Source organism: Serratia sp. Ae19-1 (assembly GCF_059801225.1).
On record NZ_JBCHWD010000002.1, the window covers coordinates 862,029 to 919,699 of the forward strand.

The following is a 57,671-nucleotide window of genomic DNA, read 5'->3' on the forward strand; positions in this document are numbered from 1 at the left end:
CGACCAGGGGCGCGCGGAAAAGGGGCGTGACGGCAGGATAAAAGGCTGTCGCCTCGCGCGTCGATGGCTTTACCGGCTGATACGCGGCGTGAAGCCGGTGAAGGCAAAGCCACGAGATGAAACGGGCTTTTCATGCAATATGCGATCTTTATCGCAAAATGAAATGTTTCTTCTGTAATGTGATTTTATGAAAAATATATTTGTTTATAATCGCTTCACGTTTCAGGTTGTCGACTTCGTGAGCAGCGGGCATCGCCTGCTCAAGATAATAGCTGCCGCCGCGTAACACAAACACGGGATTGTCGGCTCGGCGCGAGCCCTTTCCGGGGCGGCCCTCAATCTAAAGGGTGAGTAAATGGGCAAGATCAGGCTAACCATGGCGCAGGCGCTCGTCAGATTTCTCGATAACCAGTATCTGCTGGCCGACGGGGTGGAAACCAAATTCGTCGCGGGCATTTTCGCGATTTTCGGCCACGGCAACGTGCTGGGGCTGGGGCAAGCGCTGGAGCAGGATAGCGGTGAACTGCGGGTGCATCAGGGCCGCAACGAACAGGGCATGACCCACGCGGCGATCGGCTTCGCCAAGCAGAAACTGCGCCGGCAGATCTACGCCTGCACCTCATCGGTCGGCCCCGGCGCCGCCAATATGATCACCGCCGCGGCCACTGCCACCGCCAACCGCATTCCTTTATTGCTGCTGCCGGGCGACGTTTACGCTTCCCGCCAGCCGGACCCGGTGTTGCAGCAAATCGAACAGCCTTACGATCTCAGCATCAGCACCAACGACGCGTTCCGTGCGGTGAGCAAGTATTGGGACCGCATCGTGCGGCCGGAACAGCTGATGAGCGCCTGCATCAACGCGATGCGCGTACTGACCGATCCGGCGGAAACCGGCGCGGTAACGCTGTGTCTGCCGCAGGACGTGCAGGGGGAAGCCTACGACTATCCCGACTATTTCTTTCAAAAGCGGGTGCACCGGCTCGATCGCCGTCCGGCGACCGACGGCATGTTGGCGGACGCGCTGGCGCTGCTGACGGCCAAACGCAAACCCTTGCTGGTGTGCGGCGGCGGCGTGAAGTACTCGCAGGCCGGGCGGGCGCTGCGCGAATTCGCCGAGCGCTTCGGCATTCCGTTCGCCGAGACCCAGGCCGGCAAAGGCACGGTGCCGAGCGACCATGAATTCAACCTCGGCGGCATCGGCGAAACCGGCTGCCTGGCGGCCAACACGCTGGCCCGGCAGGCCGATCTGGTGATTGGCGTCGGCACCCGTTACACCGATTTCACCACCTCGTCCAAATGGCTGTTCCAACACCCGGACGTCAGCTTCCTCAATATCAACGTCAGCGCCTTCGACGCCGGCAAGCTCGACGGCGTGCAGGTGCTGGCGGACGCCCGCGAGGCCCTGAACGCATTGGGCGCGCTGCTGGCGCAGGCTGACTACCGCGCCGGCTGGGGCGACGCCATCGCCGCGGCGCGCGCTGCCCAGCGTGAAGAGACCGAGCGGGTTTACGCGGTGGAATACGGCGGTGCAGGCTTTGTGCCGGAGATAGACGATCACCTCGACCGCGAGCGGGTGTTCGCCGAATTTATCGCCCAGACCGACTCGGCTCTGACCCAGAGCCGAGTGCTGGGAGTGCTGAACCGCGAACTGCCGCCGGACAGCGTGATCGTCGCCGCCGCCGGCAGCCTGCCGGGCGATCTGCAGCGGGTCTGGCACAACCACGGCGAGCATGGTTACCACGTGGAATACGGCTACTCCTGCATGGGGTACGAGGTCAACGCCGCTTTGGGGGTCAAGCTGGCCGAGCCGCAGCGCGAGGTGTACGCGATGGTGGGCGATGGCGCCTTCATGATGCTGCATTCCGAACTGGTCACTTCGATTCAGGAAGGCTGCAAGATCAACGTGGTGCTGTTCGACAACATGACCAACGGTTGCATCAACAATCTGCAGATGGAACACGGCATGGACAGCTATACCACCGAGTTCCGCTTCCGCAATCCACAGGGCGGCAAGCTCGACGGCAAACTGGTGCCGGTCGATTTCGCCATGCTGGCGGCGGCTTACGGTTGTAAAACCTATCGCGTCACCACCGAACAGCAGCTGCTCGACGCGCTGGCCGACGCCCGCAGGCAAACCGTATCCACGCTGCTGGATATCAAGGTGCTGCCGAAGACCATGGTGCACAAGTATCTCAGCTGGTGGCGCGTGGGCGGCGCTCAGGTGGCCGACAGCGAGAAAATCGTCGCAGTGGCGCGCAAGCTGCAGGAAAACATCGATAAGGCGCGCGATTACTGATTCGTTTTCATACATAAATCTCGAGGGTAGCGAAAATGACATTGAACATTGGGGTTATCGGCACCGGCGCCATCGGCCGCGATCATATCCGTCGCTGCAGCAAAGTGTTGCAGGGCGCTCGCGTGGTGGCGGTCAACGACATCAATCGCGACAACGCCGCCAAGGTGGTGAGCGATCTGCAGCTGGATGCGCGGGTGTATGACAACGGACACGATCTCATTAAGGCCGCCGACGTACAGGCGGTGCTGGTCACCTCCTGGGGGCCGAGTCATGAAGAGTTCGTGTTGGCGGCCATCGCCGCCGGCAAACCGGTGTTCTGCGAGAAGCCGCTGGCGGTGACCGCGCAGGGCTGCAAAAACATTGTCGACGCCGAAGCGAAGCACGGCAAGCGGCTGGTGCAGGTCGGCTTCATGCGCCCCTATGACCAGGGCTATCGCGCGCTGAAACAGGTGCTGACCAGCGGCCAGATCGGCGAGCCGCTGATGCTGCACTGCGCGCACCGCAACCCGACGGTCGGCGAGGCCTACACCACCGATATGGCGATCACCGACACCCTGATCCACGAAATCGACGTGCTGCGCTGGCTGCTTGACGACGACTACGTGTCGGTGCAGGTGGTGTTCCCGCGCAAGAGCCCGAAGGCGTTTCCGCACCTGAAAGATCCGCAGATTGTGCTGTTTGAAACCGCCAAGGGTACGCGCATCGACGTCGAAATCTTCGTCAACTGCCAGTACGGCTACGACATTCAGTGTGAAGTGGTGGGGGAAACCGGCATCGCCAAGCTGCCGGAACCGTCCTCGGTGCAGATGCGCAGCGGCGCCCGCCTGTCGACCGAAATTCTGACCGACTGGAAGGATCGCTTTATCGATGCCTATGACGTCGAACTGCAGGGTTTCATCAACGACGTGGCCGCGGGCAAGTTGACCGGGCCTTCCGCCTGGGACGGCTACGCCGCCGCGGTGACCGCCGACGCCTGCGTGGCGGCCCAGCTCAGCGGCGAGATCGTGCCGGTGACCCTGCCGGCGCGCCCGGCGTTTTACGGTAAATAACCGCTCGCAGCGCGTAACCACGATTGCAGAGGAGTGACCATGAAGATCGCTTTTGATGTCGACGTTATCCGGGATTTGGGCGTGACCAAAATGGTTCAGCAGGTGGCGGACTGGGGCTATAAGTACATTGAGCAGTCGCCGCACCCGCAGATCAACCCGTTTTACAAACATCCGAAGGCCAGCCGCGAAATCATGGCGGAGTATAAAAACGCCTTGAAAGCGACCGGCGTGGAGATCTCCTCATTTATCGTGGTGTATCGCTGGTCCGGGCCGGGGGAAGATCGCCGCCAGGCGGCGGTCAAAAACTGGCGGCGGATGATCGAAATCGCGGTGGAGATGGGCGTGCAGGTGATCAACACCGAACTGGCGGGCAACCCCAATGAGCCGGAGATCTGCGAGGAGCTGTGGTATCGCTCGATGGAGGAGCTATTGCCGATCGTCGAGCGCGAGGGTATCCGCATGGAGATCCAGTCGCACCCTTGGGATTTCTGCGAGCTGAGCAACGAAACCGCCGATCTGGTGAAGTCGCTGCGCAGCGACCACGTCAAATACCTCTACAGCGTGCCGCACACCTTCTACTACGACAAAGGGCAGGGTGACGTGGCCGGCATGCTGCAGTACGCCGGGGACGATCTTTCCCACGTGCTGATCGCCGACACCATGAACCACACCAAGCATTGCCGTTATATCGTCAACCCGCCGGGCGTTGACGCCGCTGTGCACCAGCACGTCGGCATCGGCGAAGGCGAGGTGAATTTCGACGCCCTGTTCCAGACGCTGCGCGAGATGGAATTTGCCAACCGCAGCTTCAAGGCCGGCGGCGAATCGATCATCTGCACCTCGCTGTTCGGCTACCCGGAAAAGATGCCGAGCCAGGCGGTGGCGACCAGAGAACGCATCGAGAGAGAGCTGTTGGGCAAATAATCTTATTCGGCTCGCCGGCGGCGTGTGCACCGGCGGCCCTCCAAGGACCGAGGCAGACCATGAATAAAGACAACGTGAAATTGGCCATTGCGCCGATCGGCTGGACCAACGACGACATGCCCGATCTGGGCAAGGAAAACACCTTTCAGCAGTGCGTCAGCGAAATGGCGCTGGCCGGTTTCACCGGCAGCGAAGTGGGCAGCAAATACCCGCGCGATCCGGCGGTGCTGAAACCGATGCTGGATATTCGCGGCATCCAGATCTGCAACGCCTGGTTCAGCACCTTTTTCGCCGACGGTCAGAAAGACAAAACCATCGATGAATTTATCAACCATATGAATTTCCTGCATGCCATGGGCGCCAGGGTGATCGGCTGTTCCGAGCAGAGCAAGAGCATTCAGGGCACCACCAAAGGGGTGTTCGAAGAGAAGCCTTACTTCAGCGATGAAGAGTGGCAGCGCGTGGCCGACGGTTACAACGAGTTGGCGAAGATCGCCGCCGGCAAAGGCATGCAGGTCTGTCTGCACCACCACATGGGCACCGGCATTCAGACCACGGCCGAAATCGACCGTTACATGAGCATGGTCAACGACGACGTCTACCTGCTGTTCGATACCGGCCATGCCTATTATTCGGAAGGCAGCCAGCAGGCGATGATGGCGATCCTGGAGAAGTATCTGCCGCGCATCAACCATGTCCATCTGAAGGACGTGCGCGATGAGGTGGTAGCGGAAGTGAAGGCCAACAAGCTGAGCTTCCTCGACGGCGTGAAGAAGGGCACCTTCACCGTGCCGGGTGATGGCGTGATCGACTTCAGACCGGTGTTCAAGCTGCTGGACGAGCGCGGTTACAAGGGATGGATGGTGGTGGAGGCCGAGCAGGATCCGGCGCTGGCCAACCCATTCGAGTATGCGGTGAAGGCACGCCGCTATATTCGGGAAACCGCCGGCATTTAACGCGAGCCGGCGCTGATGACGCGTTTTTTTTCCACGCGCAAATTGGGCATGAGGAGCGGGTTCCTGTAGATTAATTGCCCTTGTTGCCCGCAGAGGATGGGAGGGTGCCCAGCAAGCCGAGTTGAGACACGATTTCGTTCGAGAACAACTGGGCGCCTTTTCTCGTGAAATGCGCTTCGTCACTGTAGGTGATGTTATTGCGCTCATCTATGATGAGGCATTGCCGGTTTCCAGGGCAGACGATGCTCAATGGTTGGAAGAATGACACGCCGTCTGGCAATGATGATGCAATGCCGCGGTTGATTTCCGTTGTGGTCTGGCTGATGTACCTGGCAGCGAAGAAATTGGCCTGCTGTAGTGGCTGGTTTTTATTGAGTATGAAAATCCCGTTCGCCTTGAGGCTTTTTTTACCCACCACGATGATCTTCGCATGAACGCCGTTCGCCTCCATCCGACCAAGCGTTTGTCCGAGATATTTGGCGCTGTAGGGTTTCCAATTCATGGCGATTAAGATGAAATCGGCGCTCTTCATCTCCCGCGTATTAAACTCGCTGAAGAGGCCGGTGAATTTCCGCCCGCAGAATCCCCTCAATCCGCTGGAAGAAGCAGTGTTGAGGTTGATCTCTGCAAGATAACGCTCTCTGTCGGGCGGGCTGACGTAAGGCGTCCCGCACCTAACGTCACTTTGTATGGACAAGATGTCGAAATTATCATGATAGCGTGACTCCATGATTGCGTTGATTAAATCCGCAGCCTGGGAGTCGCCGATGATGACCAGTTTTACTTTCCCCGATTTCGCGATGTCGTTTTGTTTAAACGCATTGCTATTCACCCAGACATAACGATCTTCCGCCTGTTTGTTGAAGGCCGAGTTCGTTGCTTGTAAATCTGCGGGCAGCCGCCAGATCCAGCCGTTGAGGGCCGCAGAGGCGGCCAGCGCGGACAGCACAGCGAAGACGGCGAGGTAGCCGATGATGAGCGCGTTTTTATTCCGGTGCAGCCAGGCGGCGCGATAGCGCTGTTCTACATAGCGGTGAATCAACCAGGCGAAGGAGAAGCTGAGGGGCAACGATAGCAAGCCGCCGGCGAGGGTTTTGTCGCCGAGGATATACGTGACCATGACTATGGTCGGCCAATGGACAAGATAAAGCGAATAGCTTATCTCGCCGATGTGAATCATGGGTTTGCGTTCGAACCAGCGCGCGATGGGGGCTTCTTGGCCGAAAACCAGCATAAGCCCGGTGCAGAGCGTCGGTATTAAGGCATAGATTCCTGGGAAGGGAATGTTTTCATCCAGGAAGTAAACAAAAGCGGCAATGCCGATCAGACTGGCGGCGTAAACGGCGTTGGCGATCGTTTTACTGCGCGCGATGGCGGGAACGTTAAAGGTATAGAACATTCCGCCGAGTGTTAGCTCCCACAGCCGGAACGGCGTTAATAAATATGCGGCGGAGCTGTTTCTGTGCATGGCATACAGAGAAGAAAAGAAGAGAAGAGCGGTAAAGACGGAAATCGTCAGCCTGGCGGGAATGCGTTTGCGCATTGTCACCCACAGAATCACGGGCCACAGAAGATAAAACTGGCTTTCTATCGACAGCGACCACGTGTGCAGTAAAGGCTTGGTGATGGGAGCTGCGTCGAAATATCCGCCTATCGCATAAAAATAAAAGTTAGAGATAAAAAACAGTGCGGATAGGGATGCTTTAGCGTTATTTGCAAATTCTATGGGCTGCAGAATAAAACAGGTGGCGATGAAGGTTATGGCGACTGTCGCGATCAGCGCTGGGAGCAATCTGAACCCCCGCTTGAGCAAAAAGTGCGCGAAATTCATCCGGCCCTGTTCAATATCGCGAATTAATAGGCCGCTGATCAGATAGCCGCTGATGATAAAGAAGACATCGACACCGATAAATCCGGCGGAAAAACCGGGTATGCCAAAATGAAAGCCTAAAACGGAAATAACGGCGAATGCTCTGAGCACCGTGATGTCATCTCTGGTTTTAGAAGAGGGGGGTGCCATGGGGGCTCCATATTCTCAGGGCTGTCTCATCTCGATACGGTGCGTGTTTGCCGGAAGGAAGGCTAACAGGATGAAAAGGTAGCATAATCGCCGCATTGCGCACTATCGGCACACTCTCACAAGAAGATGTCGCCCGTTACGGGCGACGCGATGAGGCGTAGCGTATCTTTCGTGCGGGCGCTCGTCGGCGTCAAGACTGCGCTGCGCTAACTGCGCCCCTGCGAAAACGCGCCATATGGTAGGCGTCGACCAGCACGCCGTCGCGCATGGCGAAGGCGCGGCTGGTGCCCTCTATCTCGAAACCGAATTTGCGGTACAGCCCGATGGCCGCCGGGTTGTCGGTGAACACCGTGAGTTCGATGCGCTCGATGGCCGCCCAGTTGTCGCACAGGTCGATCATCGCCTGCATCAGACGGCTGCCGACGCCTTTGCCGTGGTAGCGCGGATCGACGCCGATGCCGAAGGTGGCCACGTGGCGGCGGCGCACGCGCTGATTCAGCATCACCACCAACTGGCCGGCAAGCTGCCCGTCGATGATGGCCGCCAAGTTATGCGTGCCCGGTTCGGGATTGGCGAGGCGTTTCTGCCAAGACTCGACGGACGGTAGCGGGAGCTGCAGCGTATCGCGATAGACGGGCGTCTGAGAATAAAGATGATGCAGGGCTTGTGCATCGGTTGTTTCCACGTGGCGTATCACGATCTCGCTCATGTCGCTGCTCCTGTCGCTTACCGGTTGAATAACCTCTGAATTTATCCGTTTACTGCCTTGAGTCAATATTATTTCAATGGGTCAAAAAAAACGCTTTACAGGTGCGAATGATAATGATTATTATTGCGATGCGTTCCGGGGAGGGCATCAACCCTTGATACTCTCACTGCGAAGGCACGACATTGCTCACATTGCTTCCAGTGTTTACTTAGCCAGCTCGGGTGCTGGCTTTTTTTTTTGCCCTTTTTTCAGCCGCTTCCGCCTTCAACAAATCCGCTGCCCTTCCGCTGTTTCATTCCATCGAAATTTTTGAACAGGGGCATGAGTTTTTTACGCTTTCTTATTCTGCTGGCAGGACTAGACTGTAAAAAAACATTGAGGAGAGTTGAATATGATTTATGTACGTAAAGCGGAAGACCGCGGCCACGCCAATCATGGCTGGCTGGATAGCTGGCACACCTTCTCATTTGCCGACTACTACGATCCGAACTTTATGGGGTTCTCGGCGCTGCGGGTGATCAACGAAGACATGATCGACGCAGGGCAGGGTTTCGGTACTCACCCGCATAAAGACATGGAAATCCTGACCTACGTGCTGAGCGGCACGGTGGAACATCAGGACAGCATGGGCAATAAGGAGCAGATCCAGGCCGGCGAATTCCAGATCATGAGTGCGGGCACCGGGGTGCGTCACTCAGAGTACAACGCCAACCAGGATCGCCCGCTGCATCTGTACCAGATTTGGATCATTCCGGATCAGGTCGGGCTGGAGCCGCGCTACGAGCAGCGCATGTTCGACGCGCCGCAAGGTCGTCAGCTGGTGCTGTCGCCGGATGCGCGCGACGGTTCGCTGAAGGTGTTCCAGGATATGACGCTGTCGCGTTGGGCGCTGAATAAAGGCGAACAGGCGGAATACGCGATCGACGCCGGCCGCCGCATTTGGATCCAGGTGGTGCGCGGCAAGGTCTCGGTCAACGGCCAGGCCGCCGGCATCAGCGATGCATTTGCGGTTTGGGATGAATCAACGCTGTCGATTCAGGCCGACGAAGAGAGCGAAATCCTGCTGTTCGATCTGCCGCCGGTGTGATTTAGCGGTAAATATCAAGGGTTCACGATGTGAGCCCTTGAGGTTAATGACACGTCTGACGATGTTGCCTGACTTGACGCCGGCAGCATATAAAAACAAGGAAAATCAATTTATTGATTTTCGGCTAATTATCACAAAGGGGGAAAAACCACGCTTTTTCCCCCTTTGTCAGCGTATGAAGGGCTCACGATGTGAGCCCTTTTTGCGTTGGCAGTCGCATAACCGACAATATCGGCCCGCCGTTTTTTTTGCTAAAATGGCTGCCCATTCACGGTTAGTCAGTTCATTGATAATGAAGAAAAAACGGCCGGTACTCCAGGATGTGGCGGACAAGGTGGGCGTGACCAAGATGACGGTGAGCCGTTATCTGCGCAATCCCGACCAGGTTTCCGCTGCCCTGCAGCAAAAAATCGCCGTCGCGCTGGATGAGCTGGGTTACATCCCCAACCGCGCGCCGGACATTCTCTCCAACGCCACCAGCCGGGCGATTGGCGTGCTGTTGCCGTCGCTGACCAACCAGGTGTTCGCCGAAGTGCTGCGCGGCATCGAAAGCGTGACCGACGCGCACAACTACCAGACCATGCTGGCGCACTACGGCTATCTGCCTGAGCGCGAAGAAGAGCGTCTGACCTCGCTGCTTTCTTACAATATCGACGGCCTGATCCTGTCCGAGCGCCATCACACGGCGCGCACCCTGAAAATGATCGAGGTGGCGGGCATTCCGGTGGTGGAGCTGATGGACTGCGTTTCGCCGTGCATCGATCTGGCGGTGGGCTTCAACAACTTCGAAGCGGCGCGCCAGATGACCCAGCAGATCATCGCGCACGGCCACCGCCACGTGGTCTATTTCGGCGCCCGTCAGGATGAGCGTACGATCATCAAACAGCAGGGGTATGAGCAGGCGATGCGTGAATCCGGCCTGGAGCCGTACAGCATCATGACCGCCCGCTCTTCTTCCTATTCCGCCGGCGGCGAGCTGCTGCGCCAGGCGCAGCGCGACCACCCGCAGATCGACAGTATCTTCTGCACCAACGATGACCTGGCGATCGGCGCGGCCTTCGAGTGCCAGCGGCAAGGGCTGTCGATCCCGCAGGACATGGCGATCGCCGGTTTCCACGGCCATGACATCGGCCAGGTGATGGTGCCGAAACTGGCCAGCGTGCTGACGCCGCGCGAACGCATGGGCCAGATCGGCGCCGAGCGTCTGCTGGCCCGGCTGCGCGGCGAAACGGTGTGCCCGCGCATGGTGGACGTCGGTTTCACCGTGATCCCCGGCGGCAGCATCTGAGCCATTTTAACGCTCTGTTTTAACTCTCTTTCTTTTTGCAGCGCGCCCTGAGGCGCGCTGGTTATCCCGCCTGTAAGCCCGCTGCTCGTTGCCGGCATAAGTTTGATCTCTGTCCCAGAACGCGAATTTTAGCCGTTTACCCGGTTCCGAGGATTATGTTGTTACCGGTATCATGATACCGGTAACAATGAGCGTGCGGTCACCTTGCTGCAAGACTGAACCTCTGACTTAACAACACCTACAGCTCTTCTTAAACACCGGGAAAGAGCCTAAAAATAAAACAACCGCACGCTTTACGCCTATCGTAAAGAGAGTCGCGATAAAAGGTTGGAGAAAAATTATGCCATTAGTGATTGTTGCAGGCGGCGTAGCGCTGCTGCTGCTGCTGATGATCCGCTTCAAGCTGAACGGCTTTATCTCTCTGGTTCTGGTTGCTCTGGCGGTCGGGATTGCACAGGGTATGCCGGTCGATAAGGTCATCGGTTCCATCAAGGCCGGTGTGGGCGGCACGCTGGGCAGCCTGGCGCTGATCATGGGCTTCGGCGCCATGCTCGGCAAGCTGCTGGCGGACTGCGGCGGCGCGCAGCGCATCGCCACCACGCTGATCGACAAGTTCGGCAGAAAACACATTCAATGGGCGGTGGTGCTGACCGGTTTCACCGTCGGCTTCGCGCTGTTCTACGAAGTGGGCTTCGTGCTGTTGCTGCCGCTGGTATTCACCATCGCCGCCTCTGCACGCATTCCGCTGCTGTACGTCGGCGTGCCGATGGCCGCCGCGCTGTCGGTGACCCACGGTTTCCTGCCGCCGCACCCGGGCCCGACGGCCATCGCCACCATCTTCCATGCCGACATGGGTAAAACCCTGCTGTACGGCACGCTGCTGGCGATCCCGACGGTTATTCTGGCCGGCCCGGTCTATGCCCGCTTCCTGAAAGGCATCGACAAACCGGTACCGGAAGGCCTGTACAACCCGAAAACCTTTACCGATGCGGAGATGCCGAGCTTTGGCGTCAGCGTCGCCACGTCGCTGGTGCCGGTGATCCTGATGGCGCTGCGCGCGGTCGCTGAAATGGTGCTGCCGAAGGGCCATAGCCTGCTGCGCTTCGCCGAGTTCTTCGGCGACCCGGTGATGGCGACCCTGATCGCCGTACTGATCGCCATCTTTACCTTTGGCCTGAACCGTGGTCGCACCATGGATGAAGTGATGGGCACCATCACCGACTCGATTAAAATCATCGCCATGATGCTGTTGATCATCGGCGGCGGCGGCGCCTTCAAACAGGTGCTGGTGGACAGCGGCGTCGAACAGTACATCGCCGGCCTGATGGAAGGCAGCAACGTTTCGCCGATTCTGATGGCCTGGTCGATCGCCGCTGCGCTGCGTCTGGCATTGGGTTCCGCCACCGTGGCGGCGATCACCGCCGGTGGCATCGTGGCGCCGCTTATCGCCACTACCGGCGTCAGCCCTGAGCTGATGGTGATTGCGGTCGGTTCCGGCAGCGTCATCTTCTCGCACGTTAACGATCCGGGCTTCTGGCTGTTCAAGGAGTATTTCAATCTGAGCATCATGGAAACCATCAAATCCTGGTCGGTGCTGGAAACCATCATCTCGGTGTGCGGCCTGGTGGGCTGCCTGCTGCTGGCGACGGTTGTATAATCTTTATCCGGCGCCCTGCGGGGCGTCGGCGTTTATCAGTTGGGACGCGTTTGGCGCGCTCGCGCCAGTTCCCATAAGGGCATGATTATGAGTAATCCGCAGCATCACGTATTTGTTTTGATGGGCGTTTCCGGCAGCGGCAAGTCCGCCGTGGCCAGCGCCGTCGCTCACGAGGCCAACGCCGCCATGCTGGATGGCGACTACCTGCACCCGCGCGCCAACATCATCAAAATGTCCTCCGGGCATGCGTTGGACGACAACGATCGCGCACCGTGGCTGGCGGCCCTGAACGACGCCATCTTCGCCATGCAGCGCACCAACGACGTATCGCTGCTGGTGTGCTCGGCGCTGAAGAAAAGCTATCGCGATCGCCTGCGCGACGGCAATCTCAACCTGCATTTCCTGTATCTGAAAGGCGATCAGTCGGTGATTGAGGAGCGTCTGAAGCAACGCAAGGGCCATTTCTTCAAGCCGCAGATGTTGATTTCCCAGTTCGCCACGCTGGAAGAGCCGGGCGAGCAGGAGCCGGATGTGCAAGCGATCGACATCAACCAGCCGCTGGACGGCGTGGTCGCCGATACGCTCGCCTATATTCGCCGCGTTACCGCCCGCTAAGCGCGGGCCGTTGTCGGCGCCGCCTGGCGCCTACAGCTTCATGTAAGCCCGCACGCCATCCAGGAACATCTGGGTCGACAGCATCACCAGAATCAGCCCCATCAACCGCTCCAGCGCGCTGACGCCCTTGCTGCCCAGCAGGCGCAGGAACAGGTTCGACATCAGCAAAATAGCCGCGGAGAGGCCCCAGGCGATCAACAGCGCCGCCACCAGATGCGGCAGCTGATGCGGATACTGGTGCGACAGCAGCATCAGCGCCGCCAGAATCGATGGCCCGGCTACCAGTGGGATCGCCAGCGGCACCAGGAACGGCTCCTCGCCGGCGGACAGCCCGGAGCTGTTCCCCTCCTGCGAGGGGAAAATCATCTTGATGGCGATCAGAAACAGGATGATGCCGCCGGAAATGGAGACGGTTTCAGTACGCAGGTTGAGGAACGCCAGAATTTTCTCGCCGGCGAACAGGAAGATCAGCATCAGCAACAGGGCGATCAGCAGCTCGCGGATCAGCACCACCCGGCGGCGGCGCGGCTCCAGGTGCTTGAGCACCGACATGAAAATCGGCAGATTGCCCAGCGGATCCATAATTAAAAACAGCAATACCGTAGCGGAAATCATCTCTGTCATGGTGACCTCGTGATCGGGAAAACGCCTCGGCCTTTTCGGCCGCGTCCTTGCCTATAAGAAGGATTGCTGAGAAATCCTCAGCCATCGAATAAATTCACTTTGCGCCCGCGCCGACATTTTGTAAGGTGAGGAGATATTGCACACAACTCGTTATCACCTAATAAGCCCTTATCCGGGCGGGACACAGATATTATGAAAAACGTTGGTTTCATCGGTTGGCGCGGAATGGTTGGCTCGGTTCTCATGCAGCGCATGACGGAAGAGCGCGATTTCGACGCCATTCGCCCGGTCTTTTTCTCCACCTCGCAGCACGGTTCCGCCGCGCCGGCCTTCGGCGGCCAGCAGGGCACGCTGCAGGATGCGTATGACGTCGACGCGCTGAGCGCGCTCGATATCATTATTACCTGTCAGGGCGGCGATTATACCAACGAAGTTTATCCTAAGCTGCGCGCCAGCGGTTGGCAGGGTTACTGGATCGACGCGGCCTCTTCGCTGCGCATGCAGGACGATGCCATCATTATCCTGGATCCGGTCAACCACGCGGTGATTCAGCAGGGCCTGGACAAAGGCATCAAAACCTTCGTCGGCGGCAACTGCACCGTCAGCCTGATGCTGATGTCGCTCGGCGGCCTGTTCGCCAACGATCTGGTGGAGTGGGCGTCGGTCGCCACCTACCAGGCGGCCTCCGGCGGCGGCGCGCGCCACATGCGCGAATTGCTGACCCAAATGGGCATGCTGCACGCCGACGTGGCGAAAGAGCTGCAGGACCCGGCCTCCGCGATTCTGGATATCGAACGCAAGGTGACCGAGGCCACCCGCAGCGGCAAACTGCCGACCGATAATTTCGGTGTGCCGTTGGCCGGCAGCCTGATCCCGTGGATCGACAAGCAGCTCGACAACGGCCAAAGCCGCGAAGAGTGGAAAGGCCAGGCGGAAACCAACAAAATTCTGAACACCGGCAGCGTGATCCCGGTCGATGGCCTGTGCGTGCGCGTCGGCGCGCTGCGCTGCCACAGCCAGGCGTTCACCCTGAAGTTGAAAAAGGACGTGTCGCTGCCGGAAATCGAGCAGATGCTGGCGACGCACAACGACTGGGTGCGCGTGATCCCGAACGATCGCGAGCTGACCATGCGCGAACTGACGCCTGCGGCGGTCACCGGCACGTTGAATACGCCGGTCGGTCGTCTGCGCAAGCTGAATATGGGGCCGGAGTACCTGTCGGCGTTTACCGTGGGCGACCAGCTGCTGTGGGGCGCGGCTGAGCCGCTGCGTCGCATGCTGCGCATCCTGCTGTAAACCTGCACTTCCCGGGGGCTGACCGCGTTCGGCCCCCTAAAGCCTCATTTTCCGCTTTTTTGTTCGCCACGCCCCACGTCGGGCAAGGTCATCGCAAGCCCTGCTTCCATGGGCTGCACCCCGCATCTCTCCTCGTCGGCCGCCGCAGGCACGTGCTATCGGGCTGGCAGTTTTCTTAATGAAGAATTTTCCTGAGCAATGCTGAGCAGTTTTTAACAGACATTGGCTATGCTTAACGCATTGGCGAGCAATTTTTCACCATGACTGAAATATTTCAAAAAATAAGCATAAAGAGCGAAATTCAGGTCGGCAGAGTAAAGATTGGTCAATAACCGACCGCAATCACGCTTTAGATACCGAATGCATTGCATGATGACCAAAACGGCCAAGGATTAACCAACAAGCCGTGCTTAGATCATGCTGTTAATCTAAGGAAGAAGACTATGCCTGTACTTCCCGATCGTGACGTGATTGATCAGATCATCGCCGGCCATTACGCCGATCCCTTCGCTCTGCTTGGCATGCATGCGACCGATAACGGTCTGCAGGTGCGGGCGCTGCTGCCGGACGCTAGCGAAGTCTGGCTGGTGGAGCAGCAAACCGGCCGGCGGCTGGCGCAGCTGAACTGCGACGATCCGCGCGGTTTCTTCAGCGCCGTGGTGCCGCGGCGCAAAAATCCTTTCCGCTATCAGCTGCAGGTCAGCTGGCCCGATCATCAACAGATCGTCGACGATCCTTACCGGTTCGGCCCGCTGCTGCAGGACATCGACAGCTGGCTGCTGGCCGAGGGCACGCACCTGCGTCCTTACGAACGCTTGGGCGCCCATCTTGTTACTCTGGATGGCGTCGACGGCGTCAGCTTTGCGGTCTGGGCGCCCAACGCCCAGCGCGTCTCAGTAGTGGGTGAATTCAACTTCTGGGACGGCCGTCGCCATCCGATGCGTCTGCGGCGCGAGAACGGCATCTGGGAACTGTTCTTGCCCGGCGTACGGGCCGGCCAGCTGTACAAATATGAAATCGTCGATTGCTACGGCAACACCCAGCTGAAAGCCGATCCTTACGCCTTCGAGGCGCAGATGCGCCCGGACACCGCGTCGCTGGTGGCGCCGCTGCCGGAGGTGGTGCCGTCGACGCAGGCGCGCCGCCGCGCCAACGATTTTGACCAGCCGATCGCCATCTACGAGGTACATCTCGGCTCATGGCGCCGTCACACCGACAACCACTTCTGGCTCAGCTACGGCGAGCTGGCGGTGCAGCTTATCGACTACGTGAAGGACATGGGGTTCACCCATATCGAGCTGCTGCCGGTCAACGAGCATCCATTCGACGGCAGCTGGGGCTATCAGCCGCTGGGGCTGTATGCGCCGACCCGGCGCTTCGGCACGCCGGCCGACTTCAGGGCGTTTGTGGCGGCGGCGCACCAGGCGGGCATCAACGTGATCCTCGACTGGGTGCCTGGGCACTTCCCCAGCGACGCCTACGGCCTGGCGAATTTCGACGGCACCGCGCTGTACGAATACGCCGATCCGCGCGAAGGCTTCCATCAGGACTGGAATACGCTGATCTACAACTACGGCCGCCACGAGGTGCGCAACTACCTGGCGGGCAACGCGCTGTATTGGCTGGAGCGCTTCGGTATCGACGCGCTGCGGGTCGATGCGGTGGCGTCGATGATCTATCGCGACTACAGCCGCGCCGACGGCGAGTGGGTGCCGAATTATTACGGCGGCAACGAGAACCTGGAGGCGATTGCCTTCCTGCGTTACACCAATCAGACCCTCGGCAAGGCGCAGCCGGGGGCGGTGACCCTGGCAGAGGAATCCACCGACTATCCCGGCGTCACCTTGCCGCCGGACGCCAACGGCCTGGGGTTCCACTACAAATGGAACCTCGGCTGGATGCACGACACGCTCAATTACATGAAGTGCGATCCGGTACACCGCAAGTATCACCACAACCAGATGACCTTCGGCATGCTGTACGCCTATACCGAGAACTTCGTGCTGCCGATATCGCACGATGAAGTGGTGCACGGTAAAAAATCGATCCTCGACCGTATGCCGGGCGATGCCTGGCAGAAGTTCGCCAACCTGCGCGCCTATTACGGTTTTATGTGGGCGCATCCGGGTAAAAAGCTGCTGTTTATGGGCTGCGAATTCGCGCAGGGGCGCGAGTGGAATTTCGATACCAGCCTAGACTGGCATTTATTGGAAGGGCTGGATAACTGGCATAACGGCGTGCAGCGGCTGGTGCGCGATCTGAACCACTGCTACCGGCAGCAGGCGCCGCTGTATGAGCGCGACTACTTCCCGGATGGCTTCGAGTGGCTGGTGGTCGACGATCACGACAACTCGGTGTTCGCCTTTGCGCGCTACGACTCGCAGGGCAATGAGCTGATCGCCATCAGCAACTTTACCCCGGTGCCGCGCTATCGCTACCGCATCGGCATTTCCCGCGCCGGTGACTATCGCGAGATCCTCAATACCGATTCGCACCACTATCACGGCAGCAACGCCGGCAATCAGGGGCGGGTCTCTTCCGAAACGGTCGGCAGCCATGGGCGCGATTTCTCTATCAGCGTGACGTTGCCGCCATTGTCGACCATATATCTGCTGCGGGAGGCGCCATGACCGAGCTGACGGCTGGCCTCGCCGCGCCGCTGGGCGCGCATTACGACGGCGAAGGCATCAATTTTACCCTGTACTCGGCGCATGCCGAGCGGGTGGAGCTGTGCCTGTTCGACGGCCAGCAGCGCGAAGTGCGCCTGCCGCTGCCGGCGCGTAGCGGCGACATCTGGCATGGCTATCTGCCGGGCGGCAAACCGGGGCAGCGTTATGGCTACCGGGTCTATGGCCCGTTTGACCCGGCGAACGGGCAGCGTTTCAACCCCAACAAGCTGGCGCTCGATCCGGCCGCACGCGCGGTGGAAGGGCCGGTGGCGGACCACCCGCACCTGCACGGCGGTTACGAGCAGCCGGATCCGCACGACAGCGCCGAGCTGATGCCGAAATGCGTGGTGGTGGACGAACAGTATGACTGGCAGGACGACCGCCCGCCCGCCACGCCCTGGGGTCAGACGGTGATTTACGAGGCGCATGTGCGCGGCCTGACCCTGCTGCACCCGAAAATCCCGCCGGCGCTGCGCGGCAGCTTTGCCGCGCTGGGGCATCCGGTGATGATCGCCCACTTCAAACGCCTCGGCATCACCGCGCTGGAACTGTTGCCGGTGCAACAGCATACCTCCGAACCGCGTCTGCAGCGGCTGGGGCTGATCAACTACTGGGGCTATAACGTGCTGGCGCCCTATGCGCCGGACAACCGCTACGCCAGCCTGAGCACCGACGGCACGCCGCTGAACGAATTGCGCGATGCGGTCAAGGCGCTGCACAAAGCCGGCATCGAGGTGATCCTCGACGTGGTGTTCAACCACAGCGCCGAGCTGGACAGGGATGGGCCGATGCTGTCGCTGAGCGGCATCGATAATCAGGGCTACTACTGGCTGACGCCCGAAGGGGACTACGTCAACGACACCGGCTGCGGCAACACCCTGCGGTTGGATCAGCCGCAGGGCGTGGCCTGGGTGATGGATTGCCTGCATTTTTGGGTGCGCGAGTGTCACATTGACGGCTTCCGCTTCGATCTGGGCAGCGTGCTGGGCCGCACCCCGGGGTTCGATCGCGATGCGCCGCTGTTTCAGGCGATGCTGGCGGACGACCTGCTGTCGCGCTGCAAGCTGATCGCCGAACCCTGGGATGTTGGCCCCGGCGGTTATCAGGTGGGGGCGTTTCCCGGGCGTTTCGCCGAATGGAACGACCATTACCGCGATGACATGCGCCGCTTCTGGCTGCAGAACGGCGTATCGCTCGGCCAATTCGCCCGGCGTTTTGCCGCTTCCAGCGATCTGTACGATCAGCGCGGGCGAGCGCCTTACGCCACCGTCAACATGCTGACCGCCCATGACGGTTTTACTCTGCAAGACGTGGTCAGCTTCAACGAGAAACACAACCAGCTGAACGGCGAAGGCAACCGCGACGGCAGCGATCGCAATTTCAGCAACAACCACGGCGTGGAAGGCCTGGTCGCCGATGACGCCATTGTGCAACGCCGCAGGGCCAGCCAGCGGGCGATGCTCGCCACGCTGTTGTTGTCCCAGGGCACGCCGATGCTGCTGGCCGGCGATGAACAGGGACACAGCCAGCAGGGGAACAACAACGCCTATTGTCAGGACAACGCCACCACCTGGCTCGATTGGGCCACGGCGGACGATGCGCTGACCGATTACGTCGCGGCGCTGATCGCGCTGCGCCGCCAGATCCCCGCTCTGCAGCAGGACTGCTGGTGGCGGCAGGATGACGGCTGCGTGCAGTGGCTGAACGCGCAAGGCCAGCCGCTCGACGCGCAGCAGTGGGAGCAGGGCGAGCTGCTCATGCAGATCCTGCTGTCGCAGCGTTGGTTGGTGCTGGTCAACGCCACGCCGCAAACGACGGAGATGAGGCTGCCGGAAGGCGATTGGCAGGTTGTCGCCCCGTTCACTCAGGAAGACTCACGGGCGGTATTACCCGCCTGGCACCAGGCCGCGCGCTCGGTTTGCGTACTGGTACAGAAATAATAAAAGGAGTCCGCTATGGTTAGGTTTGAAAATAAAGACCCCCTGATGTTGGCGCGCCAGCTGCCGATTAAATCCGTAGCGCTGATCCTGGCCGGCGGCCGCGGCTCACGTCTGAAAGATTTGACCTCCACCCGCGCCAAGCCCGCCGTCCACTTTGGCGGCAAGTTCCGCATCATCGATTTCGCCTTGTCGAACTGCCTGAACTCCGGCATTCGCCGCATCGGCGTGATCACGCAATACCAGTCGCACACGCTGGTGCAGCACATTCAGCGCGGCTGGTCGTTCCTTAACGAGGAGATGAATGAGTTCGTCGATCTGCTGCCGGCTCAGCAGCGCCTCAGCACCGAACATTGGTACAAGGGCACCGCCGACGCGGTGTACCAGAACCTGGACATCATTCGCCGTTATGAAGCCGAATACGTGGTGATCCTGGCGGGCGATCACATCTACAAGATGGATTACTCGCGCATGCTGATCGATCACGTCGAGAAGGGCGCTCAGTGCACCGTGGCCTGCCTGCCGGTGCCGCGCAGCGAAGCCAGCGAATTCGGCGTGATGAAGGTGGATGAAAGCGACCGCATCATCGAGTTTCTGGAAAAGCCCGCCGATCCGCCGGCGATGCCGGGCAACCCGGATATGTCGCTGGCCAGCATGGGCATCTATATTTTTAATGCCGCCTATCTGTTCCAACTGCTGGAAGAGGATATGTCGACCCCCGGTTCCAGCCACGATTTCGGCAAGGATCTGATCCCGAAAATCACCGCGCAGCAGGCGGCGTGGGCGCATCCGTTTACCTTGTCCTGCGTGACGTCCAACCCCGACCTGCCGCCTTACTGGCGCGACGTGGGTACGCTGGACGCCTACTGGCGCGCTAACCTCGATCTGGCGTCGGTGACGCCGGAGCTGGACATGTATGACCGCGCCTGGCCGATCCGCACCCACATGGAGCCGCTGCCACCGGCCAAGTTCGTGCAGGATCGTTCCGGCAGCCACGGCATGACCATGAACTCGCTGGTGTCCGGCGGCTGCATCGTGTCCGGATCGGTGGTGGTGCATTCGGTGCTGTTCCCGCGTGTGCGAGTGAACTCGTTCTGCACCATCGACTCTACCGTATTGTTGCCGGACGTGAACGTCGGCCGTTCCTGCCGCCTGCGGCGCTGCATCATCGACCGCGCCTGCCATATTCCGGAAGGCATGGTGATCGGGGAAAACGCCGATGAGGACAGCAAGCGTTTTTATCGCTCGGAAGGCGGCATCGTGCTGGTGACGCGCGAAATGTTGTCAAAATTGTGAGTTAACGTGGGTGGCGGAACGATAGCCTGCCACCCGATGAACGGTTCGATGGCTTGCGCAACGCGGCACGCATAACAGCGGCAAGCCTGCTTTATTTCTTATCCAGAGGCCTTCGGCCGACTTTCAGGAGTGATAATGCAGGTCTTACACGTATGTTCTGAAATGTTCCCCCTGCTGAAAACAGGGGGGCTCGCAGACGTGGTTGGCGCACTGCCGGCGGCGCAAATCGCCGAAGGCGCCGATGTTCGGGTGCTATTGCCCGCTTTCCCTGACGTACGCAACGGCATTCCGGACACCGTGCTGGTGGCGGAAATCGACTCGTTCGCCGGCCGCGTTGGCCTGCGCTACGGCACCTACCATGGCGTGGGCATTTATCTGATCGACGCGCCCTGGCTGTATGACCGGCCGGGCAGCCCGTACCACGATCAATCCATGTACGCCTACCCCGACAACCACCGCCGCTTTGCGTTGCTGGGGTGGATGGCCTGCGAGCTGGCCAAGGGGCTGGACCGCTACTGGCGCCCGCAGCTGGTGCATGCCCATGACTGGCACGCCGGCCTGAGCTGCGCCTATCTGGCCGCCAACGGCCATCCGGCACGCTCGGTGTTCACGGTGCATAACCTGGCCTATCAGGGCCTGTTCTCCGCCCATCACATGACCGAACTGTGGCTGCCGGCGTCGTTTTACGACGTCTACGGCCTGGAGTTCTACGGCCAGATGTCGTTCCTCAAGGCCGGGCTGTTTTATGCCGACCACGTGACCGCCGTCAGCCCGACCTATGCGCGCGAAATCACCCGGCCGGAGTTCGGCTACGGCATGGAGGGGCTGCTGCAGGAGCGGCAGCGGCAGGGCAGGTTGAGCGGTATCCTCAATGGCGTCGACGACAAGATTTGGCATCCGGCCCACGATCCGCGGCTGACCGCCCGCTATGACGCCGACGATCTGAAAAGCAAGGTCAAAAACAAGCTGCATCTGCAAAAGACCATGGGGCTGAAGGTGGACGAATCGCTGCCGGTATTCGCGGTGGTGAGCCGTTTGACCAGCCAGAAAGGCCTGGACCTGGTGTTGCAGGCGTTGCCCGAACTGCTGGCGCAGGGCGGGCAGCTGGCGCTGCTTGGCGCCGGCGACGCGGTGCTGCAACAGGCGTTTCTGGCCGCCGCCGCCGACTATCCTGAACAGGTTGGCGTGCAGATTGGTTACCACGAATCCTTCTCCCACCGCATCATCGGCGGCGCCGACGTGATTCTGGTGCCGAGCCGCTTCGAGCCCTGTGGGCTGACGCAGCTCTACGGCCTGAAATACGGCACGCTGCCGCTGGTGCGCCGCACCGGCGGGCTGGCGGACACGGTGGTGGACTGCGCGCTGGAAAACCTGGCCGACGGCACCGCCAGCGGATTCGTGTTCGACGATTGCGACGCCGTCGCGCTCGGCAATGCCATTCGCCGCGCCATGGTGCTGTGGAGCCGGCCGAAACATTGGCGCCACGTTCAGCGTCACGCCATGAGCGTGGACTTCGGCTGGCCGGTGGCGGCGAAAGAGTATCTGTCGCTTTATCAACGCTTGTAGCCCGCGTTTCGCGTCTCGGGTTGACGCGCGGCGGGCAGCCGTTTGGGTTGATTGTCGGGGCGCGGTGTGCCGCGTCCATGTTCAGCGGGGCCAGCTATTCCGCGGCGGATGGCTGGGCTCCCTACAAGGGATTAAAAAGCCATGACTTCACCGTTTAGTTACACCTCACCTACGGTCAGTGTGGAAGCGCTGAAACACTCCATCGCCTATAAGCTGATGTTTATCGTCGGCAAGGATCCGGCCATCGCCAACCGGCACGACTGGCTGAACGCCGTGCTGTTCGCGGTGCGCGATCGCATGGTGGAGCGCTGGCTGCGCTCCAACCGCGCCCAGCTGTCGCAAGACGTGCGGCAGGTGTATTACCTGTCGATGGAGTTCCTGATCGGCCGCACCCTGTCGAACGCGCTGCTGTCGATGGGCATCTATCAGGACATCGACAACGCGCTGAACGAAATGGGCCTGAGTTTGGCGGAACTGCTGGAAGAAGAGAACGACCCCGGCCTCGGCAACGGCGGTCTGGGGCGCCTGGCGGCCTGCTTCCTCGATTCGCTGGCGACGCTGGCGCTGCCGGGGCGCGGCTATGGCATTCGCTACGAGTACGGCATGTTCAAGCAAAACATCGTCAACGGCCAGCAGATGGAATCGCCCGACTACTGGCTGGAATACGGCAATCCGTGGGAGTTTCCGCGCCACAACACCCGCTACAAGGTGCGCTTCGGCGGCCGCGTGCAGCAGGAGGGCGCCAAGGCGCGCTGGTTGGAGACCGAAGAGATCGTGGCCATCGCCTACGATCAGGTAATCCCCGGTTTCGACACCGACGCCACCAACACCCTGCGGCTGTGGAGCGCGCAGGCCAGTAACGAGATCAACCTCGGCAAATTCAACCAGGGCGACTACTTCGCGGCGGTGGAAGATAAAAACCACTCGGAAAACGTGTCGCGCGTGTTGTATCCGGACGACTCGACCTCTTCCGGGCGAGAGCTGCGGCTGCGGCAGGAGTATTTCCTGGTGTCGGCCACGGTGCAGGATATTCTCAACCGCCATTGGCTGATGCACAAAACCTTCGACAACCTAGCGGACAAGATCGCCATTCACCTCAACGACACCCACCCGGTGCTGTCGATTCCCGAGCTGATGCACCGGCTGATCGACGAACACAAATTCCAGTGGCTCGACGCCTGGGAAGTGGTGGAGCAGGTGTTCTCTTACACCAACCACACGTTGATGAGCGAGGCGCTGGAGACCTGGCCGGTGGATATGCTGGGCCGCATCCTGCCGCGCCATCTGCAGCTGATTTTCGAAATCAACGATCACTTCCTCAAGATGGTGCAGGAGGTGGCGCCGGGCGACAACGATCTGCTGGCGCGCGTCTCGATCATCGACGAAACCAACGGCCGCCGGGTGCGCATGGCGTGGCTGGCGGTAGTGGCCAGCCATAAGGTCAACGGCGTTTCCGCACTGCATTCCGAACTGATGGTGCAGTCGCTGTTCGCCGACTTCGCCCGGCTGTTCCCCAATCGTTTCTGCAACAAAACCAACGGGGTGACGCCGCGCCGTTGGCTGGCGCTGGCCAACCCACCGCTGGCGGCGGTGCTGGACGACTGCATCGGCCATAATTGGCGCACCGATCTCAGCCAACTGAGCGAGATCAAAGCCAACATCGATTACCCGAGCTTCCTGCAGGCGGTGCAGCGGGCCAAGCGGCAGAACAAGGAGCGGTTGGCGCTGCATATCGCCAAAACGCTCAACGTGGTGGTCAATCCGGATGCGCTGTTCGACGTGCAGATCAAGCGTATCCACGAGTACAAACGCCAGTTGCTCAACGTGCTGCACGTCATCACGCTGTATAACCGTTTGCTGGACGATCCGGAAATCGAGCGCGTGCCGCGGGTGGTGATCTTCGCCGGTAAGGCTGCCTCGGCCTACTATGCCGCCAAACAAATTATCCGCTTGATCAACGACGTGGCCAAAGTGATCAACAACGATCCGCGCGTGCATACCCAGCTGAAGGTGGTGTTCATTCCGAACTACGGCGTCAGCCTGGCGCAGATCATCATTCCGGCGGCGGATCTGTCGGAACAGATCTCGCTGGCGGGCACCGAAGCCTCGGGCACCAGCAACATGAAGTTCGCGCTGAACGGCGCGCTGACCATCGGTACGCTGGACGGCGCCAACGTCGAGATGCGCGAGCACGTGGGGGAGGAGAACATCTTTATCTTCGGCAATACCGCCGAGCAGGTCGAGGAACTGCGCCGCAACGGTTACAACCCGCGCCAGTACTATGAGCAAGACCCAGAGCTGCATCAGGCGCTAACACAGATCGCCACCGGCGTGTTCAGCCCGGAGGAGCCGAAACGCTATGGCAATTTGTTCGACTCATTGGTGAACCTCGGCGACCACTATCAGCTGTTGGCGGATTACCGCAGCTATGTGGACACGCAGGACAAGGTGGACGAGGTGTATCTCAATCAGGACGAGTGGACGCGGCGTGCGGTGCTGAATATCGCCAATATGGGCTACTTCTCATCCGATCGCACCATTCAGGAGTATGCGGATGAAATCTGGCACATTCAGCCGGTGAAACTGTAAAGCGTGAGAGCAAAAGAAAAGGGCCGGATAACCGGCCCTTTTTTGTGACACTGCGGCTCAGGAAGCCAGAGACAGCGCTTTCGTTTTCGCGTGTTCCGCCAGCCAGGCTTTCACGCGCGCCTGCTGCGCCTCGTCCAGCCACATGCCCAGCTTGGTGCGGCGCCAGATAGCGTCGTCCAGTTCTACGACCCACTCTTTCTCGGTCAGGTAACGCAGCTCGGCTTCATACAGACCGTGGCCGAAATCTTCGCCCAGATCGGTGAGGCCATTAGCGCCGGCCAGGATCAGCTCGCTCTGGCTGCCGTAGGTGCGGGCATAGCGACGCGCCAGGGCTTCCGGCAGCCAGCCGTGCGCGCGGCGCAGTTTGGCCGCGTAGCTGTCGCGGTCGCCGTCGATGTCACCGCCCGGCAGCGTGGCGTTTTTGGTCCACGCCGGGCCGCAGCCTGGGTAGTAATGCGCCAGTTTTTCCATCGCATGTTCGGCCAGCTTGCGGTAGGTGGTCAGCTTGCCGCCGAAGACCGACAGCAGCGGTGCCTTGCCTTGTTCGTCGTGCACGTCCAGCGTGTAATCGCGGGTGATCGCCTGCGGTGAGTCGGATTCGTCATCGCACAGCGGACGCACGCCGGAATAGGTCCAGACGATGTCGTCGCGGCTCAGCTGCTTCTTGAAGTGGTCGTTGTACACTTTCAGCAGATAAGCGATTTCGTTCTCGTCGATCTTCACGTCTTTCGGATCGCCTTTGTACTCCACGTCGGTGGTGCCGATGATGGAGAACTCGTCATTCCACGGGATCACGAACACGATGCGGTGGTCTTCGTTCTGCAGAATGTAAGACTGCGGCTGATCGTGCACGCGCGGCACCACGATGTGGCTGCCTTTGATCAGGCGGATGCCGTAAGGCGATTTCAGCTTCAGGCCGTCGTCGAAGAAGTTTTTCACCCACGGGCCGGTGGCGTTCACCAGGCCTTTGGCGCGCCAGGTGAAGGTTTTGCCGCTGTCGATATCGACCGCTTCCACCATCCACAGGCCGTTTTCACGCCATGCGCGGGTCACTTTGGTGCGGGTGCGCACTTCACCGCCGCGTTTTTCCACTTCCTGCGCGTTCAGCACCACCAGGCGAGCATCGTCAACCCAGCAGTCGGAATATTCGAAACCGCGCTTCAGTTCAGGCTTCAGTACCGACTCTGGTCCAAAGCGCAAGCCCTTGCTGCCCGGCAGGCTGGTGCGTTTGCCCAGGTGATCGTACAGGAACAGGCCGATGCGGATCATCCAGGCCGGACGCAGGTGCGGCTGGTGCGGCAGGCGGAAACGCATCGGGAACGCGATGTGCGGCGCCAGCTTCAGCAGCACTTCACGCTCGGCCAGCGCTTCGCTCACCAGACGGAATTCGTAGTGTTCCAGGTAGCGCAGGCCACCGTGGATCAGTTTGGAACTGGCGGAAGACGTAGCACAGGCCAAGTCTTGCGCTTCCAGTAGCAGTACCGACAGCCCGCGCCCGGCAGCATCCGCCGCGATGCCGGCACCGTTGATGCCGCCACCGATAACGATCAAGTCTTTGGTTTCCACGTCATCTTCCTCCAGATGTTCGAAATAGCTCTTTCATGTTCGTTTTCGCTCATGATTGTAATCAAAAACCAACAAGCAAGCCAAGAGTTAACCAAACAAAAACATTTAGGCGTGATAGAGGTAACAGTTTGGTGATGATAGTCACATAATTGATGTGGATATGGCGCGGGCGCGCAGGCGGCGCTGGGCAAGGCGAGTTGAGGGGCGTGAAACGGGGCGGCGGTGCGCCCCGCAGGTTAAGACCGGATCAGCACAGCTCCAGCTGCACGTCGTATTGCTCGATGATTTTCATCACGCTCGGCGGCGGTAACTGATCGGTAAACAGGTAGTCGATCAGGTTCATGTTGCCCAGGTTGACCATGGCGTTGCGGCCGAATTTGGAGTGGTCGGTCACCAGCATCACACAGCGGGAATTTTCGATAATCGCGCGTTTGGTGCGCACTTCGTGATAGTCGAATTCGAGCAGCGAGCCGTCCATATCGATACCGCTGATGCCGAGAATGCCGTAATCGAGGCGGAATTGGGAGATGAAGTCCAGGGTGGCTTCGCCCATGATGCCGCCGTCGCGGGTGCGCACTTCACCGCCGGCCAGGATCAGGCGGAAGTCTTCCTTGGCGGTCAGCAGGGTGGCGACGTTGAGGTTGTTGGTGACCACGCGCAGGTTCTTATGGTTCATCAGCGCATGGGCCACCGCCTCCGGCGTGGTGCCGATATCGATGAACAGCGTGGCGCCATCCGGGATTTGGCTGGCGACGCGCTGCGCGATGCGGGCTTTCTCTTCCGACCACATCACCTTGCGATCGTTATAGGCAGCGTTGACCGAGCTGGAAGGCAGCGCCGCGCCGCCGTGGTGACGCTGGATCTTGTTCTGGTCGGCCAGGTCATTCAAATCGCGGCGAATCGTTTGCGGGCTGACGTCAAAATGTTCGACCAGCTCTTCCGTGCTGACGTAACCCTGCAGGCGCACCAGCTCGATAATTGCGTCATGACGCTGTGTTTGCTTCACGATAATCCCCTAAAACGCCCGCTATGCCCGCTGGGGCATAGTTCCCGGCTGTTATTGTTCGTTGTGTGCGCGATGACGCGTATCCCAAAATGCCATCAATAACCCTAACACTAAACCGGCTACGTGTGCCGCGTTGGCGATCGACATTCCTAACATATCGAAATATCCGGCCACCAGCCACAGCACCGAGAACGCCATCAGGCCGCGCGGCAGCATCAGGCCGCGCTCCGGCGCCCGTTCGCCCGAGAGCCAGACATAGCCCATCAGCGCATAGACCACGCCCGACAGCCCGCCGAATAGCGCGCCGCTGAACAGCGATTGCGCCCAGCCGCTGAAGAAGGCCGACACCACCGCCAGCACGAACAGCTTGCCGGCGCCGAGGCGTTTTTCCATCTGGCCGCCGAGATACCACCACCACATCAGGTTAAACAGAATATGCAGCAGGGAGAAATGCAGGAATGCATGGCTGATCCAGCGCCACAGCTGTAAATACTGGCTGCTGTCTTGCGGCCAGGAAAGCCAGTACATCACGGTGTCGTCGCCCAGCACCTGCATCAGGATATAGACCGCGATGCACAGCACCATCACGCCGAGCGTCAGCGGCCCGGCCTTGCTGCGCAGGGTGTGCAGGTAGGATTCGCTCTGATAATGCAGGCCGGCGTCGGTATGGCCGGTCTGCCAGCTGGCAGCCTGATAACGGCGGTTGAGCGGATCGGCCAGAAACTGCTGCAGCTCGTGTTGCACCTGCTCGAGGTGGCCGTCGTCGGCCAACCAGATTTCCGCCGCTTCGCCGCTGTTGCGCAGCTCAAGCCGGATGCCCTGGGTCGCCATATAGTCGACAAAGGCCAGCGCCAGGCGCGGGTTGGATATGGCGATTACTCTAACCATTGCTCTTCCGTCGTAAGTGAATGATTTTGGCCGCGGCTTGCGCGCCGGCGACCCTGACGGCCGATTATAACGTCGAAATCCTGAGCGCTGGCAAACGGATCTGCGAAAAACCCGCGAAAACGCTCACAAAAACGCAGGGGAAGCCCGCCGATGCACGGCGGGCGGAGGGAATCAGGCGGAGGTTTCCACGTCTTGCGGATACTGACGGGCCCAGGCCTCGAAGCCGCCATCGATGCTGTAGACCGCGTCGAACCCCTGGTGCAGCAGGTATTGCGCCGCGCTGCGGCTGCTGTTGCCGTGGTAGCACATCACCATCACCGGCCGCTCGAAGTCGTTTTGCTGCATGAAAGCCGACAGGGTGGCGTTGGTGAGGTGAAAGGCGCCCGGCGTATGCCCGGCTTCAAAACTTTGCGGATCGCGGATGTCGACTAGGGCGGCGCTGCCCTCTTTCCAGCGGGCGTAGGCCTGCTCAACGTTGATCGCTTCGAACTGTTCCATACTGCTGACTGCCTCGTTATTGGGGGACGCCGCTATTGTAACCAACTCTGCGGCGTTTAAGACCAGATGGATATCAGGGTTTTTAAGCACCGTACCCCATCATCTTCAACAGCTGCCGCGCCTGCTGCACCGCTTCCTGGCGATGGGCCACGCCCAGTTTCTGGTACAGATTGCGGATGTGCGTCTTGATGGTGGTGGCCGCCACGTCCAACTCGCCGGCGATCTGATCGTTGCTGTAACCGGAATAGATCAGCCCCAGCACCTGCCATTCGCGTTGGGTCAGCGGGCTGGTGCGGATAAGTTCCGGCACCTGCGGATGGGTCAGCAGTTTATCGACGAAGTTCTCGTCAAAATGCGCGAACTTGTGCCGATGATGCTGGTTGATGTCGCGCAGGATGCGCTGGGCGCGATGCTGCTCCAGCTCCGGCAGCGTGTTGAGCTGGATCAGCTGACGCAGTTGCTGCGCCATCGCTTCGCCCTCGATGACGAAGTGGCTGATAAAGCCGGTGCGGTTGGCCAGCGACAGCGCTTCGATCAACGCCTGCTGCGCTTCGCCTTTGCGCTCTTGCAGCCAGTAAAGCTGGTTGCTGAGCAGCAGGTTGCGGTTGAGATCGCTCACCAGTCGCAAGCGGCGAGCGTTTTCGTTCAGTTCATCCAGCACCACCCCTGCCTCTTCATACTGGCCGAGCAGGATCTGCACCCGCGCGATGTTGCGCCATTGGCCCTGCGTGAAGTGGTTGTCCGCCATGCCGGGTTTTTCGGTGTGGCGCAGCCACTGGGCGGCGGCGGCGGTGTCGCCGGTCATCTGCCAGTGGATCACCCGCGATTTGTCGGTATTGGTCAGCCAGTCGCGATGGTAGTGGGCGCCGTGCAGCAAGGTTTCGCAGCGCTGCAGGTGGGTGTTGGCGTTGTCCAGATCGCCGCGCGCCAGCGAGCATTTGGCTAACATGGCGATGCACTGCAGCTGCTGTTGCGGCTGGTAGTTCGCCAGGATTTTCAGCCCGCTGCGCGCCGCGTCTTCCGCCTCGTCCAACCGCGACCACGACCACAGGATCTGCGCGCGGATGCGCAGCAGGAACTCGTGCATCGGCAGCTGTTCCAGGTGCTGCTCGCGGATCAGTTCGAACGCCTTGTCCTGGGTTTCGTAAGCGGCCTGCAGAAAGCCTTGGGCGATAAGAATTTCGCTCTGCTGCAGCAGCGCCCAGAGCGCGTAATGGTTCGCCTGATGGCGTCGCGCCATCTGCTCGGTCTGCTGCATCATCGGCAGCGCGCGCGCCAGTTCGCCCTTGCAGTGGTGCACTTCGCCGGTCACCGAGGTGGCGACGATGCGGCTGTAATAGCTCGACAGCGGCAGGAATTTCAACGCTTCGGTCGCCAGCCGTTCGGCTTCTTCCGGTTTGCCGGCGTTGATCGCCACCTGGGCGCGCAAGGCGTCGAACTCGGCGTGCAGCGTTTGGTCTATCTCGATTTTCTGTTCGCGCATGGTGCGCTCGGCGCGCTCCAGCAGGGTGTTGACCTCGCTGTAGCGGTGCTGGCTCTGCGCCAGCCAGGCCTGCAGCAGCGCCAGCTTGGGGTTTTGAATCAGGCGCTCATAAGGCAGCGCGTTGAGGCACTCCTCCAGCAAGGCCAGTTCGCTGTGGTGGAACAGCGACCAGGCGTGTTGCAGCAGGATATCGCGCAGCATGCTGACGTCGCTGGCCGCCAGCGCGTGGTGAATGGCCTCCGCCGGATACCCCAGCGCCAGCCAGCCTTCGGCGGCGGCGCGGTGCAAGCCCGGTAGCTCCAGCGCCAGTTCCCACTGGCAGCGCTGGCGCAGGAAAGAGGCGAACAGCGGGTGGAAGTTGAACCACTCGCCGGTGTCGTCCATGCGGTGGATAAACAGCCCCTGGCGCTCCAGCTCCTCCAACCGTTGCTGGCCGTTGTCTTCGCCGGTCAGCCGCACGATCAGCGCATCGTTCATCGAGCGCAGCACCGAACAGCGCAGCAGGAAGGCGCGCGCATCGGCATCGACGTGGTCCAGCACTTCATCCACCAGGTAGTCGGACAGATGGCTGGCGTTCAGCCCCGCCAGCCGCTTGGCCGACAGTTGGGCCGACGAGGCGGATTGGCGGGCCGACAGCGCGATCAGCTGCAGCGCGGTGGCCCAGCCTTCGACTTCATCGCACAGACGGCTGCTGTCCCGCTGTTCCATCGGCGCCGCCAGGCGGCAATCGAAGAACTGTTTGGCTTCCTGGTGGGTGAACGCCAACTGTTGCGTCCCCATTTCCAGCAGTTGATCGCGCACCCGCAGATTGGCGATACCGAGCGGCGGCAGGGTGCGCGAGAGCAGGATCAGCGTCAGGTTCTCCGGCTGATGGCGCAGGAAAAAGCGCATGGCTTCGTGGATGGCGTCGTTGGTGATCAGGTGGTAGTCGTCAATGACCAGATACAGCGGCTGGTGCCAGTCGGCCAGTTCGATAAACAGCTGGGCGAACAGCGCCGACAGGCTGGCGTACTGGTGTTTCTGGCTCAGCGCCTCGCTCTTGACGCAGCGGCCGCCGCTGGCCTGCTGCAGCGCGGCGATCAGGTAGCTGGCGAAGCGCTCCGGCTGGTTGTCGCTCTCATCCAGGGAATACCAGCCCAGATCGGCTTTGCCGGCCGCCCATTGGGCGATCAGCGTGGTTTTCCCGTATCCCGCCGGGCAATTGACCAGTGTCAGGCGATAGTTGCCCGCGCTGGCCAGTTTGGCCAGCAGGCGATCGCGGATCACGGTATTTTGCAGCCGTACCGGGCGGCTCAGTTTTGATGGGATCAGCATAGTATTCCAGGGTATAAATCGCGGTTCCCGCCGGGATTGGAGTGGCGCTAATTATTTTATGGTTCGTAATTAATAGCTCCCCCTAACTTCTGCCAACCCTAAACGTATTGCAACAAGCTTCCGCATCGGCTTGGAGTTAAGTTGCTGCCGATCACACTTTTTTACGTTTGGCGCCGGCGCGCGGCGATGCGATGGCGGATCGCATTTCCGGCCATGGACAAAACTTCAGCAGCGCGAATACTTGTGCTAACGTCATGGTTAACGTTCTCAGTGCTCGCCGCACGCGTTGGCGGGCTTTTTTGCATCGTTGCAAGGGAGTCAAAAAGTGCCTGAGATCACAATTCCAGCTACGCCCCAATCCTCCTCCCCAGCTAATCCCCAGGCGGGATGATGCCGTCAGGCTTTCTCACCGGCACGATAGCGGCAATTTGACCCACTTACTGGATAGAGAGTTTTCCTTATGTCACAGCCTACGCTCAAGAAGGATGCTTTTCTGGCGGCGCTTGCCCGCCAGTGGCAACGGTTCGGCCTCAGTTCCGCACAACAGATGACGCAACATCAATGGTGGGAAGCCGTCAGCGCGGCGCTGGCCGAGCAGTTGGCCGCACAGCCGGCGCCGCGTAAAAGCGCCAAGCCGCTGCGCCACGTGAACTACATCTCGATGGAGTTTCTGATCGGCCGATTGACGGCGAACAACCTGATCAACCTGGGCTGGTACGACACCGTCGAGCAGGCGCTGGCGGAGCAGAACATCAAGCTGGCGGACCTGCTGGAACAGGAAACCGATCCGGCGCTGGGCAACGGCGGGCTGGGGCGCTTGGCGGCCTGTTTCCTCGATTCGATGGCGACGGTGGAACAACCGGCCACCGGCTATGGGCTGAATTATCAGTATGGGCTGTTCCGCCAGTCGTTCCGCGATGGGCAGCAGCAAGAGGCGCCGGATAACTGGCAGCGCGAGAGCTATCCGTGGTTCCGCCACAACGCCGCGCTGGCGGTGGACGTGGGCATCGGCGGCAAGCTGGAAAAGCAGGCCGACGGCCGCGAACTGTGGCGTCCGGCCTTCACCCTGCGCGGCGAAGCCTGGGATCTGCCGGTTCTGGGGTATCGCAACGGCGTGGCGCAGCCGCTGCGCCTGTGGCAGGCGACTCATCAGCATCCGTTCAACCTGAGCGATTTCAACGACGGCAAGTTCCTGCAGGCTGAGAAGCAGGGCGTAGAAGCCGACAAGCTGACCAAGGTGCTCTACCCGAACGACAACCATCAGGCCGGCAAACGCCTGCGCCTGATGCAGCAGTATTTCCAGTGCGCCTGCTCGGTGGCGGATATTTTACGCAAGCACCATCAGGCCGGCCGCAAGATTGAAGAACTGCCGAAGTATGAAGTGATCCAGCTGAACGACACCCACCCGACTATCGCCATTCCGGAAATGCTGCGCATTCTGCTGGACGAGCACCAGCTGGAGTGGGAGGCGGCCTGGGCAATCACCAGCAACACCTTTGCCTATACCAACCACACCCTGATGCCGGAAGCGTTGGAGTGCTGGGATGAGAAATTGGTGCGCAGCCTGCTGCCGCGCCATTTCTCCATCATCAAACAGATCAACGTCAGGTTCAAAAAGCGGGTGGATAAGCACTGGCCGGGCGACGAGGCGGTGTGGGCCAAGCTGGCGGTGCACCATAACAAGCAGGTGCGCATGGCCAACCTGTGCGTGGTCAGCGGCTTTGCGGTCAACGGCGTGGCGCAGCTGCATTCGGATCTGGTGGTGAAAGATCTGTTCCCGGAATACCACCAGCTGTGGCCGAATAAATTCCATAACGTCACCAACGGCATCACGCCGCGCCGCTGGCTGAAACAGTGCAACCCGGCGCTGTCGGGCTTGATCGACGAGACGTTGAAGGTGGAGTGGGCGAACGATCTCGACGCGCTGCGCGGGCTGGAGAAATTCGCCGACGACGCGGCGTTCCGCCAGCGTTATCAGCAGATCAAACGCGACAACAAGGTGGCGCTGGCCCATTACGTGCACGACGTGATGGGGCTGACGCTCGACCCGGATGCGATCTTCGATGTGCAGATTAAGCGTTTGCACGAGTACAAACGCCAGCACCTGAACCTGCTGCACATCCTGTCGCTGTATCGCCAGCTGCGCGACAACCCGAATCTGGACATCGTGCCGCGCGTCTTCCTGTTCGGCGCCAAGGCGGCGCCGGGCTACTACCTGGCGAAGAACATTATCTACGCCATTAACCAGGCGGCCGAGAAGATCAATCACGATCCGCTGGTGAAAGATCGCCTGAAAGTGGCGTTTATTCCCGACTACCGCGTGTCGGTAGCCGAACTGATGATCCCGGCGGCGGATATCTCCGAGCAGATCTCCACCGCCGGTAAAGAGGCCTCCGGCACCGGCAACATGAAGCTGGCGCTGAACGGCGCGCTGACGGTGGGGACGCTGGACGGCGCCAACGTCGAAATCGCCGAGCAGGTGGGCGAAGACAATATCTTCATCTTCGGCAATACCGTGGAGCAGGTGAAGGCGATATTGGCGAAGGGCTACGATCCGCTCAGCTACCGCAAGAAAGACAAGCACCTGAAGGCGATTCTGGACGAACTGGCGAGCGGCGCGTTCAGCCACGGCGACAAGCACGCGTTCGACATGATGCTGCACAGTCTGCTGGAAGGCGGCGATCCCTATCTGGTGCTGGCGGATTTCGCCTCGTACTGCCAGGCGCAGAGCCGGGTCGATGAACTGTACCGCGATCGGGATGAATGGACGCGGCGGACTATCCTTAACACCGCGCGCGTCGGCATGTTCAGCTCGGATCGCTCGATTCGCGATTACCAGCAGCGCATCTGGCAAGCCAAACGTTAAGGAGAGCGAATGGATCGCAAGCGTATCGATCAGGCGGCAGCGCAGGCGGGGATCGCTGCCGATTTCATCAATGCCCACGGCAAGCGGCAGGCGATTGAACCGGAGACCAAGCGCAAGCTGTTGGCGGCCATGAACTGGGGCACTGCCGAACGGGAAAGCGCGCCGCCGCCGTTACCGGCGGTCAAGGTATTTTATCAGGGCGCGCCGTTGGCGCTGACGCCGGCGGGCGAAGGCGAATATCTGTGGGTGCTGCAGCGTGAAGACGGCGAATGCCTGCAAGGGCGCGTCGGCGCGCGCAAGACCCTGACGCTGCCCGGCGATCTGCCGGCGGGTTACCACCAGTTGACGTTGAGCCAGGGCGCCCGGCAGTGGTCATGCCGGGTGATCGTCGCGCCGAGGCGCTGCTTTGAGCCGGACGCCTTGCTGACCGGCAAAAAACTGTGGGGCGCCTGCGTTCAGCTGTATACGCTGCGTTCCGATCGCAACTGGGGCATCGGCGATTTCGGCGATCTGCGCCTGATGGTAGAAGAGGTGGGCGAGCGCGGCGGCGCTTTTGTCGGTCTCAATCCGATCCATGCGCTGTACCCGGCTAACCCGGAGAGCGCCAGCCCCTACAGCCCCTCGTCGCGCCGCTGGCTGAATCTGGCGTACATCGATGTCAATGCCGTGGAGGATTTCCAACGCAGCGAAGCGGCGCAGCGCTGGTGGCAGAAGCCGGCGACGCAGAAACAGCTGGCCAAGGCGCGCGCCACGGAGTGGGTGGATTATACCGCCGTGATGCAGCTGAAACTGGCGGCGTTGAAGCTGGCGTTCCCGCTGTTTCAGGCGCGCAAGCCGAACGACGCGCAGCGTCAGGCGTTCGAGCTGTTCGTGACGGACGGCGGCGACAGCCTGTATCAGCAGGCGGCGTTCGACGCGCTGCATGCCCATTTGGCGGCGGAGGACGTCAGTCAGTGGGGGTGGCCGGCCTGGCCCGAGCGTTATCGGCAGGGGGATGGCGAAGCGGTGCGGCAGTTCTGCGCCGAACATCAGGAGGTGGTCCGTTTTTACCTGTGGCTGCAGTGGCTGGCGGCCACGCAGTTCGCGCAGTGTTTTGAGCAGAGTCAGCAGCAGCAGATGCCGATCGGCCTGTATCGCGATCTGGCGGTCGGCGTGGCGGAAGGCGGAGCGGAAACCTGGTGCGACCGCGAGCTGTACTGCCTGAAAGCGTCGGTCGGTGCGCCGCCGGATATTCTGGGGCCGCTGGGGCAAAATTGGGGCCTGCCGCCGATGGATCCGCACGTGATGGCGGCGCGCGGCTATCAGCCGTTTATCGATCTGCTGCGTGCCAACATGACCAGCTGCGGCGCGCTGCGTATCGATCACGTGATGGCGCTGCTGCGGTTGTGGTGGATCCCTTATGGCGAAACTGCCGATCGCGGCGCCTACGTCAAATACCCGGTGGACGATCTGCTGGCGGTGCTGGCGCTGGAAAGTCAGCGTCATCGCTGCATGGTGATCGGCGAGGATCTTGGCACGGTGCCGGTGGAGATCGTCGGCAAGCTGCGCGACAGCGGCGTCTACTCTTACAAAGTGCTCTATTTCGAAAGCGACGGCGAGCACCATTTCCGCGCACCGCAGGCCTATCCGGTGCAGGCGATGGCGACCATCACCACCCACGATTTGCCGACGCTGCGCGGCTATTGGCAAAGCGACGATCTGACGCTCGGCAACCGGCTGGGGCTTTATCCGGACGCGGCAATACTGCGGGAGCTGTTCGCCGACCGGGAACGCGCCAAGCAGGGGTTGCTGGATGGGTTGCATCACTACGGCTGCGTGCCGCAGAAGGTGGGCAAAAGGGCGGCGCTGCTCGGCATGAGCCCGCTGCTCAATCGCGGCCTGCAACGTTATGTCGCCGACAGCGCCAGCGCCTTGCTCGGCCTGCAGCCGGAAGACTGGCTGGACATGGCCGATCCGGTCAACATTCCCGGCACCAGCGATCAATACCCTAACTGGCGGCGCAAGTTGACCCAGACGCTGGAGGAGATGTTCGCCGATCCGCGGATAAACCGGCTGCTGAAGGATTTGGATAAACGGCGCCGCAAGGTGTCGGTGGGCTGAAAACGACAATGCCGGAACGGGTTCCCCCTTCCGGCATTGTGTTATCTACCGTGGCGCGAGCGCCGGGTATCAGTAGTAAGAGTGCTCACCGCGCTGGTGCTCGGTGAGATCACGCACGCCTTTCAGTTCCGGGAACTTCTGCAGGAGCTCTTTCTCGATGCCTTCTTTCAACGTGACGTCCACCATCGAACAGCCGTTGCAACCGCCGCCGAACTGCAGGATGGCCATGTTGTCGTCGGTGATCTCCATCAGCGTTACGCGGCCGCCGTGGCCCGCCAGCTGCGGGTTGATCTGCGATTGCAGCACGTATTCCACGCGCTCCATCAGCGGTGCGTCGTCATCGACCTTGCGCATCTTGGCATTCGGCGCTTTCAGCGTCAGCTGAGAACCCAGCTGGTCGGTCACGAAGTCGATTTCGGCGTCTTCCAGATACGGCGCGCTCAGCTCATCGACATAGGCGGACAGCTTGTCGAACTTCAGTTCGGTATCCGTCGCTTCTACCGCGTCCGGCGGGCAATAAGAGACACCGCATTCGGCCGTCGGCGTGCCCGGGTTGATCACGAATACGCGGATTTGGGTGCCTTCTTCTTGATTTGCCAGCAGTTTGGCAAAGTGTTCCTGTGCAGCATCTGTTATACGGATCATAGCATTAGCTCAATAGTTGACTTCTATAGTCGGTTATAATACGCCCATTGCCGTGGCACTACAACGTGCGGCAAACGCACCATATCTGCACCGAGGCGGCGCCTTGCCGCCGCAGCAGCGCCGCGATCGCCGAGACGGTGCTGCCGGTGGTCACCACGTCATCCACCAGGGCGATATGCCGGCCGGCGACCGGCACGGTACAGGCGAACGCGCGCTGCAGATTGCGCCTGCGGGCCGAGGCGCTCAGCCGCTGTTGCAGGGCGGTTTTGCGTACCCGGCGCAAGGCGGTGGGCCGATAGGCACAGCCCAGCCAGCGCGCCAGCCGCCGGGCCAACAGATCGCTCTGGTTATAACCCCGGCGCCAGCAGCGCGTTGCATGCAAAGGTACCGCTAAAATCAGGTCGGGTCTGTTCAGATACTGCTCTGCGCGCGCCTGCCGCCACCGCAGCAGCATCAGGCGCGCCAACGCCGGCGCCAATTCGGGCGCACGGTGAAATTTGAACCTTTTTACCAGCAGGCTGAGCGGCGTCACGTAGTCGCCGACGAACACCAGCCGCTGCCAGGGCGGCGGCCGTTGCAGGCAGCGGCCGCAGGGCGTTTGCGTATCACCGGCGAGCAGCCCGCAGCACGGGCAACACGGCGGCCTGGCCGGCAGATGGCGCAAACAGCAGCTGCAGATGCCATGACGCATCAGGCTTAATGGCTGCCGGCATAGCCAACAGCGGCCGCGGGTTGATAGCATAGCGTCTCCGAGACGAATAGGCATGAAAGGACAATAACCAATGACAGCGCTGTACTGGCAAACGATAGGTGAAGGCGAACGCGATCTTGTGCTGCTGCACGGTTGGGGATTGAACGCTGAAGTGTGGAGTTGCATTCAGGCGCGACTGACGCCGCATTTTCGCCTGCATCTGGTCGACCTGCCGGGATACGGTCGCAGCCAAGGATTCGGCGCTCTGTCGCTGGAGCAGATGACGGAGATTGTGCTGGCGGCCGCCCCGCCGCAGGCCTGGTGGCTCGGCTGGTCGCTCGGTGGGCTGGTGGCCAGCCAGGCGGCGTTGATGCAGCCGCAGCGGGTCAATGGGCTTATCACCGTGGCTTCCTCGCCATGCTTTGCCGCTCGCGATGAGTGGCCGGGGATCCGCCCGGACGTGCTGAGCGGTTTCCAGCACCAGCTGAGCCTGGATTTTCAACGCACCGTCGAGCGTTTTCTGGCGCTGCAGACGCTGGGCACCGAAAGCGCGCGTCAGGATGCGCGCCAGCTGAAAGCGGTGGTGCTCAACCAGCCGACGCCGAGCGTCGAGGTGCTGAACGGTGGGCTGGAGATCCTGCGCACCGCCGATCTGCGTGCGCCTCTGGCGGCGCTGGATCTGCCGCTGCTGCGGATCTATGGCTATCTGGACGGGCTGGTGCCACGCAAGGTCGCCGAGCTGCTCGATACCGCCTGGCCGAACTCCACGTCGCAGATGGTGGCTAAGGCCGCTCATGCGCCGTTTATCTCTCATCCCGACGAATTTGTGACGACGATCGAAGCGTTTATTGCAGCACATTGAATGCGGCGGCAAAACGCACAATAAGGTGCGAAAAAAAACACCGCCGGGTGGATAAAAGACAAAGCTGTTCGATACTTAGTGAGTCAATGCGTTGGCTGCAAAATGAAAAGACCGTACGTGGCGCTTTTCATTTTGGCGTTTCGTCTCTGGGAAACAGGCACCGTCAGGGAAAGCAACGGAGCCTGAGGATGTCGCGGCAGCCTGATGTACTACGCATGGATTCTTGACGGCTTTCATAACAGATAAATTATCCATTGAGAGGTTAGTGTCATGAAATCATTGAAGATGATTATTGCAGCGGCAGTGCTGGGTTCGGTGTCTTTTGGCTCCATGGCGGCAACCCTGCTGACCAAGGAAGATCTGGATAAAAACCCGGGTAAATACGAGAAGATCGGCACCGTGACCACCACGGCGCAGACCACGTCGCCGATGGATGCCAAGGAAGAGCTGTCCAAACTGGCGGACGAAAAGGGCGGGCAATATTACGTGGTCCTGGCGGGTCGCGAACACGGTAAATTCAGCGCCATCGCCGAAGTTTACAAAGACAAGAAATAAGCCTTCAACGGCAAAGGGGCGCCCGCCGTGGCGCCCCCGATCTTCAGGCCTTCAGCCGGTAGATAACCGTGCCGCACCCCTGGCCCTGCGGGCAGCTTTTGCAGCTGCCGCTCAGACAGGCGCCCTCATCCTGTTCGATACGCTCCACTTTCCCCATCGCCGCCAAACGGTCCAGCATCGCCTGCACCAGCGGCAGCGGCGTCGCCAGCGATTGGCTGAGCTGCTGCGCCTGGGCGCTGCCGAGCAGCGCCAGCGCATCGCGCACCTGCAGCAGCCCGGCCATCAGTGGCAATTCCCTTTGGCACCCTGGCAGCAGGCCGCCGGCGTGGCGTTGCCCAGGCGCACCGTGACGCGACTGCGTGCCCGGCGCAGGCCGAACAGCACCAGCAGATTCACCGCCACCACGGCCAGGATCGCCGTCAGGCTGTACTGCGGGTGTTGGTTGAAGGTCGCCGCCTGATAGAACAGCGTTGCCAGCGAATAGGCGACGTTCAGCCCCCACAGGATGGAGAATGTCATCCAACCGCGGCTCGATTCACGGGCAATGGCGCCCATCACCGAGACGCAAGGCACATATAGCAGCACGAAGATCAGGTAGCTGTAGGCGGAGATGCCCGAGCCGAATTTGCTGCTCATCACCCCCATCGAGCCGACGCCCATCTCGCCGTCGCCCTTGCTGGCTTCGATCGGGTTGGAGAGCACGCTCAGGCTGAAGGTGTTTTTCAGGCCGTCCCAGGTTTCCTGCAGCGCGCCGCCCAGCTCATCGAGCAGATTGAAGTTGGCGGCGTCGAACGCTTCTTTGTTGATATGCTCGGCGGTATACAGCGTATTCAGCGTGCCGACCACCACTTCTTTTGCCATCGCGCCGGTCACCAGCCCGACGGTGGCCTGCCAGTTGTCGCTGTGGACGCCCATCGGTTGCAGCAGCGGCGTCAGCACCTTGGAGACCGAGGCCAGCGCGGAGTCGTTGATGTTATCGACCGTCTTGCCGCTGAACGAGAAGCTGTTCAGGCCGCCGATAAATATGCTGGCCACCACGATCACCTTACCGGCGCGCAGCACGAAACCTTTCAACCGCTGCCAGGTTTGCAGCAGCAGGCTTTTCAGGTGCGGCACGTGATAGACCGGCAGCTCCATCACGAACGGCGAGGCTTCGCCGCGCATGATGGTGTATTTCAGCACCAGGCCGGTGAGAATCGCCACCGCGATGCCGAGCAGGTACAGCGAGAACACTACCCCGGCGCCGTCCTGGCCGAAGAAGGCGGCGGCGAAGACCGCGAAGATAGCCAGACGCGCGCCACAGGACATGAACGGCGCCATCATGATGGTGATCAGCCGCTCTCGCTGGGCGTCCAGCGTGCGGGCGCCCATGATGGACGGCACGTTGCAGCCGAAGCCGACGATCAGCGGCACGAAGGATTTGCCCGGCAGCCCGAGCGCCTGCATCAGGCGGTCCATCACGAACGCCGCGCGTGCCATATAGCCGGAATCCTCCAGGAACGACAGGAACAGGTACATCATGCCGATCTGCGGCACCAGCGGCAGCACGGTGTTGATGCCGCCGCCGACGCCCTGCGCCAGGAAGACGGTCAGCCAGTCGGGGAAGTGCAGGGTATAACCCAGCCACTGAATGCCCTGGATGAAGATCGCCGCCGAGCCGATATCGAAGATCGGCTGCAGCGCGCCGCCGATGTTGATCGCCAGCAGGAACATCAGGTACATCACCAGCAGGAAGATCGGCACGCCCAGCCAGCGGTTGAGGATCACTTTATCCAGCAGCTCGGTCAAGCGGTTGGGCATCGCCTGCTGCGAGTTGCTGACCGCGTCGCACAGGGTGGCGATAGACTGGTAGCGCGCGTCGGCGATCACCAGTGCCGGGTCTTCTTGCTGCTGCTGTTGCAATGCCTGGGTAGCCGCAGGCAGCAACGCGACGGCGGGGCCGGCCAGCCGGTGGCTGTAAATGTCGCCTTCCAGCATCTGCAGCGCCAGCCAGCGGCGCTGCGCCGCCGGCAGCGTTTGCGGCATGGCGTCGCTCAGCGTGGCGACCTCTTTCAGCAACAGCGGCGGGTAGTTCACCAGCGCCTGCTGCTCGTTGATGTGATGATTGTCGATCATCTGCTTCAGCACGCCGATGCCGTCGGCGCGGGTGGAGACCATCGGCACCACCGGGCAGCCGAGGCGTGCCGACAGCGCGGCGACGTCGATATCGATATGCTGGCTTTTGGCGATGTCGAGCATGTTCAGCGCCACGATGCAGGGAATGCCCAGCTCCAGCAGCTGCAGCGTCAGATAGAGATTGCGCTCCAGGTTGGAGGCGTCGACCACGTTGATCAGCAGATCGGCGTCGCCGCTCAAAATGTAGTGGCAGGCGATCTGCTCATCGAGCGAGGTCTGTTCCGAGATGGTGGTGAGGGAGTAGGTGCCGGGCAGATCGACCAGCCGCACGTCGGACTGCGGGGTAGTGAAATGGCCTTCTTTGCGTTCGACCGTCACGCCCGCCCAGTTGCCGACCCGTTGGCGCGCGCCGGTCAGCTGGTTGAACAGCGTGGTTTTGCCGGAGTTCGGGTTACCGATTAAACCGATGGTGAGTTTTTTCATAGTTCAGCGTGTCGTCTTCAAGGAGAACAGCGCCGGCGCAAAGGCGCGTCGGCAAACGGAGGGCGCGCCGGCTCAGGACTGACCGTCGAGTTGCAGCAGCGCCAGATCCTTCCTGCGCAGCACCAGGCTGACGCGGCGAGTTTTAATTTCTATCGGATCGCCCAGCGGTGCGACGCGCACCACTTCGAATGAAGAGCCGGGCAGCATGCCGAGCGATAACAGTTTCTGGCGATAGGCCGGCGCAATTTCACTGGAAAAGCCGGCGATTTTATACGTGTGTTTAGGTTGAAGCTGCATGTGATTAACCTTCCGGGTGCCGATGAACATCGGGCTGATAATAATTGGACGTTGCCGGCGAAAATGCCACGCCGTCGGCGCTATTCATCCATAAGGTCATGCAATAAATTGAGCGCAAATAATAGTAATTATCATTATCGCGTTCAATACAAAAAGTAAGGGTATTGTAACCAATTATTATGGCGGCGGCAGTTTTTGGTTGTGTCGCTTTGATAAGCCCCGTTTTACCACTGCTTTTACTCGGCGACAAATGAGAATGGTGAGTTAAATCAGTTGCGTATTTGTAGCCGAGTTTTCTCGTTTGCAAATATTGATGGCGTTTTTCCCTTATTTATTTCTGATGAAAGGCAATTCAATAACATTATTCCGCCGTAATACGAGCGGTAACCATTTGTGTTTCGCTCACAATTCGCAAAATGAAAAATGCGTGTTAACGACGTTGTTAATAAACGGCTACAGAAGGGATTTTTGCCGCTTTAACAATGGGAGGGCGGTCACGCAGCAACGGGAAATAAAAAGATGAAGGTTTATTGAGTCGGGTCAAAAAATGCCGCAAGTTTTCTTTCTCGGCAAGGGCGGAGCAGGCTCCGCCCTGACGGTTCTGGCTTAGCGTTTCTTACCGAACGCCGCGGCCAGCGCGTCGCCCATGGCGCTGTTGCCGGCCGGCGCCGCGTTGCGCGGTTTGGCCTTGTTGCCGCCCGCCGAACGATTGGCGTTGTCGCGCGTTTGCGCCGGCGCATTGCCGCCGCGGCGCGGCGAACCTTCGCCCGGTTGCTCATCCAGCCGCATGCTCAGCGCGATGCGTTTGCGTTGCAGATCGACTTCCATCACCTTCACTTTGACGATGTCGCCGGCCTTCACCACGGTATGCGGATCTTCAACGAACTTGTCCGCCAGCGAGGAGATGTGCACCAGGCCGTCCTGATGCACGCCGATATCCACGAAGGCGCCGAAGTTGGTAACGTTGGTGACCGATCCTTCGAGGATCATGCCCACCTGCAGATCGTTGAGGGTTTCCACGCCTTCGGCAAAGGTCGCGGTTTTGAACTCCGGACGCGGATCGCGGCCCGGTTTCTCCAGCTCTTTGAGGATGTCGGTAACCGTCGGCACGCCGAACTTGTCGTCGGTGAAATCGACCGCTTTGAGACTGCGCACCGCCGAAGCGTTGCCCATCAGGTCCTGCAGCGCCTGCTCGGTAGCGGCCAGAATGCGTTGCACCACCGGGTAGGCTTCCGGGTGAACGGTCGAAGCGTCCAGCGGATTGTCGCCGTGGTTGATGCGCAGGAAGCCGGCGCACTGTTCGAAGGCCTTCGGCCCCAGACGGCTGACCTTCAGCAGCTGTTCACGGTTGCTGAAGCGGCCGTTCTCGTCGCGCCAGTTGACGATGTTCTGCGCCATCATGCGCGTCAGGCCGGCCACGCGGGTCAGCAACGGCACCGACGCAGTGTTCAGGTCGACGCCGACGGCGTTCACGCAGTCTTCCACCACCGAGTCCAGCTTCTTCGCCAGCTGGCTCTGGCTGACGTCATGCTGATACTGGCCGACGCCGATGGATTTCGGGTCGATCTTCACCAGCTCCGCCAGCGGATCCTGCAGGCGACGGGCAATGGACACCGCGCCACGCAGCGACACGTCGAGATCCGGGAATTCCTGCGCCGCCAGTTCGGACGCGGAATACACCGACGCACCCGCTTCGCTGACGATCACTTTCTGCGCCCGGACGTCGCTGAACTGCTTTTGCAGGTCGAGATAGAAACGCTCGGTTTCACGCGAAGCGGTGCCGTTGCCGATCGCCACCAGTTCCACGTGGTGTTTGATGCACAGCGCCGCGACGATGGTGGCGGCTTTGGCCGCTTGCCCGGTGTGCGGGTAGACGGTGTCGGTGGCCACCAGCTTGCCGGTCGCGTCGACCACGGCAACTTTCACCCCGGTGCGCAGGCCAGGATCGAGGCCCATGGTGGCGCGCATGCCGGCCGGCGCGGCCATCAACAGATCATGCATGTTGCGGGCGAAAACGTTGATCGCTTCGTCTTCCGCGCGTTCGCGCACCGTGCCCATCAGCTCGGTTTCCAGGTGCAGCAGCACCTTGATGCGCCAGGTCCAGTTGACCACCGCCTTGCGCCAGGCGTCGGCCGGGGCGTTGTTCAGACGCAGGTTGAGGTGGTTGATGATGATCAGCTCCGCCTGGCTTTCGCGCGGCGCTTCCTCAAACTGCGGATCGGCGTTCAGCGCCAGCTGCAGCACGCCTTCGTTGCGGCCGCGGAACATCGCCAGCGCGCGGTGCGAAGGCACCTGAGAAATCGGTTCGTGGTGATCGAAGTAGTCGCGGAACTTGGCGCCTTCTTCTTCCTTGCCTTCGACCACTTTGGACACCAGATGGGCGTTTTTCCACAGGTAGTCGCGCACCTTGGCCAGCAGCGCGGCGTCTTCGGCGAAGCGCTCCATCAGGATATAGCGCGCGCCGTCGAGGGCGGCTTTGACGTCCGCTACGCCCTTGTCGGCGTCGACGTAGCGTTCGGCCAGCTGCTCCGGCTGCTGCTGGGGATCTTGCCACAGCGTGTCCGCCAGCGGTTCCAGACCGGCTTCGATGGCGATCTGGCCGCGGGTGCGGCGCTTCGGTTTGTACGGCAGGTAGAGGTCTTCGAGTTCGGTCTTGCTCAGCGTGGCGTTGATCGCCCCCGCCAGTTGTTCGGTCAGTTTGCCCTGTTCATCGATCGACTTCAGGATAGTCTGGCGACGATCTTCCAGTTCACGCAGATAACCCAGGCGGGTCTCCAGCTGGCGCAGTTGGGTGTCGTCCAGGCCCCCGGTGACTTCCTTACGATAGCGTGCAATAAAGGGCACGGTATTACCTTCATCCAGCAGACGGATGGCGGAGTCGACTTGCTCCGGCCGGGCCTGCAGTTCTGTTGCAATAATGCGGCTCAGTGGGTCATTCATAGGTCTGGTATCTGTATTGAGAACGGTGAATAAACAGGGGACAGTTATACGGATTGATCGGGGAAAATGCCAGCGGAGCGGGCCGCCGCCGCGCGGCCGCGGCGTAGAGAACTGCGCAGGCGGCGGCGTTGGCGGCGGTTCGGAAAAAGCTGAAAGCTTACTTCGGGTAGTCTATCTCGTTAACGTACCACTGCGCTTCGCCCAGCGGGGTATTGACGGTGGCGATGTCCCCGACCTCTTTTTTCAGCAGGGCGCGCGCCATCGGCGCGTCGATGGAGATGTAATCCTTGCGGCCGAAAATCTCGTCGTAACCGACGATGCGAAAGCGTTTGATCTCGCCGTCGTCGTTCTCCACCTCTACCCAGGCGCCGAAGAACACCTTGCCTTCCTGCTGCGGGGAGTAATCGACGATCTTCAACTGCTCCAGGCATTTGGTCAGATAGCGGACGCGGCGGTCTATTTCGCGCAGCCGCTTCTTGTTGTATTGGTAGTCGGCGTTTTCGCTTCTGTCGCCCAGGCTGGCGGCCCAGGTCACTTTCTTGGTCACCTCGGGGCGTTCTTCGCGCCAGAGGTAATCCAGCTCTTGTTTGAGCTTGTCATACCCTTCACGGGTTATCAGTTGAGTTCTCATCGTGATTTATCTTTATGGGGCCACCGCCACAGTGTACGTGAATGCGGAAGGCTTTAAAAATGGCGCGCGGGCCTGCGCCTTGTCGCACGGTTTTTATTCAGTTTGCGCAGCTTTTAACAATCGGGAGTATGCTTAGCGATAGCGGAAAAGGAATGTGACGAAAGGAGGATATCTGGCGAGAGAGACAAGGAATTTTGGCGCACAACCCAACACATTGAAGGTATTACCGCATGGAATTTAAAGATTACTACGCAACGATGGGCGTCGAGCCCAACGCCGATCTGAAAACCATCAAAACGGCCTACCGCCGGCTGGCGCGTAAATATCACCCTGACGTGAGCACCGAAGAAGACGCCGAGAGCAAGTTCAAGGAGCTGGCCGAAGCCTATGAGGTACTGAAGGACGAAGAGCGCCGCGCCGAGTACGATCAGATCCGGCTGCACCGCAACGATCCGAACTTTGGCCGCCAGGCGCGCGGCGACCACGGTGGCTATCAGCAGAGCGCTTCATGGCACGGCGGCGGCGACGCACAAGACTTCTCCGATTTCTTCGAGAGCATGTTCGGCGGCCGGACGGCGGGCAGCCACCGTTCCTCTGCGCATTCGCACGGCGGGCACGGCTTCCGCGGCCAGGATCTGGAGATGGAAGTGCCGCTGTTTCTCGAGGAAACGCTGCATGGCCAAAGCCGCGAGATTTCCTACAAGCTGCCGGTGTACGACGAGCTGGGGCGGCAGGTGAGCGAAGCCAGCAAAACGCTGAACGTGAAAATCCCGGCGGGCGTCGGCGACGGCGAACGCATTCGCCTCAAGGGGCAGGGTGTCGCCGGTGTGGGCGGCGGCCAGAACGGCGATCTGTATCTGGTCATCCGCCTCGCGCCGCATCCGCTGTTTGAGATCGACGGCCACAACCTGAGCATCGTGGCGCCGCTCGCACCGTGGGAAGCGGCGCTCGGCGCCAGCATCGAGGTGCCGACGCTGACCGGCAAGATCGCGCTGACCGTGCCGGCCGGCAGCCAGAGCGGCAAACGGCTGCGGGTCAAAGGCAAAGGGCTGGCGGGCAAGAAAGAGCCCGGCGATCTGTACGTCATTCTCAAGGTGGTGATGCCGCCGAAACCCAACGAGAAAGCCAGCGCCCTGTGGCGAGAACTGGCCGAGCAGGCGCCGTTCAACCCACGCGCGGAATGGGAGTAAAGCACATGATGAAGAAAGAGATCACCTTCACCGTGGTGGAATTGTGCCAACGGGTGGAAATTTCAGAGGATGAGCTGGTCGAGATCGTCGGCCTGGGCGTGATCGTGCCGCTGGAGCCGGCGCAGCCGAGCTGGGTGTTCGATTATCCGGCGCTGAGCCATCTGCAGCGTGCGCGCAGGCTGCGGGCCGAACTGGATCTGGACTGGCCGGGGATCGCCATGGCGCTGACGCTGCTCGACCGGGTTGATGCGCTGCAGCAAGAAAACCGTCAGCTGCGTAGGCAGCTGGCGCGTTTCCTGCAGACTTCCTGACCCGATATCAAAACGCCACCGTGCGGTTCGCCGGTGGCGAAATTGCGTAAAATTGGGCCGCTGCCCCACATTGCGCCGATAAAGGGCAAAATTTTGACGAACCCCCGTCGACATTCGATGAAAATTGTTGATAAATGGGGAAAAGAATAAGCTTTGTAACAATTTCGTCTAGAATACATACCATTAAACGCTGTCTCAAATGGCAAGGTTTTCTAACAATATTCGAGTCAGGCAATAAAGCCTTTGGGAGTAATACCATGCAAGAGAATCATAAGATCCTGGTTGTCGATGATGACATGCGCCTGCGCGCGCTTTTAGAACGTTATTTAACCGAGCAGGGCTTCCAGGTTCGCAGCGTCGCCAACGCTGAGCAAATGGATCGCTTGCTGACCCGTGAATCCTTCCATCTGATGGTGCTCGATCTGATGTTGCCGGGCGAAGACGGTCTGTCCATTTGCCGCCGCCTGCGCAGCCAGAGCAACCCGATGCCGATCATTATGGTCACCGCCAAAGGCGAAGAGGTCGATCGCATCGTGGGGCTGGAAATCGGCGCCGACGACTACATTCCTAAACCGTTCAACCCGCGTGAGCTGTTGGCTCGCATCCGCGCGGTGCTGCGCCGTCAGGCTAACGAACTGCCGGGCGCGCCTTCGCAGGAAGAGGCGGTGATCGCGTTCGGCAAATTCAAACTGAACCTCGGCACCCGCGAGATGTTCCGCGAAGACGAGCCGATGCCGTTGACCAGCGGCGAGTTCGCGGTCCTGAAGGCGCTGGTCAGCCACCCGCGTGAACCGCTGTCGCGCGATAAGCTGATGAACCTGGCGCGTGGCCGTGAATACAGCGCCATGGAACGTTCCATCGACGTGCAGATCTCTCGTCTGCGCCGCATGGTTGAAGAAGATCCGGCGCATCCGCGTTATATCCAGACCGTTTGGGGTCTCGGCTACGTGTTCGTTCCGGACGGCAGCAAGGCATGAGGCGATTGCGCTTTTCACCGCGTAGCTCGTTTGCCCGAACCCTGTTGTTGATCGTCACCTTGCTGTTCGTCAGCCTGGTGACGACCTATCTGGTGGTGCTGAACTTCGCCATCCTGCCCAGCCTGCAGCAGTTCAACAAGGTGTTGGCTTACGAAGTGCGTATGCTGATGACCGATCGGCTGCAGCTGGAGGATGGCACGTTGCTGGAAGTGCCGCCGGCGTTCCGTCGTGAGATCTACCGCGAGCTGGGCATCTCTCTCTACACCAATTCGGCGGCGGAAGAGAGCGGCCTGCGCTGGGCGCAGCACTACCAGTTCCTCAGCCAGCAGATGGCGCAGCAGCTTGGCGGGCCGACCGATGTGCGAGTGGAGGTGAACAAGAACTCCCCGGTGGTGTGGCTGAAAACCTGGTTGCAGCCCGATATCTGGGTACGCGTGCCGCTGACGGAAATCCATCAGGGCGATTTCTCTCCGCTGTTCCGCTATACGCTGGCGATCATGCTGTTGGCGATCGGCGGCGCCTGGCTGTTTATCCGTATTCAAAACCGCCCGCTGGTGGAGCTGGAACATGCGGCGCTGCAGGTGGGCAAGGGCATTATTCCGCCGCCGCTGCGCGAGTATGGCGCTTCCGAAGTGCGCTCGGTGACTCGTGCGTTCAATCAGATGGCGTCGGGCGTCAAGCAGCTGGCGGACGATCGCACCTTGCTGATGGCCGGGGTCAGCCACGACCTGCGCACGCCGTTGACGCGCATCCGGCTGGCGACGGAGATGATGAGCGCCGAAGACGGCTATCTGGCCGAGTCGATCAATAAAGACATCGAAGAGTGCAACGCCATCATCGAACAGTTCATCGATTATCTGCGCACCGGGCAGGAAATGCCGACCGAAAGCAGCGATCTGAACGCCATTTTGGGCGAGGTGGTCGCGGCGGAAAGCGGTTATGAGCGGGTGATTGAAACCGCGCTGTCGCCGGGCGAGCTGATGATGAACGTACACCCGCTGTCGATTAAGCGGGCGGCGGTGAATATGGTGGTGAATGCGGCGCGTTACGGCAACGGCTGGATCAAAGTCAGCAGCGGCCGCGAGCTGCAGCGCGGCTGGTTCCAGGTCGAGGATGACGGCCCGGGTATCAAGCCGGAAGAGTTGAAGCACCTGTTGCAGCCGTTCGTACGCGGCGACAGCGCGCGCAGTACCAGCGGCACCGGTCTGGGGCTGGCGATCGTGCAGCGTATTATCGATGCGCACGACGGGGCGCTGGATATCGGCACCAGCGAACGCGGCGGGTTGTTGATCCGCGCGTATATCCCGCTGCCGATGGAGAAAAAAGAGTCGGCCAACGGCCATCAAACGGCCAGGGAAAACGCCTGACCCTCCTGGCGCGGGCTGCCTCGCTGCGGCCCCGTCAGGACTTCCTGCTCATCACGTAATATTCCGCCGCATCCTCATGCAACCGACGGCCGGTCGGCGCCTGCCACGGATCGATGAGCTCGATGCCGCAGTGGAGGAAGGCTTTGGTATTGCGGGTGGCCAGGACGGCACCGTAATGCAGGCAGGTGGCGGCGATTTGGGTATCCGGCATGCTCATCGCTTTACCCAGAAGCCGATTCCTTGCCGTCAATTCCGCGTATTGCATCGCGCACAGCCCATCAAACGGCAATATCTGCCCCTCGAACTTCAATTCAATCGCGTCCGCCAATTTGAGCTTGAGATCCCGCTGGCGCTTGCCATCAGGCATGCAGGCGACGCCGCTGAACAGTTCGGCCAGGACAATGGCGCTCAGATAGAGCTTGTCATTGTCCTTTTCATTTAACCAGTTAATGACGTTGTAGTACGGACTGGGGCGCAGCGTTTCTGAAATGACGTTGGTGTCGAGAATAATCATGCGTTGTCATCTTCATCGTCAAAGGTGACGATGCGCGGTGGCACGGCGTCACGCGGTGGGATCTCCAGCTCGACGCCACCGAACTCTGCGAAGTGCTGATGCATCCAGGTACCCAATCCATAGCGTGGCGGCTTTTTCACCAGCGCCTGCTTCAGGATCATGCGCGCTTCCTCTTCCATGGAATGGCCGTTTTTCGCCGCTGAAATACGCAGCAGTTCTTTGATTTCGTCGTCCAGATTTCTGACGGTGATAGTAGCCATTGAAACCTCCTTTGCTATCAATGATTGCATTGACTTATTTTCTCGTCTCGCTGGTTAAAAAGCAATCACGAAAAATGAAAAAAGGCGCGGGATCCGCGCCTTAGCTGAAGAGGTAATGCTACCGAATTACAGCTTCGGGCCGGCGCTGACCAGCGCGGCGCCTGCAGGCGTATCGGTGTATTTGTCGAAGTTGGTGATGAAACGCTCGGCCAGATCCTGCGCTTTTTCCTGCCACTGCTCGAGGCTGGCGTAGGTATTGCGCGGATCGAGGATCTCCGGATTCACGCCAGGCAGCGCGGTCGGCATCGCCAGATCGAAGATCGGCAGGGTTACGGTTTCCGCCTTGTCGATCTCACCGCTCAGGATGGCGTCGATGATGCCACGCGTGTCTTTGATTGAGATGCGCTTGCCGGTGCCGTTCCAGCCGGTGTTGACCAGGTAAGCCTGGGCGCCGGCGGCCTGCATGCGTTTCACCAGCACTTCGGCGTACTGCGTCGGGTGCAGCGACAGGAACGCGGCGCCGAAGCAGGCGGAGAAGGTTGGCGTCGGCTCGGTCACGCCGCGCTCGGTGCCGGCCAGCTTGGCGGTGAAGCCGGACAGGAAGTGGTACTGCGTCTGGTTGGCGGTCAGGCGCGATACCGGCGGCAGCACGCCGAAGGCGTCGGCGGTCAGGAAGATCACCTTGGTGGCGTGACCTGCCTTGGACACCGGTTTGACGATGTTCTGGATATGGTAGATCGGGTAAGAAACGCGGGTGTTCTCGGTTTTCGAACCATCGTTGAAGTCGATGGTGCCATCGGCCAGCACGGTGACGTTTTCCAGCAGCGCGTCGCGCTTGATGGCGTGATAGATATCCGGCTCGGCTTCTTCAGACAGTTTGATGGTCTTGGCGTAGCAGCCGCCTTCGAAGTTGAACACGCCATCGTCGTCCCAGCCGTGTTCGTCATCGCCGATCAGCTGGCGTTTAGGATCGGTGGAGAGGGTGGTCTTGCCGGTACCGGACAGGCCGAAGAACACCGCTACGTCGCCTTTCTCGCCCACGTTGGCCGAGCAGTGCATCGAGGCGATGCCTTTCAGCGGCAGCAGGTAGTTCATCATCGAGAACATGCCTTTCTTCATTTCGCCGCCGTACCAGGTGCCGCCGATCAGCTGCATGCGCTCGGTCAGGTTGAAGGCGACGAAGTTCTCCGAGTTCAGGCCTTGCTGCTGCCAGTTCGGGTTGGTGCATTTGGCGCCGTTCATCACCACGAAGTCCGGTTCGAAGTCAGCCAGCTCTTCGTCGCTTGGGCGGATGAACATGTTTTTCACGAAGTGCGCCTGCCAGGCCACCTCGGTGATGAAGCGCACTTTCAGGCGCGAGTCGGCGTTGGCGCCGCAGAAGGTATCCACCACGAACAGGCGCTTGCCGGACAGTTGCTCAGTGACCAGGTGTTTCAGATCGGCCCACACTTCCGGGCTGAGGGGTTTGTTGTCGTTTTTGCCTTTGCCCTGATCGGCCCACCACACGGTATCGCGGGTGATGTCGTCGCGGACGATGTATTTGTCTTTCGGCGAACGACCGGTGAAGATGCCGGTATCGACGGAGACGGCACCCAGCTTGGTGACTACCCCACGCTCAAAACCTTCCAGAGATGGGTCTGTTTCTTCCTTAAACAGCAGTTCATAGCTCGGGTTGTGAACGATTTCGCTAACGTCGTGAATGCCGTAAGCGGCCAGATCCTGAGGGGTTATACCTTTAACGCGCATGTTACTACTCCTTGGTCACAGAATTTCTGGCGGCAATTGTAGGGATCTAACGGTGCGTAACAGCGATGGGTATCAAATATTTAACGTTTTAGGCGGTATTTCGTTACGATCTGAGAGATAGCACACGGAAAAAAGCAAACGTGCAAACGGCGGGCGTTGGCGGGCGCCGGGCGCGCCCGCCGGGAGGGTATAACTTAGTGCAACTGGTCGCTTTCGCCGGTGTTACCCGCATACAACGCGGCAACATCAACCGGGTCAAAGACATAGTGGCTGCCGCAATAGTCGCAGTGCATGTCGATATTGCCGTCCTGCTCCAGCATGTCCGCCACTTCGTCGGTCGGCAGGGTCAGCAGCGCGTCGGCGCAACGCTGGCGTGAACAGGTGCAACGGAACTGCACGTCCTGCGGTTCGTACAGGGTGACTTCTTCCTGGTGGTACAGACGGTACAGCACCTCGTTGGCCGGCAGGCCGAACAGCTCTTCGCTTTTGACCGTGTTGGTCAGTTGCACCAGATGATCGAAATCATCGAGGTTGCCGTCCTGCGCCGGCAGCACCTGCAGTAGCATACCGGCCGCCGCGGCGTTGCCTTCCGCTTCGCCGGTGCGGATGAACAGGCGGGTTGGCAGCTGCTCAGACTGACGGAAGTAGGCTTCCAGGCATTCGGCCAGGGTTTCGCCTTCCAGGCCGACCACGCCCTGATAGCGCTCGCCTTCCGTCGGGGAAATGGTGATGACCATGACGCCGTTGCCGATCATCTGATGCAAGGTGCTGTCGTCGGCGATAGGCGCCTGGGTGCGCGCAACGCCGCGCATCTCCTGACGGTTGTTGCCGTTGATCACCGCCAGCTTCAGCGGGCCGTCGCCTTGCAGCTGAACGGTAATGTCGCCGTCGAACTTCAGGGTGGCGGTCAACAGACTGGTGGCGACCAGCAGCTCGCCCAGCAGTTTTTGTACCGGCGCCGGGTAGTCGTGGTTATTCAGGATCTGCTGATAGGTTTCGCTGACGGTAACCAGCTCGCCGCGCACCGCGTAGTTTTCAAACAGGTAACGGTGCAATTGGTCATGGTTGGACATAATCTTCTCTCATTGCGGTGAGGGGTTATTCCGGCTCACCAAATTTAAATTTCATCAGGTCGCGCCGCTCCTTTTTGTCCGGACGGCGGTCCGGATGCGGCATGGTCAACGCGTTCATCTTGCGCGCCAGCGCCATTTTTTCGCGGTTGGCGATGCTGGCTTCGGTTTCCTGATACATTTGCTGCGCCTCGTTGGCGCCGCGGCGTTGGCTGGTCAGCGCCAGCACGATCACCGTACGTTCTTCGTTGCCCTGCCGCAGCTTGAGCTCGGCGTTGAGTTCGACAATCTTGCTCGGCTTGCCGCGCTGGCCGTTGTAATGCACCTTGCCGCCGTCGATCATTTCGCGCGCCAGTGCGCGGGTCTTATAGAAGCGTGCGGCCCACAGCCACTTATCCAGTCGGACCGCGTCGTCGCGCGTCGCTTTTTCCTTCATGCTTCCCCCTTGGCCAGCGCCGGTATCAGCAGGCGATAGTCGCGCATCGACGGATGGCGCTGGAAGCTTTTCTCCGCCGTGCTGGAGTCCGGGTTTTGCACGCCCAGGCAGTAACGAATGCCGAAAGTGCGCGCCGCGTCCAGGATCGGCTCGCCGTCGTCGACAAACAGCGTGCGCTGCGGATTGAATCCGGTGTGCTGCTGCACCGCCTGCCACAGACGCTGATCTTCTTTCGGATAACCAAATGTGTGGGTGGAAAACAATAAATCAAGGTGCCGATCGAGACCGGTATGCTCGATTTTGACCGCCAGGCTGTGCGGATGGGCGTTGGTCAACAGAATGGTTTGCAGGCCGGCGTCGCGCAGCGCCCGTAAAAACGGCTCGGTGTCTTCGCGCAGCCGGGCGCGGCTGCCCACTTCGCTGGTCATGCGGTAGATGTCCAGATCCAACCGCTCGCTCCAATAATCGAAGCAGTACCAGTTCATGGTGTGCTGCACCGCCTGATATTCCCGCTGAATGATATCACGGGCTTCGTCGAACGGAATGGCGCGCCTCTCGCTCAGTGCCTGCGGCACCAGGCTGAGCCAAAAGTGGCTGTCGAACTCCAGATCCAGCAAGGTGCCGTCCATATCCAGCAGCACGGTATCGATCTGCGGCCAGTCAAACTCAGGGACCATAAAAACTCCACGGGCGGACCGACGGACGGTCCGCAGATGAGAATAATAGCGTTAGCGTAGCATAAGCAGATGACAGGGCGGAGGCCCCGGCGTCAGGTTCAGGCCATCGGCCGCATCGACATCGGATTGAGCTGCGGGTTGAAGCAGCTGTCGTAGTAGCGCTGAATATCGGCGACGCGGTGCTGGTTGATGCGCCGGCGCTGCACCAGCCGCCAGGCGTTATAACCCAGGCTGACGACCACCGCCAGCAACAGCAGGCTGGTGCCGAGATAGCGCCACAGGGTGATCATATCCGGTTCGCTGTGCAGCGCCACGTGGCGAGTGCCGTTGGCATCAACGCTGAGGCTGGTGATAACGCCCTGCGCCTGGAACGGGGTGTGCAGCAGCAGATTGGAAAGGCGTTGCAGCTCGTTCCACTGGTCGAGGGCGTTGTATTCGCTCTGCGGCGTCTGCGGCTGCGGGTGACTGACCAACTGACGGCCTTCGTCGCTGCTGATCAGGAAACCGCCCGGCGGCGGGCTGTTGAGCGCCGCGGCGGCCAGCCGCGTTTCATTGAAGATGAACGATGACGTGGCCACCTTGGTCAAACTGTCCAGCGATTCGGCGCTTACCGGGCGCAGCAGGACGTTGACGCCCTGCAGCGCACCAGACTTGGCGCGTTTCACCAGGCCGTTCCAGTTTTTGGCGTTACCCAGATTGACCAGCGCGTTTTTCAGCCGCACGCAGTCGCTTTCAGCCTGGCACAGATCCTGCGTTTTCAGCACGATATCGGAGAAGTCGTCCAACAGGATCATGCCGGATTTCTCGATGGCGCTGGCCAGTTGCGGGTTGACCTTCTGATCGGCGCCGCTTGGATGCAGCTGGCTGTTGACCGTGGCCAACAGGGCCGTCGCTTTGTCGATGACTTCCGATTCCGGCGGCGGCAGTGGAGCGGCGTTGTTCCAGTAGATGCCGGAGCAGTCGAACGGCGCAAAGTTGACGGCGCCGCCACCGTTGGCCGGCGGCGGCACATAGCACATGCCGCTGCCGCGCACCTTCAGCGTATCGCCGATGCGCAGCGGCGTGGCTTCCAGCGCTTGCACGCTGGTCACTTCCACTTTTTGCGCGCCTTGCAGCCAGGCCATGCTGAGGGTCAATGGCAGGTTGAGCGGGATATAGACCAGCAGCAGCAGCAGCACCAGCGCCGAACTGGCGACCAGCACCGCATTGCGCCCCCACTGCTGAAGCGGGAAATTCTTCACTTCGTCATGCAGCGAGAGGAAGCGCCCCTGGCGCACCACCTGCCGATTGAGGTAGACATCCACATCGGTGGTTTTGCCCAGGTCCTGCGTCAGGTAAGGCTGCCAATGCGGCGGATAGATAAGATCGATAATGCCGAGCGAAATATTGCTGATCTGCCCTTGGCCGGATTCACCGAACAGGCCCCAGCGCTTTGGCGTGCCGCGCAGGCAGTGGATCTCTTTCAGTTCGCGCGGCGCCGGGCGGCGGAACAGGTTCCAGCAGCCCCAGGCGATCATCAGCACCGCCACGAAGATCATCCAGGGGATCACCAGCACCGGGCTGATCAGGCTAAAGAACAGCAACAACAGCGCGGCGGAGATGATGACGGCTTCACGAATGCCGTTCGGCCGATTCAGCGCATGCTCTTCCGGCGTTTCTTTGCGAATGTTCACCAGCTCGACATGTTCGCTCTCCTCCTTGCGGATAGAGGCGTTTTTAGTCGGTGCGGCGGTCACTACCGGCGGCTGCGGCCGATCGTGGATATGATCTTTCAGCGAGTGTCCGTTGAGCGAAATCACCAGCGGCAACGTCTGGGTCCTGATCACTTCCACATGGTTGTCTGCGGTGATATAGGGTTCCCAAAACGGCGGCAGGTGCACCTCTTCGGCGTCGAGATAGTAGCGCCATTTATTGGGATCGTCGCTGGCCAGGCCGTAGCGGGTGATGGCGTGCGTCACGGGATACACGCTATCGCTTTGCGGCGTGAGCGCCAGTTTGGCGTTGGGCTGCATCGCGCTGCCGCCGGGCAACAGTTTGTTGCTCAGCTTGTTTTGCTGATTGAGATAGAACTCGACTGCGGCACGCTCTTCGTCGGTCAGCTTGCGATGGGCGGGTTTGATAAACGGCAACGTGTGCGTCAGCGCCGACGGGTGGCGGGCCTTGAACCACAGATACAGGCCGGCGGCGATCAGGCAGACAAGCACTAAGGCCAATATCAACACTATTGTGCTCATGCAATCCCCATCTCACACCCGTGAATTTCGCCAACCTGATGAAAAGCTGAATATTATACGGAGTAAACCGCCAGGAGGCACCCAGAACTAATGAGGGAACAAACAGATTCTCGCTCTGGATCTCATTCCTTCATGACGCAAGGCCATTTTATCACTGATTCTTGCCTGCGTGATACTAGCAGCCGGCCTGTGCCGTCGATATCGGTATTATCCTATTTTCATGCGTGCTGTTTGCTGAATCAGTACGGAAAATCGCCCGCCGCTGGCTACGCTTGTTAAAAGAAAGTAAATTACTGTTCATGCTCGTTGCGGCGAAGCTTGCCCTTAACGCACAATGTGATCAAGATCGAATTTGGTCAGCGTTTGAGCGCCAACGAGCCGTGCGCTACGCCAATCATTATTTCGGTTGCCCCCGTCTGCGCCTGGGTAACCTCTTTGAGGCAATCATGGATAAACACCTGCAAAAACCTAAAATTCTGAAAGTGGAAACGGTCGCGCGTTCGCGTTTGTTTAACGTCGAGTCGGTCGATTTGGAATTCAGCAACGGTGTTCGGCGGGTGTATGAGCGTATGCGGCCTTCGGATCGCGAAGCGGTAATGATCGTGCCGGTGATTGGCGATGACCTGCTGCTGATCCGCGAGTATGCGGTGGGCACTGAATCCTATGAGCTGGGTTTCCCGAAAGGGTTGATCGATCCCGGTGAAGGGGTGCTGGAGGCGGCCAACCGCGAGCTGATGGAAGAGGTGGGATACGGGGCGAAGCGCTTTGACTTCCTCAGCAAGCTGACGATGGCGCCATCCTACTTTTCCAGCAAAATGAATATCGTGCTGGCGCACGATCTCTATCCGCAGAGCCTGGAAGGGGACGAGCCGGAGCCGCTGCCGCAGGTGCGCTGGCCGATCGCCAACATGATGGCGCTGCTGGCAGAACCGGATTTCCGCGAGGCGCGCAACGTCAGCGCGCTGTTCCTCTCCGAGGCATTTCTGCGCGCTTCGCGCTGAGACGCTGCGCGCCGCATAAAAAAAGGGCCAGATTTCTCTGGCCCTTTTTGATCAGAACAGCTCGTGGCTTTCGCCGCCCGGATCGGTCAACGTGGTGCCGGTATCGCGCGATGGGTAGTCCGTCGGTTGAGTTCCTTCGATGAAGTACTCGGAACGGCTGCCGCCGCCACCGCCGGAGAGCTTGCCGCTGCTCTTGTCGATGGTGACGCTGATGATGCCCGGCGGCGGCGTGACTTTCTGCTCCGGGATGCCTTCCAGCGCGGTCTTCATGAAGTCGTCCCATGCCGGTTGGGCGCTCTTGGCCCCGCCTTCACCGCCGGAAATCTGATCCGGGATGGCGCCGGACACCGTCGAACGGCCCAGGTCGCGG

General features: G+C 60.4%; 46 protein-coding genes (1 of these 46 only partly in view). 23 read left to right on the forward strand and 23 right to left on the reverse strand.

From position 1 onward, the window contains the following. Nucleotides 1-355 precede the first annotated feature (355 nt). The 4 genes from iolD to iolE are packed head-to-tail and all read left to right on the forward strand — an operon-like array spanning nucleotide 356 to nucleotide 5,225. Nucleotides 356-2,296 carry a 3D-(3,5/4)-trihydroxycyclohexane-1,2-dione acylhydrolase (decyclizing) gene (gene iolD / locus AAIE04_RS09375; protein WP_498576837.1) on the forward strand — a complete coding sequence of 647 codons (1,941 nt, stop codon included), beginning with the start codon at nucleotides 356-358 and terminating at the stop codon, nucleotides 2,294-2,296. Nucleotides 2,297-2,331: 35 nt separating this feature from the next. After that, nucleotides 2,332-3,345 carry a bifunctional inositol 2-dehydrogenase/D-chiro-inositol 1-dehydrogenase gene (gene iolG, locus AAIE04_RS09380; RefSeq protein ID WP_004930848.1) on the forward strand — a complete coding sequence of 338 codons (1,014 nt, stop codon included), beginning with the start codon at nucleotides 2,332-2,334 and terminating at the stop codon, nucleotides 3,343-3,345. Nucleotides 3,346-3,384: 39 nt separating this feature from the next. Continuing rightward, entirely contained in the window at nucleotides 3,385-4,269 is an 885-nt protein-coding gene (locus tag AAIE04_RS09385; RefSeq protein WP_019455195.1) for a sugar phosphate isomerase/epimerase family protein, read from the forward strand. A 59-nt stretch (nucleotides 4,270-4,328) separates the two neighbouring features. Next, a complete protein-coding gene (gene iolE / locus AAIE04_RS09390) occupies nucleotides 4,329-5,225 on the forward strand; it encodes a myo-inosose-2 dehydratase (protein ID WP_019455194.1) in 897 nt (298 codons plus the stop codon). 70 nt (nucleotides 5,226-5,295) lie between these two features. On the opposite strand, the gene AAIE04_RS09395 is transcribed toward iolE, so the two are convergent. Continuing rightward, nucleotides 5,296-7,245, reverse strand: a complete 1,950-nt coding sequence (locus tag AAIE04_RS09395) for an acyltransferase family protein (RefSeq protein ID WP_498576838.1) — start codon at nucleotides 7,243-7,245, stop codon at nucleotides 5,296-5,298. A gap of 190 nt (nucleotides 7,246-7,435) precedes the next feature. Continuing rightward, nucleotides 7,436-7,954 (reverse strand): GNAT family N-acetyltransferase, encoded by a 519-nt coding sequence (locus tag AAIE04_RS09400; protein ID WP_498576839.1) that lies wholly within the window; start codon nucleotides 7,952-7,954, stop codon nucleotides 7,436-7,438. 391 nt (nucleotides 7,955-8,345) lie between these two features. Here AAIE04_RS09400 and AAIE04_RS09405 point away from each other — a divergent pair, with 391 nt between their 5' ends. From AAIE04_RS09405 to gntK, 4 genes are all read left to right on the forward strand, one after another. Next, complete coding sequence (locus AAIE04_RS09405; protein ID WP_019455191.1) at nucleotides 8,346-9,041, forward strand: pirin family protein; 696 nt, start codon at nucleotides 8,346-8,348, stop codon at nucleotides 9,039-9,041. A gap of 292 nt (nucleotides 9,042-9,333) precedes the next feature. After that, nucleotides 9,334-10,329: a gluconate operon transcriptional repressor GntR gene (gntR, locus tag AAIE04_RS09410; protein WP_154747648.1), complete on the forward strand. Its 996-nt coding sequence runs from the start codon at nucleotides 9,334-9,336 to the stop codon at nucleotides 10,327-10,329. Nucleotides 10,330-10,669: 340 nt separating this feature from the next. Then, nucleotides 10,670-11,986 carry a gluconate transporter gene (gene gntT / locus AAIE04_RS09415; RefSeq protein ID WP_016930400.1) on the forward strand — a complete coding sequence of 439 codons (1,317 nt, stop codon included), beginning with the start codon at nucleotides 10,670-10,672 and terminating at the stop codon, nucleotides 11,984-11,986. 87 nt (nucleotides 11,987-12,073) lie between these two features. Continuing rightward, on the forward strand, nucleotides 12,074-12,601 hold the full coding sequence (gntK, locus tag AAIE04_RS09420; RefSeq protein WP_025159893.1) for a gluconokinase: 528 nt from the start codon (nucleotides 12,074-12,076) through the stop codon (nucleotides 12,599-12,601). 30 nt (nucleotides 12,602-12,631) lie between these two features. Here the strand turns inward: gntK and AAIE04_RS09425 are convergent, their stop codons facing one another. Next, complete coding sequence (locus tag AAIE04_RS09425; RefSeq protein WP_025159894.1) at nucleotides 12,632-13,225, reverse strand: YhgN family NAAT transporter; 594 nt, start codon at nucleotides 13,223-13,225, stop codon at nucleotides 12,632-12,634. Nucleotides 13,226-13,417: 192 nt separating this feature from the next. Here AAIE04_RS09425 and asd point away from each other — a divergent pair, with 192 nt between their 5' ends. The 6 genes from asd to glgP all read left to right on the forward strand — a co-directional run bounded on the left by asd (nucleotide 13,418) and on the right by glgP (nucleotide 24,578). Then, nucleotides 13,418-14,521 carry an aspartate-semialdehyde dehydrogenase gene (gene asd / locus AAIE04_RS09430; RefSeq protein ID WP_063918383.1) on the forward strand — a complete coding sequence of 368 codons (1,104 nt, stop codon included), beginning with the start codon at nucleotides 13,418-13,420 and terminating at the stop codon, nucleotides 14,519-14,521. A 443-nt stretch (nucleotides 14,522-14,964) separates the two neighbouring features. Further along, on the forward strand, nucleotides 14,965-17,151 hold the full coding sequence (gene glgB, locus AAIE04_RS09435) for a 1,4-alpha-glucan branching enzyme (protein WP_498576840.1): 2,187 nt from the start codon (nucleotides 14,965-14,967) through the stop codon (nucleotides 17,149-17,151). Beyond that, nucleotides 17,148-19,130 carry a glycogen debranching protein GlgX gene (gene glgX, locus AAIE04_RS09440; RefSeq protein WP_197668269.1) on the forward strand — a complete coding sequence of 661 codons (1,983 nt, stop codon included), beginning with the start codon at nucleotides 17,148-17,150 and terminating at the stop codon, nucleotides 19,128-19,130. Before glgB ends, glgX begins: the two co-directional genes overlap by 4 nt. A gap of 15 nt (nucleotides 19,131-19,145) precedes the next feature. Further along, nucleotides 19,146-20,423: a glucose-1-phosphate adenylyltransferase gene (glgC, locus tag AAIE04_RS09445; protein ID WP_019455185.1), complete on the forward strand. Its 1,278-nt coding sequence runs from the start codon at nucleotides 19,146-19,148 to the stop codon at nucleotides 20,421-20,423. 135 nt (nucleotides 20,424-20,558) lie between these two features. Then, nucleotides 20,559-21,989 carry a glycogen synthase GlgA gene (glgA, locus tag AAIE04_RS09450; protein ID WP_197668270.1) on the forward strand — a complete coding sequence of 477 codons (1,431 nt, stop codon included), beginning with the start codon at nucleotides 20,559-20,561 and terminating at the stop codon, nucleotides 21,987-21,989. 141 nt (nucleotides 21,990-22,130) lie between these two features. Beyond that, a complete protein-coding gene (gene glgP / locus AAIE04_RS09455; RefSeq protein WP_025159897.1) occupies nucleotides 22,131-24,578 on the forward strand; it encodes a glycogen phosphorylase in 2,448 nt (815 codons plus the stop codon). A 57-nt stretch (nucleotides 24,579-24,635) separates the two neighbouring features. On the opposite strand, the gene glpD is transcribed toward glgP, so the two are convergent. The 5 genes from glpD to malT form a co-directional block, all read right to left on the reverse strand. Continuing rightward, nucleotides 24,636-26,144, reverse strand: a complete 1,509-nt coding sequence (gene glpD, locus AAIE04_RS09460) for a glycerol-3-phosphate dehydrogenase (RefSeq protein WP_498576841.1) — start codon at nucleotides 26,142-26,144, stop codon at nucleotides 24,636-24,638. A gap of 247 nt (nucleotides 26,145-26,391) precedes the next feature. After that, entirely contained in the window at nucleotides 26,392-27,150 is a 759-nt protein-coding gene (locus tag AAIE04_RS09465) for a DeoR/GlpR family transcriptional regulator (protein ID WP_004930797.1), read from the reverse strand. 51 nt (nucleotides 27,151-27,201) lie between these two features. Continuing rightward, on the reverse strand, nucleotides 27,202-28,038 hold the full coding sequence (gene glpG, locus AAIE04_RS09470; protein WP_019455181.1) for a rhomboid family intramembrane serine protease GlpG: 837 nt from the start codon (nucleotides 28,036-28,038) through the stop codon (nucleotides 27,202-27,204). Between the two features lie 171 nt (nucleotides 28,039-28,209). Continuing rightward, nucleotides 28,210-28,536 carry a thiosulfate sulfurtransferase GlpE gene (gene glpE / locus AAIE04_RS09475; protein WP_019455180.1) on the reverse strand — a complete coding sequence of 109 codons (327 nt, stop codon included), beginning with the start codon at nucleotides 28,534-28,536 and terminating at the stop codon, nucleotides 28,210-28,212. Nucleotides 28,537-28,618: 82 nt separating this feature from the next. After that, nucleotides 28,619-31,333: an HTH-type transcriptional regulator MalT gene (gene malT, locus AAIE04_RS09480; protein ID WP_498576842.1), complete on the reverse strand. Its 2,715-nt coding sequence runs from the start codon at nucleotides 31,331-31,333 to the stop codon at nucleotides 28,619-28,621. Nucleotides 31,334-31,793: 460 nt separating this feature from the next. Here malT and malP point away from each other — a divergent pair, with 460 nt between their 5' ends. Both malP and malQ read left to right on the forward strand, forming a co-directional pair. Next, entirely contained in the window at nucleotides 31,794-34,199 is a 2,406-nt protein-coding gene (malP, locus tag AAIE04_RS09485; RefSeq protein ID WP_211129488.1) for a maltodextrin phosphorylase, read from the forward strand. Between the two features lie 9 nt (nucleotides 34,200-34,208). Continuing rightward, the gene (malQ, locus tag AAIE04_RS09490; protein ID WP_498576843.1) at nucleotides 34,209-36,299 is read left to right on the forward strand and encodes a 4-alpha-glucanotransferase; all 2,091 of its coding nucleotides are present in this window, start codon (nucleotides 34,209-34,211) and stop codon (nucleotides 36,297-36,299) included. 69 nt (nucleotides 36,300-36,368) lie between these two features. Here the strand turns inward: malQ and nfuA are convergent, their stop codons facing one another. Further along, on the reverse strand, nucleotides 36,369-36,944 hold the full coding sequence (gene nfuA / locus AAIE04_RS09495; protein ID WP_004930777.1) for a Fe-S biogenesis protein NfuA: 576 nt from the start codon (nucleotides 36,942-36,944) through the stop codon (nucleotides 36,369-36,371). Nucleotides 36,945-37,002: 58 nt separating this feature from the next. Continuing rightward, nucleotides 37,003-37,686, reverse strand: coding sequence for a DNA utilization protein GntX (gene gntX / locus AAIE04_RS09500; protein ID WP_498576844.1), 684 nt, complete (start codon nucleotides 37,684-37,686; stop codon nucleotides 37,003-37,005). Nucleotides 37,687-37,726: 40 nt separating this feature from the next. On the opposite strand from gntX, the gene bioH reads away from it, so the two are divergent. Both bioH and AAIE04_RS09510 read left to right on the forward strand, forming a co-directional pair. After that, nucleotides 37,727-38,497, forward strand: coding sequence for a pimeloyl-ACP methyl ester esterase BioH (gene bioH, locus AAIE04_RS09505; RefSeq protein WP_019455165.1), 771 nt, complete (start codon nucleotides 37,727-37,729; stop codon nucleotides 38,495-38,497). Between the two features lie 270 nt (nucleotides 38,498-38,767). Next, nucleotides 38,768-39,052, forward strand: coding sequence for a YdgH/BhsA/McbA-like domain containing protein (locus AAIE04_RS09510; RefSeq protein ID WP_019455164.1), 285 nt, complete (start codon nucleotides 38,768-38,770; stop codon nucleotides 39,050-39,052). A gap of 43 nt (nucleotides 39,053-39,095) precedes the next feature. On the opposite strand, the gene AAIE04_RS09515 is transcribed toward AAIE04_RS09510, so the two are convergent. The 5 genes from AAIE04_RS09515 to greB form a co-directional block, all read right to left on the reverse strand. Continuing rightward, entirely contained in the window at nucleotides 39,096-39,335 is a 240-nt protein-coding gene (locus AAIE04_RS09515) for a FeoC-like transcriptional regulator (RefSeq protein ID WP_063918391.1), read from the reverse strand. After that, nucleotides 39,335-41,650 carry a Fe(2+) transporter permease subunit FeoB gene (gene feoB / locus AAIE04_RS09520; protein ID WP_019455162.1) on the reverse strand — a complete coding sequence of 772 codons (2,316 nt, stop codon included), beginning with the start codon at nucleotides 41,648-41,650 and terminating at the stop codon, nucleotides 39,335-39,337. The genes AAIE04_RS09515 and feoB overlap by 1 nt, the downstream gene beginning before the upstream one ends. Before the next feature lie 72 nt (nucleotides 41,651-41,722). Continuing rightward, complete coding sequence (feoA, locus tag AAIE04_RS09525; protein ID WP_025159900.1) at nucleotides 41,723-41,947, reverse strand: ferrous iron transporter A; 225 nt, start codon at nucleotides 41,945-41,947, stop codon at nucleotides 41,723-41,725. A gap of 606 nt (nucleotides 41,948-42,553) precedes the next feature. Next, the gene (locus AAIE04_RS09530) at nucleotides 42,554-44,887 is read right to left on the reverse strand and encodes a Tex family protein (protein ID WP_019455160.1); all 2,334 of its coding nucleotides are present in this window, start codon (nucleotides 44,885-44,887) and stop codon (nucleotides 42,554-42,556) included. 157 nt (nucleotides 44,888-45,044) lie between these two features. Beyond that, nucleotides 45,045-45,518: a transcription elongation factor GreB gene (gene greB / locus AAIE04_RS09535; RefSeq protein ID WP_019455159.1), complete on the reverse strand. Its 474-nt coding sequence runs from the start codon at nucleotides 45,516-45,518 to the stop codon at nucleotides 45,045-45,047. 230 nt (nucleotides 45,519-45,748) lie between these two features. Here greB and cbpA point away from each other — a divergent pair, with 230 nt between their 5' ends. The 4 genes from cbpA to envZ all read left to right on the forward strand — a co-directional run bounded on the left by cbpA (nucleotide 45,749) and on the right by envZ (nucleotide 49,363). Then, nucleotides 45,749-46,708, forward strand: a complete 960-nt coding sequence (gene cbpA / locus AAIE04_RS09540; protein ID WP_019455158.1) for a curved DNA-binding protein — start codon at nucleotides 45,749-45,751, stop codon at nucleotides 46,706-46,708. Between the two features lie 5 nt (nucleotides 46,709-46,713). Then, nucleotides 46,714-47,019, forward strand: a complete 306-nt coding sequence (locus AAIE04_RS09545; RefSeq protein ID WP_019455157.1) for a chaperone modulator CbpM — start codon at nucleotides 46,714-46,716, stop codon at nucleotides 47,017-47,019. Between the two features lie 257 nt (nucleotides 47,020-47,276). Beyond that, on the forward strand, nucleotides 47,277-47,996 hold the full coding sequence (ompR, locus tag AAIE04_RS09550) for an osmolarity response regulator transcription factor OmpR (RefSeq protein ID WP_004709363.1): 720 nt from the start codon (nucleotides 47,277-47,279) through the stop codon (nucleotides 47,994-47,996). Further along, nucleotides 47,993-49,363 (forward strand): two-component system sensor histidine kinase EnvZ, encoded by a 1,371-nt coding sequence (envZ, locus tag AAIE04_RS09555; RefSeq protein ID WP_025159901.1) that lies wholly within the window; start codon nucleotides 47,993-47,995, stop codon nucleotides 49,361-49,363. Before ompR ends, envZ begins: the two co-directional genes overlap by 4 nt. A 34-nt stretch (nucleotides 49,364-49,397) precedes the next feature. On the opposite strand, the gene AAIE04_RS09560 is transcribed toward envZ, so the two are convergent. From AAIE04_RS09560 to AAIE04_RS09590, 7 genes are all read right to left on the reverse strand, one after another. After that, on the reverse strand, nucleotides 49,398-49,877 hold the full coding sequence (locus AAIE04_RS09560; protein ID WP_019455155.1) for a type II toxin-antitoxin system VapC family toxin: 480 nt from the start codon (nucleotides 49,875-49,877) through the stop codon (nucleotides 49,398-49,400). Further along, the gene (locus AAIE04_RS09565) at nucleotides 49,874-50,137 is read right to left on the reverse strand and encodes a FitA-like ribbon-helix-helix domain-containing protein (protein WP_004930730.1); all 264 of its coding nucleotides are present in this window, start codon (nucleotides 50,135-50,137) and stop codon (nucleotides 49,874-49,876) included. The genes AAIE04_RS09560 and AAIE04_RS09565 overlap by 4 nt, the downstream gene beginning before the upstream one ends. 126 nt (nucleotides 50,138-50,263) lie before the next feature. Next, nucleotides 50,264-51,883, reverse strand: coding sequence for a phosphoenolpyruvate carboxykinase (ATP) (gene pckA, locus AAIE04_RS09570; RefSeq protein WP_025159902.1), 1,620 nt, complete (start codon nucleotides 51,881-51,883; stop codon nucleotides 50,264-50,266). 194 nt (nucleotides 51,884-52,077) lie between these two features. Next, on the reverse strand, nucleotides 52,078-52,956 hold the full coding sequence (hslO, locus tag AAIE04_RS09575; protein WP_015379307.1) for an Hsp33 family molecular chaperone HslO: 879 nt from the start codon (nucleotides 52,954-52,956) through the stop codon (nucleotides 52,078-52,080). Between the two features lie 25 nt (nucleotides 52,957-52,981). Then, nucleotides 52,982-53,389 (reverse strand): ribosome-associated heat shock protein Hsp15, encoded by a 408-nt coding sequence (gene hslR / locus AAIE04_RS09580; protein WP_025304547.1) that lies wholly within the window; start codon nucleotides 53,387-53,389, stop codon nucleotides 52,982-52,984. After that, nucleotides 53,386-54,066, reverse strand: a complete 681-nt coding sequence (gene yrfG, locus AAIE04_RS09585) for a GMP/IMP nucleotidase (RefSeq protein ID WP_019456170.1) — start codon at nucleotides 54,064-54,066, stop codon at nucleotides 53,386-53,388. Before yrfG ends, hslR begins: the two co-directional genes overlap by 4 nt. A gap of 98 nt (nucleotides 54,067-54,164) precedes the next feature. Then, on the reverse strand, nucleotides 54,165-56,300 hold the full coding sequence (locus tag AAIE04_RS09590; RefSeq protein WP_498057350.1) for an intracellular growth attenuator family protein: 2,136 nt from the start codon (nucleotides 56,298-56,300) through the stop codon (nucleotides 54,165-54,167). A 446-nt stretch (nucleotides 56,301-56,746) separates the two neighbouring features. Between AAIE04_RS09590 and nudE the strand changes: the two genes are divergently transcribed. Further along, nucleotides 56,747-57,301, forward strand: coding sequence for an ADP compounds hydrolase NudE (nudE, locus tag AAIE04_RS09595; RefSeq protein WP_015379304.1), 555 nt, complete (start codon nucleotides 56,747-56,749; stop codon nucleotides 57,299-57,301). Nucleotides 57,302-57,352: 51 nt separating this feature from the next. On the opposite strand, the gene mrcA is transcribed toward nudE, so the two are convergent. After that, on the reverse strand, nucleotides 57,353-57,671 hold the 3' end of the coding sequence (gene mrcA / locus AAIE04_RS09600; protein ID WP_025159904.1) for a peptidoglycan glycosyltransferase/peptidoglycan DD-transpeptidase MrcA. The gene runs 2,240 nt beyond the window's last position; the window shows 319 of its 2,559 coding nt (coding positions 2,241-2,559); the start codon falls outside the window, past its right edge; its stop codon occupies nucleotides 57,353-57,355.

What these genes read in the sequence shown, in the direction of transcription:
- malQ (WP_498576843.1), top strand. Translation starts at nt 34,209, where the DNA reads ATGGATCGCAAGCGTATCGATCAGGCGGCAGCGCAGGCGGGGATCGCT.
- iolE (WP_019455194.1), top strand. Translation starts at nt 4,329, where the DNA reads ATGAATAAAGACAACGTGAAATTGGCCATTGCGCCGATCGGCTGGACC.
- AAIE04_RS09405 (WP_019455191.1), top strand. Translation starts at nt 8,346, where the DNA reads ATGATTTATGTACGTAAAGCGGAAGACCGCGGCCACGCCAATCATGGC.
- glgB (WP_498576840.1), top strand. Translation starts at nt 14,965, where the DNA reads ATGCCTGTACTTCCCGATCGTGACGTGATTGATCAGATCATCGCCGGC.
- AAIE04_RS09425 (WP_025159894.1), bottom strand. Translation starts at nt 13,225, where the DNA reads ATGACAGAGATGATTTCCGCTACGGTATTGCTGTTTTTAATTATGGAT.
- AAIE04_RS09400 (WP_498576839.1), bottom strand. Translation starts at nt 7,954, where the DNA reads ATGAGCGAGATCGTGATACGCCACGTGGAAACAACCGATGCACAAGCC.
- feoB (WP_019455162.1), bottom strand. Translation starts at nt 41,650, where the DNA reads ATGAAAAAACTCACCATCGGTTTAATCGGTAACCCGAACTCCGGCAAA.
- AAIE04_RS09545 (WP_019455157.1), top strand. Translation starts at nt 46,714, where the DNA reads ATGATGAAGAAAGAGATCACCTTCACCGTGGTGGAATTGTGCCAACGG.
- gntT (WP_016930400.1), top strand. Translation starts at nt 10,670, where the DNA reads ATGCCATTAGTGATTGTTGCAGGCGGCGTAGCGCTGCTGCTGCTGCTG.
- gntX (WP_498576844.1), bottom strand. Translation starts at nt 37,686, where the DNA reads ATGCTATCAACCCGCGGCCGCTGTTGGCTATGCCGGCAGCCATTAAGC.
- glgP (WP_025159897.1), top strand. Translation starts at nt 22,131, where the DNA reads ATGACTTCACCGTTTAGTTACACCTCACCTACGGTCAGTGTGGAAGCG.
- gntR (WP_154747648.1), top strand. Translation starts at nt 9,334, where the DNA reads ATGAAGAAAAAACGGCCGGTACTCCAGGATGTGGCGGACAAGGTGGGC.
- nudE (WP_015379304.1), top strand. Translation starts at nt 56,747, where the DNA reads ATGGATAAACACCTGCAAAAACCTAAAATTCTGAAAGTGGAAACGGTC.
- AAIE04_RS09560 (WP_019455155.1), bottom strand. Translation starts at nt 49,877, where the DNA reads ATGATTATTCTCGACACCAACGTCATTTCAGAAACGCTGCGCCCCAGT.
- pckA (WP_025159902.1), bottom strand. Translation starts at nt 51,883, where the DNA reads ATGCGCGTTAAAGGTATAACCCCTCAGGATCTGGCCGCTTACGGCATT.
- envZ (WP_025159901.1), top strand. Translation starts at nt 47,993, where the DNA reads ATGAGGCGATTGCGCTTTTCACCGCGTAGCTCGTTTGCCCGAACCCTG.
- iolG (WP_004930848.1), top strand. Translation starts at nt 2,332, where the DNA reads ATGACATTGAACATTGGGGTTATCGGCACCGGCGCCATCGGCCGCGAT.
- AAIE04_RS09515 (WP_063918391.1), bottom strand. Translation starts at nt 39,335, where the DNA reads ATGGCCGGGCTGCTGCAGGTGCGCGATGCGCTGGCGCTGCTCGGCAGC.
- glpG (WP_019455181.1), bottom strand. Translation starts at nt 28,038, where the DNA reads ATGGTTAGAGTAATCGCCATATCCAACCCGCGCCTGGCGCTGGCCTTT.
- cbpA (WP_019455158.1), top strand. Translation starts at nt 45,749, where the DNA reads ATGGAATTTAAAGATTACTACGCAACGATGGGCGTCGAGCCCAACGCC.
- AAIE04_RS09395 (WP_498576838.1), bottom strand. Translation starts at nt 7,245, where the DNA reads ATGGCACCCCCCTCTTCTAAAACCAGAGATGACATCACGGTGCTCAGA.
- asd (WP_063918383.1), top strand. Translation starts at nt 13,418, where the DNA reads ATGAAAAACGTTGGTTTCATCGGTTGGCGCGGAATGGTTGGCTCGGTT.
- malP (WP_211129488.1), top strand. Translation starts at nt 31,794, where the DNA reads ATGTCACAGCCTACGCTCAAGAAGGATGCTTTTCTGGCGGCGCTTGCC.
- AAIE04_RS09590 (WP_498057350.1), bottom strand. Translation starts at nt 56,300, where the DNA reads ATGAGCACAATAGTGTTGATATTGGCCTTAGTGCTTGTCTGCCTGATC.
- AAIE04_RS09530 (WP_019455160.1), bottom strand. Translation starts at nt 44,887, where the DNA reads ATGAATGACCCACTGAGCCGCATTATTGCAACAGAACTGCAGGCCCGG.
- AAIE04_RS09385 (WP_019455195.1), top strand. Translation starts at nt 3,385, where the DNA reads ATGAAGATCGCTTTTGATGTCGACGTTATCCGGGATTTGGGCGTGACC.
- yrfG (WP_019456170.1), bottom strand. Translation starts at nt 54,066, where the DNA reads ATGGTCCCTGAGTTTGACTGGCCGCAGATCGATACCGTGCTGCTGGAT.
- glgC (WP_019455185.1), top strand. Translation starts at nt 19,146, where the DNA reads ATGGTTAGGTTTGAAAATAAAGACCCCCTGATGTTGGCGCGCCAGCTG.
- ompR (WP_004709363.1), top strand. Translation starts at nt 47,277, where the DNA reads ATGCAAGAGAATCATAAGATCCTGGTTGTCGATGATGACATGCGCCTG.
- greB (WP_019455159.1), bottom strand. Translation starts at nt 45,518, where the DNA reads ATGAGAACTCAACTGATAACCCGTGAAGGGTATGACAAGCTCAAACAA.
- AAIE04_RS09510 (WP_019455164.1), top strand. Translation starts at nt 38,768, where the DNA reads ATGAAATCATTGAAGATGATTATTGCAGCGGCAGTGCTGGGTTCGGTG.
- glgA (WP_197668270.1), top strand. Translation starts at nt 20,559, where the DNA reads ATGCAGGTCTTACACGTATGTTCTGAAATGTTCCCCCTGCTGAAAACA.
- gntK (WP_025159893.1), top strand. Translation starts at nt 12,074, where the DNA reads ATGAGTAATCCGCAGCATCACGTATTTGTTTTGATGGGCGTTTCCGGC.
- hslR (WP_025304547.1), bottom strand. Translation starts at nt 53,389, where the DNA reads ATGAAGGAAAAAGCGACGCGCGACGACGCGGTCCGACTGGATAAGTGG.
- bioH (WP_019455165.1), top strand. Translation starts at nt 37,727, where the DNA reads ATGACAGCGCTGTACTGGCAAACGATAGGTGAAGGCGAACGCGATCTT.
- glgX (WP_197668269.1), top strand. Translation starts at nt 17,148, where the DNA reads ATGACCGAGCTGACGGCTGGCCTCGCCGCGCCGCTGGGCGCGCATTAC.
- hslO (WP_015379307.1), bottom strand. Translation starts at nt 52,956, where the DNA reads ATGTCCAACCATGACCAATTGCACCGTTACCTGTTTGAAAACTACGCG.
- feoA (WP_025159900.1), bottom strand. Translation starts at nt 41,947, where the DNA reads ATGCAGCTTCAACCTAAACACACGTATAAAATCGCCGGCTTTTCCAGT.
- malT (WP_498576842.1), bottom strand. Translation starts at nt 31,333, where the DNA reads ATGCTGATCCCATCAAAACTGAGCCGCCCGGTACGGCTGCAAAATACC.
- AAIE04_RS09565 (WP_004930730.1), bottom strand. Translation starts at nt 50,137, where the DNA reads ATGGCTACTATCACCGTCAGAAATCTGGACGACGAAATCAAAGAACTG.
- iolD (WP_498576837.1), top strand. Translation starts at nt 356, where the DNA reads ATGGGCAAGATCAGGCTAACCATGGCGCAGGCGCTCGTCAGATTTCTC.
- nfuA (WP_004930777.1), bottom strand. Translation starts at nt 36,944, where the DNA reads ATGATCCGTATAACAGATGCTGCACAGGAACACTTTGCCAAACTGCTG.
- glpE (WP_019455180.1), bottom strand. Translation starts at nt 28,536, where the DNA reads ATGGAACAGTTCGAAGCGATCAACGTTGAGCAGGCCTACGCCCGCTGG.